Source organism: Pseudomonas sp. B21-056, assembly GCF_026016325.1.
Classification (GTDB): Bacteria; Pseudomonadota; Gammaproteobacteria; order Pseudomonadales; family Pseudomonadaceae; genus Aquipseudomonas.
The window spans coordinates 1,033,978-1,091,648 of record NZ_CP087203.1 but is presented as its reverse complement, the minus strand read 5'-3'; the positions used below and the strand labels follow the sequence as shown (position 1 = coordinate 1,091,648).

The 57,671-nt window shown below is 60.6% G+C and carries 48 protein-coding genes (2 of these 48 only partly in view); 21 read left to right on the top strand and 27 right to left on the bottom strand.

The features are described 5' to 3' along the window. From LOY67_RS04660 to LOY67_RS04650, 3 genes are all read right to left on the bottom strand, one after another. Positions 1-100, bottom strand: partial view of a DUF4256 domain-containing protein gene (locus tag LOY67_RS04660; protein WP_265066148.1) — the 5' end (the start) only. It extends 446 nt beyond the left edge of the window; only the first 100 of its 546 coding nucleotides appear in the window; it begins with the start codon at positions 98-100; its stop codon lies off the left edge, out of view. 12 nt (positions 101-112) lie between these two features. Beyond that, complete coding sequence (locus LOY67_RS04655; protein ID WP_265066147.1) at positions 113-1,315, bottom strand: hypothetical protein; 1,203 nt, start codon at positions 1,313-1,315, stop codon at positions 113-115. A 309-nt stretch (positions 1,316-1,624) separates the two neighbouring features. Next, the gene (locus LOY67_RS04650; RefSeq protein WP_265066146.1) at positions 1,625-2,479 is read right to left on the bottom strand and encodes a hypothetical protein; all 855 of its coding nucleotides are present in this window, start codon (positions 2,477-2,479) and stop codon (positions 1,625-1,627) included. Positions 2,480-2,829: 350 nt separating this feature from the next. On the opposite strand from LOY67_RS04650, the gene LOY67_RS04645 reads away from it, so the two are divergent. The 3 genes from LOY67_RS04645 to LOY67_RS04635 all read left to right on the top strand — a co-directional run bounded on the left by LOY67_RS04645 (position 2,830) and on the right by LOY67_RS04635 (position 9,408). Further along, entirely contained in the window at positions 2,830-6,123 is a 3,294-nt protein-coding gene (locus LOY67_RS04645) for an ATP-binding protein (RefSeq protein ID WP_265067699.1), read from the top strand. Between the two features lie 340 nt (positions 6,124-6,463). Beyond that, complete coding sequence (locus LOY67_RS04640) at positions 6,464-6,868, top strand: DUF488 domain-containing protein (protein WP_265066145.1); 405 nt, start codon at positions 6,464-6,466, stop codon at positions 6,866-6,868. 233 nt (positions 6,869-7,101) lie between these two features. Further along, a complete protein-coding gene (locus LOY67_RS04635; protein ID WP_265066144.1) occupies positions 7,102-9,408 on the top strand; it encodes an Orn/Lys/Arg decarboxylase N-terminal domain-containing protein in 2,307 nt (768 codons plus the stop codon). 30 nt (positions 9,409-9,438) lie between these two features. Here LOY67_RS04635 and LOY67_RS04630 read toward each other — a convergent pair whose 3' ends face one another. Next, on the bottom strand, positions 9,439-9,810 hold the full coding sequence (locus tag LOY67_RS04630) for a PH domain-containing protein (protein ID WP_039592153.1): 372 nt from the start codon (positions 9,808-9,810) through the stop codon (positions 9,439-9,441). 198 nt (positions 9,811-10,008) lie between these two features. Here LOY67_RS04630 and LOY67_RS04625 point away from each other — a divergent pair, with 198 nt between their 5' ends. Next, on the top strand, positions 10,009-11,004 hold the full coding sequence (locus tag LOY67_RS04625) for a TRAP transporter substrate-binding protein (RefSeq protein ID WP_265066143.1): 996 nt from the start codon (positions 10,009-10,011) through the stop codon (positions 11,002-11,004). A 254-nt stretch (positions 11,005-11,258) separates the two neighbouring features. Then, the gene (locus tag LOY67_RS04620) at positions 11,259-13,151 is read left to right on the top strand and encodes an alkaline phosphatase D family protein (protein WP_265066142.1); all 1,893 of its coding nucleotides are present in this window, start codon (positions 11,259-11,261) and stop codon (positions 13,149-13,151) included. Between the two features lie 194 nt (positions 13,152-13,345). Here LOY67_RS04620 and LOY67_RS04615 read toward each other — a convergent pair whose 3' ends face one another. Next, a complete protein-coding gene (locus LOY67_RS04615) occupies positions 13,346-14,080 on the bottom strand; it encodes an OmpA family protein (RefSeq protein WP_265066141.1) in 735 nt (244 codons plus the stop codon). Between the two features lie 126 nt (positions 14,081-14,206). Then, positions 14,207-15,376 carry an aspartate aminotransferase family protein gene (locus LOY67_RS04610; RefSeq protein ID WP_265066140.1) on the bottom strand — a complete coding sequence of 390 codons (1,170 nt, stop codon included), beginning with the start codon at positions 15,374-15,376 and terminating at the stop codon, positions 14,207-14,209. 98 nt (positions 15,377-15,474) lie between these two features. On the opposite strand from LOY67_RS04610, the gene LOY67_RS04605 reads away from it, so the two are divergent. The 3 genes from LOY67_RS04605 to LOY67_RS04595 all read left to right on the top strand — a co-directional run bounded on the left by LOY67_RS04605 (position 15,475) and on the right by LOY67_RS04595 (position 18,039). Further along, the gene (locus LOY67_RS04605) at positions 15,475-16,383 is read left to right on the top strand and encodes a LysR family transcriptional regulator (RefSeq protein ID WP_265066139.1); all 909 of its coding nucleotides are present in this window, start codon (positions 15,475-15,477) and stop codon (positions 16,381-16,383) included. 68 nt (positions 16,384-16,451) lie between these two features. Further along, positions 16,452-17,195, top strand: a complete 744-nt coding sequence (locus LOY67_RS04600; protein WP_265066138.1) for a DUF72 domain-containing protein — start codon at positions 16,452-16,454, stop codon at positions 17,193-17,195. 139 nt (positions 17,196-17,334) lie between these two features. Continuing rightward, the gene (locus tag LOY67_RS04595) at positions 17,335-18,039 is read left to right on the top strand and encodes a hypothetical protein (protein ID WP_265066137.1); all 705 of its coding nucleotides are present in this window, start codon (positions 17,335-17,337) and stop codon (positions 18,037-18,039) included. 316 nt (positions 18,040-18,355) lie between these two features. On the opposite strand, the gene cyoE is transcribed toward LOY67_RS04595, so the two are convergent. The 7 genes from cyoE to hmpA all read right to left on the bottom strand — a co-directional run bounded on the left by cyoE (position 18,356) and on the right by hmpA (position 26,026). Next, on the bottom strand, positions 18,356-19,243 hold the full coding sequence (gene cyoE / locus LOY67_RS04590; RefSeq protein WP_025211928.1) for a heme o synthase: 888 nt from the start codon (positions 19,241-19,243) through the stop codon (positions 18,356-18,358). An 11-nt stretch (positions 19,244-19,254) separates the two neighbouring features. Continuing rightward, positions 19,255-19,590: a cytochrome o ubiquinol oxidase subunit IV gene (gene cyoD / locus LOY67_RS04585; protein ID WP_265066136.1), complete on the bottom strand. Its 336-nt coding sequence runs from the start codon at positions 19,588-19,590 to the stop codon at positions 19,255-19,257. Next, a complete protein-coding gene (locus LOY67_RS04580; RefSeq protein ID WP_265066135.1) occupies positions 19,591-20,217 on the bottom strand; it encodes a cytochrome o ubiquinol oxidase subunit III in 627 nt (208 codons plus the stop codon). It lies immediately after the preceding gene. Between the two features lie 3 nt (positions 20,218-20,220). Continuing rightward, positions 20,221-22,251, bottom strand: coding sequence for a cytochrome o ubiquinol oxidase subunit I (gene cyoB, locus LOY67_RS04575; protein ID WP_265066134.1), 2,031 nt, complete (start codon positions 22,249-22,251; stop codon positions 20,221-20,223). A 3-nt stretch (positions 22,252-22,254) separates the two neighbouring features. Next, a complete protein-coding gene (gene cyoA, locus LOY67_RS04570; RefSeq protein ID WP_047699654.1) occupies positions 22,255-23,202 on the bottom strand; it encodes a ubiquinol oxidase subunit II in 948 nt (315 codons plus the stop codon). 796 nt (positions 23,203-23,998) lie between these two features. Then, a complete protein-coding gene (locus tag LOY67_RS04565; protein WP_265066133.1) occupies positions 23,999-24,508 on the bottom strand; it encodes a disulfide bond formation protein B in 510 nt (169 codons plus the stop codon). Positions 24,509-24,844: 336 nt separating this feature from the next. Beyond that, entirely contained in the window at positions 24,845-26,026 is a 1,182-nt protein-coding gene (gene hmpA / locus LOY67_RS04560; RefSeq protein ID WP_265066132.1) for an NO-inducible flavohemoprotein, read from the bottom strand. A gap of 150 nt (positions 26,027-26,176) precedes the next feature. Between hmpA and norR the strand changes: the two genes are divergently transcribed. The 4 genes from norR (at position 26,177) to LOY67_RS04540 (ending at position 30,995) form a co-directional block, all read left to right on the top strand. Next, on the top strand, positions 26,177-27,733 hold the full coding sequence (gene norR, locus LOY67_RS04555; protein ID WP_265066131.1) for a nitric oxide reductase transcriptional regulator NorR: 1,557 nt from the start codon (positions 26,177-26,179) through the stop codon (positions 27,731-27,733). A 317-nt stretch (positions 27,734-28,050) separates the two neighbouring features. Next, a complete protein-coding gene (locus LOY67_RS04550) occupies positions 28,051-28,953 on the top strand; it encodes a chemotaxis protein CheV (RefSeq protein ID WP_265066130.1) in 903 nt (300 codons plus the stop codon). Positions 28,954-29,073: 120 nt separating this feature from the next. Further along, positions 29,074-29,823 carry a YkgJ family cysteine cluster protein gene (locus tag LOY67_RS04545; protein WP_265066129.1) on the top strand — a complete coding sequence of 250 codons (750 nt, stop codon included), beginning with the start codon at positions 29,074-29,076 and terminating at the stop codon, positions 29,821-29,823. 200 nt (positions 29,824-30,023) lie between these two features. Next, positions 30,024-30,995, top strand: a complete 972-nt coding sequence (locus LOY67_RS04540) for a 2-hydroxyacid dehydrogenase (protein ID WP_265066128.1) — start codon at positions 30,024-30,026, stop codon at positions 30,993-30,995. Positions 30,996-31,033: 38 nt separating this feature from the next. Here LOY67_RS04540 and LOY67_RS04535 read toward each other — a convergent pair whose 3' ends face one another. Beyond that, entirely contained in the window at positions 31,034-31,936 is a 903-nt protein-coding gene (locus tag LOY67_RS04535; RefSeq protein ID WP_265066127.1) for a DMT family transporter, read from the bottom strand. Between the two features lie 139 nt (positions 31,937-32,075). Between LOY67_RS04535 and LOY67_RS04530 the strand changes: the two genes are divergently transcribed. Further along, a complete protein-coding gene (locus LOY67_RS04530) occupies positions 32,076-32,951 on the top strand; it encodes a helix-turn-helix domain-containing protein (protein WP_265066126.1) in 876 nt (291 codons plus the stop codon). Positions 32,952-33,018: 67 nt separating this feature from the next. Here the strand turns inward: LOY67_RS04530 and LOY67_RS04525 are convergent, their stop codons facing one another. Then, positions 33,019-33,426: an HPF/RaiA family ribosome-associated protein gene (locus tag LOY67_RS04525; protein WP_265066125.1), complete on the bottom strand. Its 408-nt coding sequence runs from the start codon at positions 33,424-33,426 to the stop codon at positions 33,019-33,021. Positions 33,427-33,911: 485 nt separating this feature from the next. On the opposite strand from LOY67_RS04525, the gene LOY67_RS04520 reads away from it, so the two are divergent. Next, positions 33,912-34,223 (top strand): DUF3509 domain-containing protein, encoded by a 312-nt coding sequence (locus LOY67_RS04520; RefSeq protein WP_265066124.1) that lies wholly within the window; start codon positions 33,912-33,914, stop codon positions 34,221-34,223. Here LOY67_RS04520 and LOY67_RS04515 read toward each other — a convergent pair. Continuing rightward, positions 34,220-34,720, bottom strand: a complete 501-nt coding sequence (locus LOY67_RS04515; RefSeq protein ID WP_047699631.1) for a phosphate-starvation-inducible protein PsiE — start codon at positions 34,718-34,720, stop codon at positions 34,220-34,222. The genes LOY67_RS04520 and LOY67_RS04515 overlap by 4 nt on opposite strands. Positions 34,721-35,076: 356 nt before the next feature. Between LOY67_RS04515 and LOY67_RS04510 the strand changes: the two genes are divergently transcribed. Next, entirely contained in the window at positions 35,077-35,340 is a 264-nt protein-coding gene (locus LOY67_RS04510) for a YebG family protein (protein ID WP_258630999.1), read from the top strand. Between the two features lie 31 nt (positions 35,341-35,371). Here the strand turns inward: LOY67_RS04510 and LOY67_RS04505 are convergent, their stop codons facing one another. Then, entirely contained in the window at positions 35,372-36,760 is a 1,389-nt protein-coding gene (locus LOY67_RS04505) for a PLP-dependent aminotransferase family protein (protein ID WP_265066123.1), read from the bottom strand. A 314-nt stretch (positions 36,761-37,074) separates the two neighbouring features. Between LOY67_RS04505 and LOY67_RS04500 the strand changes: the two genes are divergently transcribed. Further along, entirely contained in the window at positions 37,075-38,274 is a 1,200-nt protein-coding gene (locus tag LOY67_RS04500; RefSeq protein WP_265066122.1) for a benzoate/H(+) symporter BenE family transporter, read from the top strand. A 33-nt stretch (positions 38,275-38,307) separates the two neighbouring features. Here the strand turns inward: LOY67_RS04500 and LOY67_RS04495 are convergent, their stop codons facing one another. Continuing rightward, entirely contained in the window at positions 38,308-39,327 is a 1,020-nt protein-coding gene (locus tag LOY67_RS04495) for a Glu/Leu/Phe/Val dehydrogenase family protein (RefSeq protein ID WP_265066121.1), read from the bottom strand. Positions 39,328-39,511: 184 nt separating this feature from the next. Between LOY67_RS04495 and LOY67_RS04490 the strand changes: the two genes are divergently transcribed. Beyond that, on the top strand, positions 39,512-40,315 hold the full coding sequence (locus LOY67_RS04490) for a SirB1 family protein (RefSeq protein ID WP_265066120.1): 804 nt from the start codon (positions 39,512-39,514) through the stop codon (positions 40,313-40,315). A 133-nt stretch (positions 40,316-40,448) separates the two neighbouring features. Here the strand turns inward: LOY67_RS04490 and maiA are convergent, their stop codons facing one another. Genes maiA through hmgA form a run of 3 tightly spaced genes read right to left on the bottom strand, consistent with a single transcriptional unit; the run spans position 40,449 to position 43,713 of the window. After that, on the bottom strand, positions 40,449-41,090 hold the full coding sequence (gene maiA, locus LOY67_RS04485) for a maleylacetoacetate isomerase (RefSeq protein WP_265066119.1): 642 nt from the start codon (positions 41,088-41,090) through the stop codon (positions 40,449-40,451). Between the two features lie 10 nt (positions 41,091-41,100). Next, positions 41,101-42,405: a fumarylacetoacetase gene (gene fahA, locus LOY67_RS04480; RefSeq protein ID WP_265066118.1), complete on the bottom strand. Its 1,305-nt coding sequence runs from the start codon at positions 42,403-42,405 to the stop codon at positions 41,101-41,103. Positions 42,406-42,408: 3 nt separating this feature from the next. Next, positions 42,409-43,713 (bottom strand): homogentisate 1,2-dioxygenase, encoded by a 1,305-nt coding sequence (hmgA, locus tag LOY67_RS04475; protein ID WP_265066117.1) that lies wholly within the window; start codon positions 43,711-43,713, stop codon positions 42,409-42,411. 116 nt (positions 43,714-43,829) lie between these two features. Between hmgA and LOY67_RS04470 the strand changes: the two genes are divergently transcribed. After that, positions 43,830-44,627 carry an IclR family transcriptional regulator gene (locus LOY67_RS04470; protein ID WP_265066116.1) on the top strand — a complete coding sequence of 266 codons (798 nt, stop codon included), beginning with the start codon at positions 43,830-43,832 and terminating at the stop codon, positions 44,625-44,627. On the opposite strand, the gene LOY67_RS04465 is transcribed toward LOY67_RS04470, so the two are convergent. The 3 genes from LOY67_RS04465 to LOY67_RS04455 all read right to left on the bottom strand — a co-directional run bounded on the left by LOY67_RS04465 (position 44,628) and on the right by LOY67_RS04455 (position 50,643). Further along, positions 44,628-47,180: a helix-turn-helix transcriptional regulator gene (locus LOY67_RS04465; protein WP_265066115.1), complete on the bottom strand. Its 2,553-nt coding sequence runs from the start codon at positions 47,178-47,180 to the stop codon at positions 44,628-44,630. A gap of 264 nt (positions 47,181-47,444) precedes the next feature. Continuing rightward, positions 47,445-48,812 (bottom strand): DUF1329 domain-containing protein, encoded by a 1,368-nt coding sequence (locus LOY67_RS04460; protein ID WP_265066114.1) that lies wholly within the window; start codon positions 48,810-48,812, stop codon positions 47,445-47,447. A gap of 22 nt (positions 48,813-48,834) precedes the next feature. Then, the gene (locus LOY67_RS04455; protein ID WP_265066113.1) at positions 48,835-50,643 is read right to left on the bottom strand and encodes a DUF1302 domain-containing protein; all 1,809 of its coding nucleotides are present in this window, start codon (positions 50,641-50,643) and stop codon (positions 48,835-48,837) included. Positions 50,644-51,279: 636 nt separating this feature from the next. Here LOY67_RS04455 and LOY67_RS04450 point away from each other — a divergent pair. The 3 genes from LOY67_RS04450 (at position 51,280) to LOY67_RS04440 (ending at position 54,657) form a co-directional block, all read left to right on the top strand. Then, positions 51,280-53,457: an S-type pyocin domain-containing protein gene (locus tag LOY67_RS04450; protein ID WP_265066112.1), complete on the top strand. Its 2,178-nt coding sequence runs from the start codon at positions 51,280-51,282 to the stop codon at positions 53,455-53,457. After that, entirely contained in the window at positions 53,454-53,711 is a 258-nt protein-coding gene (locus LOY67_RS04445) for a hypothetical protein (protein WP_265066111.1), read from the top strand. The genes LOY67_RS04450 and LOY67_RS04445 overlap by 4 nt, the downstream gene beginning before the upstream one ends. Positions 53,712-53,889: 178 nt before the next feature. Then, positions 53,890-54,657: an N-acetylmuramoyl-L-alanine amidase gene (locus LOY67_RS04440; protein WP_265066110.1), complete on the top strand. Its 768-nt coding sequence runs from the start codon at positions 53,890-53,892 to the stop codon at positions 54,655-54,657. 44 nt (positions 54,658-54,701) lie between these two features. Here LOY67_RS04440 and LOY67_RS04435 read toward each other — a convergent pair whose 3' ends face one another. From LOY67_RS04435 to LOY67_RS04425, 3 genes are all read right to left on the bottom strand, one after another. Continuing rightward, positions 54,702-55,613, bottom strand: coding sequence for an SDR family oxidoreductase (locus LOY67_RS04435; RefSeq protein WP_265066109.1), 912 nt, complete (start codon positions 55,611-55,613; stop codon positions 54,702-54,704). Positions 55,614-56,016: 403 nt separating this feature from the next. After that, a complete protein-coding gene (locus LOY67_RS04430; protein ID WP_265066108.1) occupies positions 56,017-56,928 on the bottom strand; it encodes an alpha/beta fold hydrolase in 912 nt (303 codons plus the stop codon). Next, positions 56,928-57,671: the 3' portion of a class II aldolase/adducin family protein gene (locus LOY67_RS04425; RefSeq protein ID WP_265066107.1), read on the bottom strand. It continues 39 nt past the right edge of the window; 744 of the gene's 783 nt are visible here — the last part of the coding sequence; the start codon falls outside the window, past its right edge — the gene reads right to left on this strand; its stop codon occupies positions 56,928-56,930. The genes LOY67_RS04430 and LOY67_RS04425 overlap by 1 nt, the downstream gene beginning before the upstream one ends.

Here is a 57,671-nt window from a genome sequence, read left to right as displayed (position 1 = left end):
CCTGGACGTCAGGCCATTGAAGGTCCGGGTGGCGATGGGGGTTTTGCTCGAAACGGGATTTCAGGGTTCGCAGGAGGTTTTCCTGTTCTTGTTTTTTCATGGCGTTGGCGTCCTAGAACAAAGTGCCGGTGAATACCTGGGCGTTATGGAACTTCGAGTGTCCCGCCACAGCATTGGTGTATTGCTCGACCAGATCATAGGCCCCCAAATCGACCATTTCGATGTTATTGGGCGCAGTGACGGATTTGGTCATGGGCTGGATGACCAGCCCTTTCACCACGGGCGGGCCTGGGTTGATCAAGGCGTTGAGGATTTTCCTGACCATGCTGGTCTTGGCGAACACGTCCGTGGTCGATGTGCTGGCGAGACTGCCGTTGGTGCCCAGCAGACCGACAAGGCAGTAGAAGACCCAGCAGGGCGACATCTGCCAGCCATACTTGGCTTCGTTGAGCGACGCATCCACGCTGCCTTTGCATTCGACGATGATGTATTCCTCCACCACGCCGCTGACCAGGTTGCGCTTGACCCATATCTGGTCGATTCCATTGGTGCGACCTGAAGAAGCTTTGCCGATCTTCATCTGGTATTCGTTGCCGAGGACGGTAATCAGCAGTTTGGCGGCGGCATATTCCCCACGGGTTTCACTGGCGAAATGTATGGCATTGGAGTTCTCCAGGTTCTGGAAGTGGTTCTGGATTCTGTTTCCAGACTTCCTGTCGTTTACCGAGAACTTGTGGGAAATCCCACCATAGGCTTGCAGCCAGTTATACACCTTCGTCTGCGCGGCAAGGTCCGAGCTGAGCAGGTTCCAGTAGGCCAGTGCGGTCGGATCGGGCACGGCTTGAAACAAGGCGGCTCGGCGCTCGATGACCTGCTGGGCGGCATAGGTTGTAATGGGGTTGGTGGTGCCAAACACCTGCACAACGTCGGGATGGTAGTAGCTGCCTTTGGTGAATTGTCTGTCCCGTGCGACAGCTTCCTTGATCTTCACGGCGTCCTGGGTGTCCAGCAAGACCAGTTGATCGGCCCTGTCGGGATTGCCGTAATCGGAAGTGAGGCCGTGCCTGTTGGTGATTTGATTGAGTACATGCCTCCATTCTTGTCCGCCGGTATCCACTTGGGTGATGCCCAGGCTGCCGATGGGCGTGAAGGGATAGCTGCCGGTCGTCAGGGTCAGTGGCTTGGAGTCGAATGCGGTGTCGGGGGTGAAGAACAGGTTTGTTTTTCTGCCATCGCGCTTTTCCTTGGGAGCCAGCTCCATGATTTTTACATTCAGTGGATCCTTCAGGTTGGTGTAGTCATTAAGCTGATTCATTGGAATCCCTCCCGCTGCATCCGGCGCGAATATTTCACTCTAGACAGCGGAATTCGGGACGTCCAGCGAGGGGGCTTGCCGTTTGGCGGGGATAAACTCCCTATGCGTCAGCTGTCGGTATGGAGTGACTGACAGGCCGTCATCGCGAGCAGGTTCGCTGCGGTGGAGGCGGGATTTATGTACGGCGCCGAACCCTGTGGGAGCGAGCCTGCTCGCGATGGCGCCGGTACATTCAACCTCTCCTTGCCGGAAAGATCGCCTTCGCGAGCAAGCTCGCTCCCACAGGTTCTGTGACGTGCCCAGGCCTTTTTACAACCGATACCCCACCGGCATCTCATGCCGTGTCGGCGTCTTCTCCTCGTGATAATGCGGCTTCCCCACCGGCGACCTCATCAATGTCGGGTTCGCCAATATCGTCTCCGTCAGCAAGCAATCCTCCCCTTCTCCAAACCAGCAAGCCAGGGCCGAGTTCCGGTTGCCATGCATGTCCACCACCACCGGCCAGTTCTCCAGGCCGCCGGCATCGCTGGGCGGGATGTCGGGATAGTGTTTGGGCGGCAGGACCAGCGCTTCGCCGGGGCGCAGCCACAGGTCGGCCAGGTAGATTTCCCGCGCCGCCGGCCGCCAGCGGGCGACGCTGATGACCAGTGGCAGGCGTCCGTAGCGAGAGAAAAAGGCGTGGGGAAAGTTGTGGTATTCCAGGTCGGTGGGGTTGTAGGTCAGCAGTTCACGCATGCGCTCCGGCCCAAGATAGGGGGATTGGTGACCCGCCCATTTGCCGTAGGTGTATTGGCCCAGGATCAACTGATCGTACTCGAAACGCAGGCATTCGCCATTGGCGAGCAAAGTCATGCCGAAGGCTTGTGCGGTTTCCTTCGTTGCCCAGATGGGCTCGTAGCGCACTTCCTTGACGTGGAAGTCGAATTGCTTGATCCGGTAGGAACCGGTGCTCGTCGGCACTTCACGGTCCCACCAGGTGATGCCGGAATAGCGAGCGCCCAGCAGCAGGTCGGGGTTTTCAGGCGTCAGGGAAATCAGCTTGCCGCGCACGTAGGCGCTGGGCTGGGCCAGGCCATGGTCGTTGAACAGATAAGGAAAGGCTCGCGGGTCGAGCGCTGCTTCCGCGCCCTCACCGATGAAGGGGACATTGTTGAAGACTTGCATCGTCAGGGACCACTCACACAAGAAAACATGGGAGACCCAGCCGGGTCTGTTGGGCATCAACTATATGGACGATGCTCTTCGCGCAATCAGTCAATACTGTGAGGGGCGCGCCATCATTTGCGCTGTCTTGGAGTTCTTCGTTCATCGCCTTTCTCCTATCGCTCAAGTTGTATCAGCTGATGCCAATTGCGAGGATTCAGTATCAGCAGACCGCTGTTAAGCAGACAGTCCAGAGCGGTGTCAGTCCAGTATCAGTTTGGTATCAGGCACAATGCCATCTTTTCGTTAACGTGGCGGATGGAGAGGAGTAGACTCCAATGTCTGCCGTTGACCTTCCCCTGGCGATCAGCATGGACTCCAGACACCGCGTGCTTCCTGCCCCACCCAAGCGCGATGCTTCGGTATCCGACGGCCGTGTACTGCTGAACGCCGCGCTGTTGAAAGGCCTGCGCAAACAACATGGCTTGAGCCAGGAAACCCTGGCCGACGCCTGCCTGAACCGACACCTGTGCGTGTCCATCGCCTCCATCAAACGCGCCGAAACCGGCAAACCGGTGCTCTACCGCACGGCCCGTCACCTGGCGACGGCCTTCGATGTCGACGTGAGTGCGTTGTTGGGTGCTTGCGTGTCGACGATTCTGGTGGAGATCGAGCAGTCGGTCGCCGAGCTGCATGAAAAGGCCTTGGCGCAACAGACGCTGAAGCAGGCCGACGATGCCGTCATCCGCTATGTGCTGGAACTGTCCTTTGCCATCGAGGGGCCCGAGGTGTTGGCGGATGACATCGAGCGTCTGGTGCGGCAGTTCGGTGGCTCGGCACCCGTTATCGCCCAGGATGTCGTCATCGCCTGGTTCGGCTCGCCCCAGGCCTATCGCAGCGACAGCGAGCGTGGCCTGCTATGCGCACTGGCGCTGAGCCGGGAGCAATTCGTGAAGCCGGGGCACGCCTTGTTGCTGCGGCTGGTGCGCCAAGGCAACGAAACGACGATGCGGGAGGACGGTGCAACGCTGCTGGCGCAACAACCGTTGGCAGACCGCCATGGTCACGCGCCGGTGTATGTTGCGCAGGACTTGCTTGAACAACTGGCCTCGCGATTCGAATTTTCCCCCGCCGACGAGGCGTTTCCCACCTATCGAAAGTGCCGCCGCCAACGCAGCCTCGACGAAAACGCGCCCCGGCCGTTGGTGGGGCGGGCCATTGAACTGTTGCAGTTCAAGGGCGTGATCGAGGCTACCCAGGAGTGCCAGGACGGTCATGCGGTCTACGTGCGTGGCATGGCGGGCATCGGTAAGACGCGGTTGGTCAGCGAGTTTTACGACATCGCCCGGCAAAGCGGTTTCGCTTGTCATCGCGCCGATGTACTGGACTTCGGCATGGATCACAGCCTCTGGCCGCTGGGGCAGTTGGTGGCTAGCTTGTTGGGTGTAGCCGGCGCTACGTCGATCAACGCTTCGCAACTGGAGGCCGGGTTGTCCCGCCTGAAGGTGGCGCCCGAACACTGGATGTTCCTTCAAGTCCTGACGGCCGCTTCATCCGCCGAACCGCCTGCCCTGTATGCGGCGATGAGCAACCCGGCCCGCACCCAGGGGCTGTTGCTGGCCTTGCTTGAGGTGTTGCGGCGAATGGCGGTGCAACAGCCCTTGCTGATCTGCCTCGAAGACCTGCATTGGGGCGACGCCGCGTTGTTTGCGTTGCTGGGCAAGCTGCTCGATGCCACGGACGAAGCGCCCATCGTCTGGCTGCTGACGTCCCGCCCCGAAGGCGACCCGCTGGAAAACGCCATCCGTGCGCATGCGAGCATCCCCATGAGCCTGCTCGACATCGCGCCGATCCGGGCACGGGAGGCCACCGCGCTGGCTGCTCAGTTCATTGATGTCGACCCGCGCTACCAGGCCGATTGCGTGATCCGCGCCCAAGGCAACCCGCTGTACCTGACGCAGTTGCTGGCGAGTCAGGAAGGCACGGTTCCCGACAGCCTGCGGCATCTGATCCAGACCCGTTTTGACAGGCTGGCCTCGCACCAGCGTCGCGCCCTGCACTACGCCGCGGTGCTGGGTAATCGCTTCGAACTGACGCTCTGGCGCGAGGCGCTTGGACAGCCTGACTACCTGCCGACGGCGGACATGCGCCAGGGGCTGTTGCGCGAAGTCGAGCCGGGAAGCTATCTGTTCGTCCATGACCTGGTCATGCATTGCCTCTACGACGCAATCCCCGATGTGCTGCGTGAACAACTGCACCGGACGGTGGCGAAGCTCTACCACGAGCGCGACCGGGTCCTTCATGCCCAGCATCTGCTGCGGGCCAACGACCCGGCGGCGTTCGATGCGCTGCTGGTGGCCATGGGCGAAAAACGCCTCGCCTGCCAGTACGACAGCGTGCTCGCGCTGGGGCGCCAATGTGCAGTGTTCGTCGAGCGCACCCGCAACAGCTTCCCCCTCGCGCTGTTATGCGGCCAGGCCTGTTCAGGCCTCGGCCAGACGGTGCAAGCGCTGGAACATTTCCAGCGGGCGCTGGCGTTGGCGGAACAACCGCAGGACCGGATCGAGGCGGCACTCGGGCTCGCGGCGATCCTCAATACCCTCGATTGCCTGGACGAAGAAGAACGCCTGATCGAAGACACGCTGCCCGTTGCCCAGGCTCTGTGCGCCCACACGGCATTGGCCCGGCTGCATCAACTGCGCGGCAATATCTATTTTCCACGTGGTGACTATGTCGAGTGTCGTCGCTTGCACGAAGAGGCGCTTTCCTTTGCCAGGATCGGTCGGCATCTGGAAACCGAGGCGAAGGCCCTGAGCGGGATCGGTGACTCGTACTACGCCCAAGGAGACATGCAGACCGCCTACGAAGTCTTCGACCAATGCGTGCGCCTGTGCGAGCGGCATGGGTTGGTGGACGTGGAAGCGGGCAATCGCAGCGCCCGCGGCTCGGCGCAGTTCTATCTGGGCCAGCCGGACCTGGCGTTGCGTGACGCCACGGATGCCATCGAATGCAGCCGCAGGATCGGCAATCATCGGGCGGAAGTGTTCTCGCGCCTGACCGCCTCCTGGGTGCTGGTGGCAAGTGCTCAGCCGGCCTCGGCAGAGCAGCAACTGAGCTGCGCCCTGGAGCTGGCACGCAACCTGGGCGCCAGCCGTTTCGAAGCGATCCTGCTGGAAGGACTGGCACGGGTGGCCATGCATCAGGGTGAACGCGAGCTGGCGCAGACGTTGATCATGGACGCGGCAAGCCTGGTTGAACGCTTCGACTTGCAGCGCTATATCGGACCCTGGATCTACGGCAGCCTGGCGATGATGGTCGACGACCCGAAACTCAGCGAACAGGCGCTATCGAAGGGCGAAACCCAACTCACCCAAGCCTGTCTCGCCCACAACACCCTGCGCTTTCACGTGGCCGCCGCTGAAACCTGCCTGCTGGCGGGGCACATCGAGCAGGCAATCCGGCATGGGCAGCAGATGGCTGAGTTGCCCGAATCCGCGTCGTGCGCGTGGGTCAGTCATCACGTGCGGCTGATCGAAGTGGCGAGCCAATGGTTGTGGGGCGATCGAACGAAGGAGGAGTCGTTGAAAGGAATTCAACGCGAGGCGCAACAGATGGGGTTCGTGGCGACAATGCCGCGATTGCGGCGGCTGCTGGACGTTCAATGACGCCGCTCATGGCCCGTGACAGCCGACACACTTTCGTCGGCTGACCTACCGCCATCGCGAGCAGGCTCGCTCCCTCAGGGATGCGTGGTGAATACAAATCTCTTGCCTACACAGAACCATTGTGGGAGCGAGCCTGCTCGCGATGGCGTTGGGTCAGCTTGTATCGATGTCGGACGGACCGCCGCCATCGCGAGCAAGCTCGGCTCCCACAGGTTCCATGCTTGCTCGGGCCTCTTTGCGTCCGCTCCGTCGGCATCTCATCTGGTATCGCCTTTTCTCCCGTGATAACACAATCTCCAAGGCCTATTCTGACCCAATCCCCCTCGACAGGCCGCCCGTCATGATCCAATGCAAACGCGCCTACGAAGCGCCCGCCCCCGCCGACGGCAGGCGCGTGCTGGTCGACCGCCTATGGCCGCGCAATTGCCGCAAGGACGAGTTGATCATCGACGCATGGCTCCAGGACGTCGCGCCGTCCCATGCACTGCGCAAGGCATTCAAGGGCGGTGAGATGTCCTTTGATCAGTTCAGAACGGTCTATCGCCAGGAACTGGGCGCGCAACCGCAGCATTGGTGGAAGCTGGCCGACATCGCCCGCCACGGCAACCTCACCCTGGTTTATGCCGCCCGCTCGACCCGCGAAAACAATGCCGTGGTGCTGGCCGAATGGCTGGAGGATGAGGTCGAGAAACGCGCGCAGATGAGTTCGCCTGCGTGTTACCTGGATGAGTTTCCGGACCACTGAACCCCGGAATGTCCTGAAGGCTTTTCGGCCCGACAGGCCATCGGAACGCGCCACGGCAAGCCTTGCGACATCTCTATCTTCAGCTATAGCTAAGTCTTTGCCACGCAGTGAATGAGGCAGGGATGTCGCTGCGAACAAGCGTTGATGCGCGGCGCAGTGGTCAGCGCACAGCACCTCAGAGGCAAGCCAGTACTGGTGAACCACTTGAATAAAGCCACGTCGGGGGCTCTGCCATGACGGAAAACAAGCACACGCTCGGGATGCTCACCCTGCTGGTCAGCAGCCCGCCGGATAAACGTACGGTCTTCGGTCGAGCCCTGCTTCAACTGATCAGTGACGTGGAGCAGCGGGCCATCAGCATGCTGGTGTCGGAATCCCTGAGCGACGCCACGTCGATCCTGAATTCGGACCCGGCCATTCAATGTGTCCTGCTCAGTTGGGAAATGGATGACAGTGAGGGCCACGAGGAATGCATCAAGCTGCTGACCAACCTGCGTGAGCGCAACACCCGGGTACCGGTCTTCCTGATCAGTGATCGCAGTACCGCCTCCAGTATTCCATTGGTGGTCATGCAACACGCCGACGACTTCATCTGGCTGCCGGAGGACACCAGCCGCTTCCTCAGCGGTCGCATCCTGGCGGCCATCGAGCGTTATCGCAAAGCCGCCTTGCCCCCGATGTTCGGTGCGCTGGTGAGGTTTGCCAGTTCCTATGAATACTCCTGGCATACCCCCGGCCATGCAGGTGGCACGGCATTTCTCAAAAGCACCGCAGGCCGGGCGTTCTATGAGTTCTTCGGGGAAAACCTGCTGCGTGCCGACCTGTCCATTTCGGTCGGGGAGCTGGGCTCGCTGCTGGACCACAGCGGCCCCATCGGCCAAGGGGAACGCTACGCGGCCAAGGTGTTCGGCGCCCATCGCACCTACTACGTCACCAACGGCTCGTCGATGTCCAACCGCGTAATCCTCATGGCCAGCGTCACACGCAACCAGATCGCCCTCTGCGACCGCAATTGCCACAAGTCGGCCGAGCATGCGATGACCCTCTCGGGCGCGCTGCCCACCTACCTGGTACCCACCCGCAACCGCTACGGCATCATCGGCCCGATCCTGCCGCAGACCTTGAGCGCCGAGGGGGTTAAGGCGGCCATCGCGAGTAACCCGCTGGTCAAGGCAGGCATCGACCCGACACCGGTGCATGCGATCATCACCAATTCCACCTACGACGGCCTGACCTACAACGTCACCCGCGTAGAAGAGTTGCTCGGGCAGAGCGTCGACCGCCTGCATTTCGATGAAGCCTGGTACGGCTACGCGCGTTTCAATCCGCTCTACCGCGACCGCTTCGCCATGCACGGCAGCCCCGACGATCACGATGACTCGAAGCCGACCGTGTTTGCCACCCAGTCGACACACAAGCTGCTGGCAGCCTTGTCCCAGGCCTCGATGATTCACGTGCGCAATGGCCGCAACCCGATCGAACACGGGCGGTTCAACGAGTCGTTCATGATGCACGCGTCGACGTCGCCCAACTACGCGATCATGGCCTCCTGCGACGTCAGTTCGGCCATGATGGAGGCACCAAGCGGGCAGATCCTGACCAGCGAATCCATCGAAGAAGCCGTCGCGTTTCGCCAGGTCCTGTCGCGCATGCACAACGAGATGTCGAGCAAGCAGGAATGGTTCTTCACCTGCTGGCAGCCGCCGTCGGTGCGCGTGGGCGCCAGCCAGATGCCGTTCCATGCGGTCGACCCGGTGTTGCTCAAAACGGACCCGAGCTGCTGGATGTTGCATCCGAACGAGGTGTGGCACGGCTTCGGCGACATCGAAGAAGGCTACTGCATGCTCGACCCCATCAAGGTCTCGGTACTGAGCCCCGGCATGGGTGACGACGGGAAGCTGCTCGACTTCGGCATCCCTGCCTGCGTCCTGACGGCCTATCTGGAGCACCAGGGCATCGTGGTCGAGAAGACCACCGACTTCACCATCCTGTTTCTCTTCTCCATCGGTATCACCAAAGGAAAATGGGGCACCCTGGTCAACGCCCTGCTCGACTTCAAGCGCGACTATGACGAAAACGCCGAGCTGGAGCTGTGCCTGCCGGACCTGCTGACGGCCAACCAGCAGCGCTACGCCGGCATGGGCCTCAAGGACCTGGCCGATGAAATCTTCGCCGCGATGAAGCAGAACAAGACCACCTCGACCATGGCCCGGGCGTTCGGCACGTTACCCAAGGCCGTGTTCAGCCCGGTGCAGGCCTACGAAAAACTGGTTCGCAACGACGTCGAGTTGGTGAACCTGGAGGACGCCGCGGGACGCATTGCCGCCACCGGCATCGTGCCGTACCCACCGGGTATTCCCTTGTTGATGCCGGGGGAAAACGCCGGCTCGGCGGATGGGCCTTTGCTGGCGTATCTCAAAGCGCTGGAAAGCTTCGACAGATCCTTCCCGGGCTTCACCCACGACACCCACGGGATCGAAGTGGAGAACGGTGTCTATCGTTTACTGGTATTGAAATCCGCTGGGATGGGCTTCGATTGATGGCGCCGCTCCATCCAGCGTGTTCTGGGGTCAGGCCAGGAGATGCCGGGAGATCACCTTCGAGATCTCAACGATCCCTGTCTTGCCGGTGAACTCGAACTTCACTTTGCCCAGGGACGAAAAGTAGATCTCCAGCTCGGAATCCAGGTCGAAAGTTCCGGACGTTTCGACCGAGTACGCCACGATGTTCTTGTAAGGCAGGGAGGTGAAGTCCTTCTTGCTGCCGGTGATGCCCTGCACGTTCACCGCGATGATGCGCTTGTTGGTGAAGACCACGCCGTCGCGCATGGATTTGTAGGCGTCGATGACCTGCTCACCGTCCAGCAGCAGGGCCGTGACGCGTTCGGCGTATTCGTCGTTCTGCTTGAGTTTGAAGAAGCCTTTGTTGTTGAAGTCGATCATCCGTAGATCCTTGTCGAGTGGAAAGGTCATGAGCACCAGAGCCCAAGTCCTTCAAGCCCGCCCAGCCTAGCAGAAAGCTGCCGATCCCCATGCTCAAGGCGCCACTTCTGCAACCGGCGTTTTTTCTCCTAGACTTGCAGTTGTCTCGTTTTTTGAACGAGCCGGCATCAAAAATAAAAAAGCAAAGGGAACCTCGCAATGTTCAAACCTCTTTGGAAAGCGCTCGTCTGTACCCTCGTGTTCAGTGCATTGGGCACGGCCATGGCGGCTGAACCGATCGTGATCAAGTTTTCCCACGTGGTGGCCGAACAGACGCCCAAGGGCCAAGGCGCGTTGATGTTCAAGAAGCTGGTGGAAGAGCGGCTGGCGGGCAAGGTGAAGGTCGAGGTATACCCCAACTCCACCTTGTACAACGATGACAAGGAGATGGAGGCCCTGCTATTGGGGGATGTGCAGATGATTGCGCGGTCGTTGGCCAAGTTCGAGCAGTACACCAAGACAGTGCAGTTGTTCGACCTGCCGTTTCTGTTTGACGACATGGCTGCGGTGGAGCGTTTCCAGATGAGCCCCGCGGGCCAGAAGCTGCTCAAGTCCATGGAAAGCAAGAACATCACCGGCCTGGCCTATTGGCACAACGGCATGAAACAGTTGTCCGCCAACAAGCCCCTGCGCACGCCCGATGATGCCCGAGGCTTGATCTTCCGGATCCAGACTTCCGCGGTGCTGGAGGAACAGTTCAAGGCGGTGGGTGCCAAGGCGCAGCCGATGATTTTCTCGGTGGTGTATCAGGCTCTGCGCACGGGCGTGGTCAACGGTACCGAGAATCCCTATTCGAACTTCTACAACCAGAAACTGCATGAAGTGCAGAAGTACGTCACCGAAACCAACCACGGCGCACTCGACTACATGTGGATCACCACTTCCGATTTCTGGAATGGCCTGCCGCCGGATATCCGCGCCGAGCTGGACAAGATCGTGGTGGAGGTGACCACCTATACCAACGGTGAGGCAGAGCGGTTGAACCAGCAGGACAAGCAGCACGTCCTGGACGCCAAGACCACCGAGATCATTACCCTCACGCCAGAACAGCGCAACGCCTGGCGGGAAAAGATGAAACCGGTGTGGGCGAAGTTCGAGAAGGAGATCGGAGCGGATCTGCTCAAGGCCGCGCAAGCAGCCAATCAAGTTCAGTGACCGGACTGTCGATCGACTGAACATCGCTCCCCTGTGGCGAGGGGATTTATCCCCGCTGGGCTGCGAAGCGGCCCCATCCAAACTACGAGCACATCGCTCGCTCTTGGTTAGGGGACTGCTGCGCAGCCCAACGGGGATAAATCCCCTCGCCACAAGAGCCATATCGCTTTGCTGCTCTTGTTCACCTCTCCTCAGCACCAAAGCGCATTGCGTTATGATCCCCTCCTCGTTCTGAACCAGAGCTTTACCCGCGCATGCCGTCAACTGCTGATATCTCCACCACCCTGCCCCCCGTCCTGGTCGGCCCGCTATTGCGGCGGCTGGAGCCCACGCGATTGGTGATGTGGCTGGTGGGAACGCGGTCGCTGGCGTTGACACTGTGGGTGGACGGTGTCGGCGATCTGGCGCTGGATGGCGATCGCTGCACGGTGGTGCCGATAGGGCAGCAGGCGTTCGTTCATCTGATCGACGTCCGGCTCGATCACCCTCTGCCCCAGGACATCGCGCTTGACTACGACCTGTTGGTGGACGGCGCGCCCATCGCCGAGTGGGCGCAGCACCTGTTGTATGGCAAGGCGAAACGCCCGAACTTCGTGCTCCATTCACGTATCGGGCAACTGGTCCACGGCTCGTGCCGCAAGCCTCATCATCCGGCCAACGACGGTTTGCTCTGTGTCGACCGGCTGCTCGCCCAAGCGCCTGAGCAACGGCCGGCGCTGTTGATGATGAGCGGCGATCAAGTCTATGCCGATGACGTCGCCGGGCCGATGCTGCGGGCCATTCATGCATTGATCGAGCGGCTGGGGTTGTTCGAGGAGTGCCTGGACGGCGCAGTGGTGGAAGACAGCGCCCGGCTCTATCGACACCCGGCCAGCTACTACCATCGCGCCGATCTGCTGCCGGCCCTGGAAAGCAACGAAACCCTGCGCGAGCGTTTTTTCGGCGGCGCACGCAAGCCGATTTTCACCAGCAGCAGCGCCGACAATCACCTGGTGACCTTCGCCGAGGTCATGGCGATGTACCTGCTGGTCTGGTCGCCGGTGCCTTGGACGCTGATCGACCCGCAGCCACCCGAGCTGACCACCGAACGGCGCCAGCGCTACGAGCTGGAGCAGCAGCGCATCGATGGCTTCAAGGTCGGCCTGGACGGCGTGGCGCGGGTGTTCGCGCACCTATCGAGCCTGATGATTTTTGACGATCATGACATCACCGATGACTGGAATCTGTCCGCGCAGTGGGAAGAAACCGCCTACGGCCATCCCTTCTCCAAGCGCATCATCGGCAACGCGTTGATCGCCTACATGCTCTGCCAGGGCTGGGGCAACAACCCGGATGCGTTCGAGGATGTGGTCCGGCAGACCCTGGCCCTGAGCGACACGGCACGGGACCGCTACCTGGACAGCGGCCCCCAGGACACATTGATCGATACGTTGCTGGGCTTCCAACAGTGGCATTACGTATTGCCGAGCACCCCGGCCCTGGTGGTGCTCGATACCCGTACCCGGCGCTGGCGCAGCGAACGCAACCTCCGGCACCCCTCTGGTCTGCTGGACTGGGAAGCCCTGAGCGAACTGCAACAGGAACTGCTGGGCCACCCTTCGGCAATCATCGTTTCGCCGGCCCCGATCTTCGGGGTGAAGTTGATCGAGACGGTGCAGCGGGTGTTCAGTTGGTGCGGGTATCCGCTGCTGGTGGACGCGGAAAACTGGATGGCCCATCGCGGCGCGGCCCAGGTGATCCTGAACATTTTCCGACACTCACGGACACCGGGGAACTACGTGGTGCTGTCAGGGGATGTGCATTATTCCTTCGTCTACGAAGTGTTGATCCCACACCGCAAGGGCGGCCCGCGCATCTGGCAGATCACCAGCAGCGGCATCAAGAATGAATTCCCGCCAGCGCTGCTGGAATGGTTCGACCGCCTGAACCGCTGGCTTTACTCCCCACGCTCCCCCCTGAACTGGTTCACCCAGCGCCGACGCATGCGCATCATCCCCCACACCCCGGAACATGCCGAGGCGGGTGAGCGGTTATGGAATTCGGCCGGAATCGGTCAGGTGTTTTTCAATGAACAAGGCCAGCCGGAGCAGATCTACCAACACAACGCCAACGGCAAACCGCCGACGCGGATGCTGGGGCCGCGTTGACGGCGGGGTTTCACCGACTCTGGTAGACCGCTATCGCGAGCAGGCTCGCTCCCACAGGGGGTTTGCGGTGGGCGTGATTTCCGTGGGCGTCTCGGAAAACTCTAGAGCGAGCCCCTCGCCGCAGGATCGGCGTCATACAAAAAAACGGGGGGCCATGTTTCCATGGCCCCCCATTTTTATCTGCCGTCAGGCAATCATGGGTATTGCTGGTAAGTCTGCCCTTCCTGCGCCGGTGCCTGGTAGTTCTGGCCCGGAATGGCCTTGAGGTTGACTTCGACACGACGGTTCTGCGCCCGGCCGTTGACGTCGGCGTTGCTGGCCACCGGATTGTCCGGGCCGGCGCCACGGGCGCTCAGGTTGGCGCCGCTGACGCCTTGGGACGTCAGGTAGGTTGCCACGCTCTGGGCGCGACGCTGGGACAGGTCCATGTTGTGCTGGCGGCTGCCGGTGCTGTCGGTGTAGCCGACGATTTCGATCTGGTTCTGGTTGAACTCCTTGAGGGAGTTGGCCAGGTTGTTCAGCGGCTGGTAGAAGCTGGACGCGATGTTCGCCGAGTCGGTGGCGAAGGTGATATTGCCCGGCATGATCAGTTTGATCTGGTCGCCCTGGCGCTGCACTTCAACACCGGTGTTGGCCATGCTGGCCCGCAGTTTCTTTTCCTGCTGATCAGCGTAATAGCCGTAACCGGCTGCGGAAGCACCCACGACTGCGGCGCCGATCAACGCACCCTTGCCACGATTGTTGTGGTCGATGGCCGCACCAGCCAGGGCACCGGCCAGTGCTCCGAGGCCGCCGTACTTGGCAGTCTTGCTCATCCCTGAAGAATCCGTGGAAGCCTGGCCCTGATTGTCATACGGGTTAGGCGACGCGCAGCCGGACAACAGGGCCACAGCGGTAGCGACAACGATCAAGCGACGCGAGGTGAACATGGGACAAGCTCCTGGTTTTTTCAGTCTGATGTGCCAGGGCACGGGCAATCGACTCTGGCTGGCGTTGGAACGCAGCATTCGTTAAAAATTCCGTCCCGCTGCGCTTCGCTGACAGCAATTTCATCCTTACTCCAGGCACCGGCTCACTCCCCTGGCGATCATCTCGATTTCCCGACCGTCAATCGTCAATGGCGGCAACAAACGGATGGTCTTGCCCCGGGTAACGTTGATCAACAGACCATGGTCCCGGGCGGCGCAAAGCGCCAGGTCGCGAACCGGTTGCTTGAGCTCGATGCCGATCATCAATCCCTGCCCACGAATCGCCAGCACATTCGGGTTGTCCGCCAGCTCCGCCCGCAGCCGGCTGAGCAGTTGCTCACCCTGATGCTTGGCGTTGTTCACCAGACCTTGCTCTTCAATGATGTCCAACACCGTGCAGCCGACCCGGCAGGCCAACGGATTACCGCCGAACGTGCTGCCATGGCTGCCGGGGGTAAACAGTTCAGCCGCCTTGCCCCGCGCCAGGCAGGCACCGATGGGCACGCCGTTGCCCAGGCCTTTGGCCAGGGTCATGACATCCGGCACGATGCCCTCATGCTGAAATGCGAACCACTGGCCGGTGCGGCCGATGCCGGTCTGGATCTCGTCGAGCATCAACAACCAGGCACGCCGGGAGCATAACTGCCGCAAGGCCTTGAGGTAGCCCGGCGGGGCCATTTGCACACCACTTTCACCCTGGATCGGCTCCACCAGTATCGCGGCGATGCGTTCCCCATGGGCCTGCTGGATGTCTTCCAGCGCCGCAAGATCGCCGAACGGCACCTTGATGAAATCCCCCGGCAACCGATTGAAACCCAGCCGTACCGCCGGGCCGTCGCTGGCGGACAGGGTGCCCAGGGTACGTCCGTGAAAGGCGTTTTCCATGACCACCACCAGGGGCTGCTCAATGCCCTTGTGCCAGCCGTAGAGACGCGCCAACTTCAACGCGGTCTCGTTGGCCTCGGCACCCGAGTTATTGAAAAACACCCGCTCCAATCCCGACAGTTGGGTGAGTCTTTGCGCCAGCCGTTGCTGCCAGTCGATGCTGTACAGATTGGACGTGTGCAGCAACAGACCGGCCTGCTCGCTGATGGCCGCCACCAGCCGGGGATGGGAATGACCGACGTTAGTCACCGCCACGCCGGCCACCGCATCGAGGTATTCGCGACCGTCCTGGTCCCACAGGCGCGTCCCCAACCCGTGGGTGAAACTCAGCGCCAGGGGTTGGTAGGTGGTCATCAGGCAGGTGGCGGTCATGACATCAAGCTCCATCAGGTGGTTTTTTCCAGTATGGTTAGCCACCTCTGCTGGATAAACGCTGCTTTACTTCAATCATTTAAAAGCCAGGCTTGATAATGGATCTGTTCCAGGCAATGACGGTTTACGTCAAAGTGGTAGAAACCGGAAGCCTGACCACGGCGGCCCAGGCGTGCGAAATGTCCACCACCATGGTGGGCAATCACCTTCGGGCACTGGAGCAACGCCTGGGGGTGCGACTGATCAACCGCACGACCCGGCGTCAGCGTCTGACGGAATTCGGCTCGACCTATTATCAGCGTTGCCTGGAAGTCCTGGGGCTGGTGGCCGACTCCGAGCGCCTGGCCGAGCAGACCCAAGGCGAGCCCAGCGGCACCTTGCGCATCACCGCGCCGCTGACCTTCGGCACCGAACGTCTTGCGCCGGCGCTGGCCGAATTCAGCCAGCGTTACCCGCAGGTCAAACTCGACGTGGTACTGACCAACCAGCGCCTGGACCTGCTCGACCACGGCTTCGATGCCGCCATCCGCCTCGGCCTGTCCGACCCGAAGTTGATTGCTCGCCCCTTGATCGATTACAGCCTGACCATCTGCGCTTCCAAGGCGTACCTGGCTCGCCGGGGCACCCCGGAGCAACCCGCCGACCTGCAACGACACGACTGCCTGTCGTTCGCCTACTCCGCAGGAGACGAGTGGCGCTTCGCCCAGGACCACTGGCCCATCAACGGCCCGGACGGCGAAGTCAAAGTGCCGGTGAACGGACCGATGCTGATCAACAGCTCCGCCGGCCTGCACCGTGCGGCCCTCGCCGGCATGGGCGTGGTGATGCTGCCCGACGCGCTGGTGGAACAGGACCTGAAGGATGGACATCTGGTGGCGCTGCTGCAGGATTATCAACTGCCCCATCGGCCGATGAACCTGATCTACGCCCAGGATCGTTATCGGTTGCCGAAGCTGCGCAGTTTTGTGGAATTTGCGTTGGAGAAATGGGCGAGATCCGCGGACTAAACATAAGAGCAGCCTCTGAAGGCTACGGAATAATCCAGCGAAACCGGAGACGGTACAGGTCGTTACCCTTGTCGATTCAACCTCGCTCTTCACCCGACCTTCACCTGGGCTGCGCCGGCTGGTCGCTGCCCCGCGAGCAATGGCCGGCCTTTCCCGAGGAAGGCACCCACCTGCAACGCTACAGCGCCCGCTTCCCGGCCGTGGAGATCAACAGTTCGTTCTATCGCCCCCACCGCCCCGCCACCTATGCAAAGTGGGCAGCCAGCGTCGCGCCGGACTTCCGCTTCTCAGTCAAGGTGCCCAAGCAGATTACCCATGAACGGCGGCTGCGCGACTGCGAAGGGCTTGTGGATGAGTTTCTCGGGCAATGTTCGCAATTGAGGGAAAAGCTGGGTTGTCTGCTGATTCAGTTGCCGCCGTCGCTGGCCTTCGATGCAGTGGTGGCCGAATCGTTCTTCAAGGCCTTGCGGGACCGTTATCAGGGACATGCCGTGCTTGAGCCGCGGCACCCGAGTTGGCTCGCAGCGCACGTCACCACGCTGCTGCAAGACGAACACATCGGCCGCGTCGCCGCCGATCCGTCTCCGCTGCCCGGTTGCGATCAGCCTGGGGGCTGGCCCGGGGTGCGTTACTACCGGTTGCACGGCTCGCCGCGGATCTACCACTCCCGCTACGAAGACTCTTGGCTGGAACAACTCGCCCAGCAATTGAAACACGAGCCCGATACACCGACCTGGTGCATCTTCGACAACACCGCCAGCGGCGCCGCCATCCCCGATGCGTTGCGACTGGAGGCACTGATGCGCACCTGAACGCCAGGACCTGCAACAAATGCCGACCAGCCACCGGATCAGCCGTGACAACGCCGCCCGCGTCCAATAGATTAGGCGACCGAAAAAACGCTCAATGCCTTTCTCGCCTTATCCAGCTAACAGAAGTAGTGAAATTTCAATGTCCGATTCCAACACCGCTGAATCCGTAGTCACCCTGTCGTCCAAAGCGGAATACGAAAACTCCATCAATCTTTCACAGCATCTGCCCCAGGCCAAGAACATCAGTGAAATGGTGCTGGATGCCTTCCAGTCGAACCGCGAAAGCGACCAGATCCGCGAGCTGCGCAATGCCATCCGCCAGGCTCACGATGCGTTCGACGATGACAAGGCCTATGAACTGATGGGCCAGCTCAAGCAGCTCAAGGACGCCGAAGCCGCCGATTTCGCCGCGCTGGAAGACCTCAGCAGCCGCTTCCCCATCAGCCGGATTCTTTCCAGCTACAAGGACGATCCGGCCTTTCAGGAACTGGTCTATGGCCTGGCGTTGAAGGTGCTGAACCAGACCCACCAGGCGATCAGCAACCCGAGCGGCAGCAAGGGCAAGGCGTCGCGGGCCAAGAAGGAAGCGGAAGTGTTCGTCATCAGCAAGGATGGCATCAGCGTCACCCTGCCCCTGCGCACCCCGCGTTCCAAGCCGAACGTCGACCGTGAGGCCTTCGAATTCCTGGGCTTCAATTTCGTCGGAGAAGGGGACGAGGCCGAACTGGAAAACGACCTTTTCCTGGACAACGACGGCACCGAACAACCGGTCACCCGCAAAAGCATCATCACCGCCTTGCAACAGCAAAAAGCCTTCGACGGCTACAGCATCGCCCCGCAATAAGCCCTTCCCCCTTTGTGGGAGCGGGCTTGCTCGCGAAGGCGGTGGGTCAGTTTGAACTGATGTTGGATGTACCACCGCCATCGCGAGCAGGCTCGCTCCCACATTGGTTCAGCAGTGCTCGCCGATGATGTGCCCCACACCGATACCTGTGGGAGCCTGCTCGCGATAGCAGTGGGTCAGTCATCATGAATATTGAATGGGCCGACGTCTTCGCGAGCAAGCCCGCTCACACGGGAACTTCACCAGCCCAGGCAACGCCCATGAAAAAGCCCCGCGCTTCTCTCGAAGGCGGGGCTTTTTGTGGGGCGTCTGGCGCTTAAGGTGCGTAGGTCAGCAGCAGCTCGCTAGGCACTTTGAAGTCCAGGGACATCATGACGCTCAGGGCGGTGATGGTGAAGATCGAGAACACGAACAGCTTGCGTGCCCAGACCGTATCATCCACTGCCTTGTAGCCGGTCCAGGCCATGTACAGCCAGTACATGCCCATGGCGGCGGCGACGGCGAGGTAGCTCATGCCGGCGTAGCCGCTGAAGGTCAGCATCAAGGTCGCCACGAGGAAGGCCAGGATGTAGAGCAGGATGTGTTTCTTGGCCACGCGGATACCGCGCTTGACCGGCAACACCGGAATCGAGGCCGCCAGGTAGTCGTTGAAACGGAAGATCGCGATGGCATAGGAATGCGGCATCTGCCACAGGCTGAACATCACCAGCAGCGTCAGCGCAGCCATGTCGAAGCTGTTGCTGACCGCCACGTAGCCGATCACCGGCGGCATCGCCCCCGACAGACTGCCCACCAGCGTGCCGTGGACCGACTTGCGCTTGAGGTACAGGCTGTAGAGCCCGACGTAGATGACAAAACCGATCACCGCGAACAGCGCCGCCAACGGGTTGGCCACCCGATACAACAGCGCCACACCGGCCACGCCCAGCACCGTGGCGAATGCCAGGGCCAGTTGTACCGGGATCAGCCCCTGGACCAGGGCACGATTTTTGGTGCGCTCCATCTTGATGTCGATGTCGCGGTCGATGCAGTTGTTGAACACGCAACCGGACGCCACCACCAGGGAAGTGCCGATCATCGCGGCCAGGAAGATGGCCAGATCGACATGCCCTTTCGAGGCCAGGAAGAACCCGCCTGCCACAGAAAGCACGTTACCGAAAATGATCCCCGGCTTGGTGATTTGGATAAAGTGCTTTAAGGACATCCGGACTTTCCTCAGTGCGCCATCATGTTGGTGTGGATGCTGAACATGATCCACAACGACAGGCCGACCAACAGGACGATCACCAGCGCCGCGAAGACAAACGCAATCACGTTGTTACGCTGGGCGGCGGAGCGGTCAAGGTGCAGGAAGTACACCAGGTGCACCAGGACCTGGACCACGGCGAAGATCAGGACGATCCACAGGGTCAGGCTCTTGGGCAGCGACGGGTACATCACCAGGCCGAACGGGATGACGGTCAGGATCACCGACAGGATGAAGCCGATGGCATAGGACTTGACGCTGCCGTGGCCGGCGTCATGACCATCATGGGAATGTGCGTTAGCCATTTACAGGGTCCCCATCAGATAAACAACGGTGAATACGCAGATCCACACCACGTCCAGGAAGTGCCAGAACAGGCTCAGGCAGCTCAGGCGGGTCTTGTTGGTGGCGGTCAGGCCATTTTTCTGGACCTGGTACATCATGATCGCCATCCAGATCAGGCCGCTGGTCACGTGCAGACCGTGGGTGCCGACCAGGGTGAAGAACCCGGACAGGAAGCCGCTGCGGTTAGGACCGAAGCCCTCGGAGATCAATACGTGGAACTCGTTGATCTCCATGCCGATGAAGCCGGCACCGAACAGGAAGGTCATGGCCAACCAGCCCAGTACCTGGGTTTTCTTGCCCTTGTACAACGCCAGCATGGCGAAGCCGTAGGTGATCGAGCTGAACAGCAGCAGGGCGGTTTCGCCCAGTACGTAAGGCAACTCGAAGATGTCGTGGCCCGACGGGCCACCGGCGACGTTGTTTACCAGCACCGCATAGGCCGCGAAGATCGACGCGAACAGAATGCAGTCGGTCATCAGGTAGAGCCAGAAACCGAATACGGTCATCTCGCCCGCGTCGTGGTGATGGTCATCGTGCCCATGGTCATGACCATGGGCGTGTCCAACATTGGTCACTAAGTTCGACATGGTTTAAGCCTGTTCCAACGAGGTTTCAACACGGGTGGCGGTGGCCCGGACTTTCCCGGCCGCGACCAGACGTTTGTGCTGCTCGGCTTCGATGCGTTCGATGACATCCACCGGCACCATGTAGCCCTGATCGTCGCGGGCGGCATGGATGGCGAAATACACCACGGTGCCGACCAGGCTAGCGGCGGCCAGCCACCAGATGTGCCAGATCATCGCGAAACCGAACACGGTCAACAGGCCGCCCATGACCACACCGGTCGCGGTGTTGTTCGGCATGTGGATCGGCGAGTACTTGGCCACAGGCTGGTACGCGGTACCGTTTTCCTTGGCTTCGGTGAACGGGTCGATGGTGTCCGCTTTCGGCAGCACGGCGAAGTTGTAGAACGGTGGTGGCGAAGAGGTCGACCACTCCAGGGTATGGGCATCCCACGGATCGCCGTGTTCGCACATGTTCTCTGGCTTGTTGCGGTCACGCACGCTGACGTACAGCTGGATCAGCTGGCAGGCGATACCGACGGCGATCAACACCGCACCGAACATCGCGACGTACAGGTACGGCACCCACTCAGGGTTGGTGGTGGTGTTCAGGCGACGGGTCATGCCCATGAAGCCCAGCACATAGAGCGGCATGAACGCGACGAAGAAGCCGGTGATCCAGAACCAGAACGCGCCCTTGCCCCAGCCTTCGTGCAGCTTGAAGCCGAACGCTTTCGGGAAGTAGAAGGCGAAGCCGGCGATGTAGCCGAATACCGCGCCGCCGATGATCACGTTATGGAAGTGCGCGATCACGAACAGGCTGTTGTGCAGGACGAAGTCGGCACCCGGGATGGCCAGCAGTACGCCGGTCATGCCGCCGATGGCGAAGGTCACCATGAAGCCCAGGGTCCACAGCACGTGGCTGGTGAAACGCAGGCGGCCCTGGTAGATGGTGAACAGCCAGTTGAACAGCTTCACTCCCGTCGGGATCGAAATCAGCATCGTCGCCAGGCCGAAGAAGGCGTTGACGCTGGCACCCGAACCCATGGTGAAGAAGTGGTGCAGCCAGACCATGAAGCCCAGCACCGAGATCGCGCCGGAAGCGTAGATCATCGAGTGGTGGCCGAACAGTTTCTTGCCGGAGAAGGTCGAGATGACTTCGGAGAAAATCCCGAACGCCGGCAGAATCAGGATGTACACCTCGGGGTGACCCCAGGCCCAGAACAGGTTGACGTACATCATCGGATTTCCACCCAGTTCATTGGTGAAAATGTGGAAATCCATGTAACGGTCAAGCGTCAGCAGTGCCAGGGTAGCGGTCAGGATCGGGAACGACGCGACGATCAGGACGTTGGCCCAGGTGCAGGTCCAGGTGAAGATCGGCATGTCCATCAGCTTCATGCCCGGGGTACGCATTTTCAGCACGGTGGCCAGGAAGTTGACCCCCGTCAATGTCGTACCCAACCCGGATAGCTGTAGCGCCCAGATGTAGTAATCCACGCCTACGCCCGGACTGTATTGCAGCCCCGACAGCGGCGGATAGGCAACCCAACCGGTCTTGGCGAATTCACCAACACCCAGGGACAGGTTGATCAGCACGACGCCGGACACCAGCAGCCAGAAGCTCAGGGAGTTCAGGAACGGGAAGGCCACGTCACGGGCGCCGATCTGCAGCGGCACTGCAAGGTTCATCAGGCCGGTGAAGAATGGCATTGCCATGAAGATGATCATGATCACACCGTGGGCGGTGAAGATCTGGTCATAGTGTTCAGGTGGCAGGTAGCCAGGCGAACCCTCGGTGGCCATGGCCAACTGGGTACGCATCATGATGGCGTCGGCAAAACCGCGCAGCAGCATGACCATGGCGACGATGATGTACATCACGCCGATTTTCTTGTGGTCGACCGACGTCAGCCACTCGGTCCACAGGTAGGTCCACTTCTTGAAGTAAGTGATCCCGGCGAACAGCGCCAGACCACCGAGCGCGATGATGGCGAGGGTCACCATGACAATCGGCTCGTGGAACGGGATCGCTTCCCAACTTAATTTACCAAACATCGTTTACTCCTCTGCCCCGGCAGCTGAATGCGAGCTCATGTCCATCCCTTCCATGTTGTGCGCCACTTCCTTCTCATGCTTCTCGTGGTGCATCGGCTTACCTGGGTTCATCCCTTCATACTTGTCGATGATGGTCTGGAACAGGTTCGGCGTGACCGCGGAGTAGAGTTCGACTGGGTTGTTCTGGCTCGGTTTGGAAAGGGCTTCGTATTCAGCTTTTTCAAGCTGTTTAGGTGCCTTCTTCACATCGTTGACCCAGGCGTCGAAGTCTTCCTGAGTGGTGGCGATTGCTTTGAACTTCATGCCGGTAAAACCCGCGCCGCTGTAGTTGGCGGAGATCCCTTCGAGTTCAGCGTTCTGGTTGGCGATCAGGTGCAGCTTGGTCTGCATGCCCGCCATCGCGTAGATCTGCCCGCCCAGGCCCGGGATGAAGAACGAGTTCATCACGGTGTCGGAGGTGACCTTGAAGTTGATCGGCGTGTGGGCCGGGAACACGATCTTGTTGACGGTGGCGATGCCCTGTTCCGGATAGATGAACAGCCACTTCCAGTCCATCGAGACCACTTCAATGGTGATCGGCTTGACGTCGGAATCCAGCGGACGGTACGGGTCCAGGGCGTGGGTCGACTTGTAGGTGACATAACCCAGGGCAATGATGATCAGGACCGGAATCGTCCACACGGCCGCTTCGATCTTGGTGGAGTGCGACCACTTCGGCGTGTACACGGCCTTGGTGTTGGAGGCGCGGTATTTCCAGGCGAACAGGAACGTCATGACGATGACCGGCACAACGACCAGCAACATCAGCAGCGTGGCGGTGATGATCAGGTTTCGTTCATCCAGGCCGACCTGGCCCTTGGGATCGAGCAAGGTCATGTTGCAGCCTCCCAGCAGCAACGTGCCGAGCAGCGGCAACAAGCCTAGTAATCGGGGGTACCTGTTTTTACTCATCTCACGACCTCTAAAGCAGCTTGCGCAATGCAGTTGGGTTTTGATCGCCAACACTTCACCCTGCCAAGGGTTGGCATTTTCTTGGATTTGAATAAGGGCTGCCCGTCGAGCGTCAGACGCTGTTCGACCTATCCTGGGCCAGCAGTGAGTTCTTATTCGAATTCGTCGGTAAAAAGGCCTTGTTACAGCCCAATTCCATTTGGTGCGGGTAGTTGGAAGGCACCGACACCTGGGGTCGCATGGGGCGCTGGCACCCTTCGACCGCCTCTCGTGCTCAAGCCTGAGCCGGGTCGGCTATTCGGTGCGGGCGATTGTAGTGAGCTGGAGCGCTGTAGACCATGTCTCATCCCGAAATAATTTTTATCGAAACCGGCAACAATCTCTTCCGGATACCGCAACGGTCCGGCATGTTATCGAAATTGATTCTCAACAAGAACCCCAAAAATCGTAGGTCTACTACGCCCGATTCAGACAGCCTGAACGGAACACGCTGAGGTTTTTTGCCTGGCAAGCGCCCGTTTTTCGGGGGGCTGGCCACTTGGCGCTGCGCTGTTAAAAATGCCTGCTGCCTGCCGCGCAGGGGGTTGGCGGATACGGCAGGACGGAACAGTTTTTTGTTACAGGATGAGGTACTGACTCATACCGCGAAGGACCTTGGAACCCTGGATGTGTGACAACGTGTCGCACAGTGTCGCGGGTCATTCTTGTCCCGGATCAAGGCCGATCCCATCCATGGCTGAAACGTAAAACGCCCCGGTTCTCCAACAGAGAAACCGGGGCGTTTCATCGAGACACTTCAGCGAAGGGTCTTGCGGTTACGCGACACCAGCAAGGGCACCAGCACCACGATCAGCACGAAGGCCAGCAGCGCCCATTGCGCCAGGGACAAGCCCAGGATCGGCGGGTATGGGGTGGAGCAAAACCCATCGACCTGGAAGCCCAGCGGGAAAATCTTCGCCAGCGGCAGATCATCGACAATCGGTTGCAGCACATCGATACCACAGCTGACCGCCGGGAAAAATTGGGTATACACGTGATGCCCCGCCACTCCCGCACCGGCCAGGGCGCAGAGCACCACAATGGCTTCAAGAATCGTCAGGCTGCGACGGGTGCGCATGGCCGCGCCGATGAAAGCGAAGACCGCGATCAGCAACAGCGCATAACGCTGCAGGATGCACAGCGGGCACGGTGCTTCACCGAGGGCCACTTGCATGTACAGCGCACCACCGATCAGCGCCAGGCAGATCAGCCCCAGCAGCACCAGATAACGACGCTCGCGGCCCAACCGCATCATTTCCTCACTCATTGCGTTTTCCTTTGGATGCATGGATCGACGCGCAGCCTTGCGACACTCGGCGCGCTGTCGGATGGCCGAAGTCTACACGCTGGCCATGACAGTGAACGAGCAGCTTGCGTCAACTTTGAGGGGGAATAAACAGAAGAAAGGTTAAGCGCCGATTAACTTTGGGCGAGCGAAGGCGTCAGTTGAAGGCTGTGTGAGGCATGCCGGCCCCTTCGCGAGCAGGCTCGCTCCCACAGGGTCCGATGGTGCATGCAAATGCTGCGTACACCCCGAATCCAATGTGGGAGCGAGCCTGCTCGCGATGAAGGCAACCGGTTCTGCCAGGCTTGCCGCCTGCCTTTATTCCAACGCCGCAGCCGGCCCGAAGAACTCGTAACGGCTTTGCTGATCCGGCACACCCAGCGCCTTGAGATGACGCTTCACGGCCGCCATGAACCCCTTCGGCCCAAGGAAATAGGCATCCAGGTCACGCTGTTCCGGCAACCAATTGGCCAGTTGCTCCTGACTCAACAAGCCAACCCGGTCGGCCGCCGGGCTCAAGCCGTCGTCTTCGTCGTAGCAGTAGAAGCGTTTGAGCTGCGGGTGCCGCTTGGCCAGGTCGTCGATCCAGTCACGGAAAGCATGGGCGCGACCATTGCGGGCACAATGGATGAAATGCACCTGCCGCTCGGTTTGCAGCGCCGCCTGCAGCATTGCCAGGGTCGGGGTGATGCCGACGCCACCGCTGATCAGCACCAGAGGTTTGTCGCTGGCGGTCAGGTAGAAATCCCCGGACGGCGGGAACAGCTGGATGCTGCTGCCAATGTGGAAATCATGATGCAGGTAGTTCGATACCCGTCCACCCGGCTCGCGCTTGACACTGATCCGATACTGACCGTTGTCCGCCAGGGCCGACAGAGAATAGTTGCGGCGCACTTCCTCACCGTCCAGGAACAGTTTCATGCCGATGTACTGACCCGGCTCGGCCAGTAGAATCGGTCCCTTGTCCAGCGGTTCGAAGTAGAACGAAGTGATCTCGGCGCTTTCCTGGACCTTGGCCACCAGGATGAACTCCCGCTCGCCCCGCCAGCCACCCGGGGCTGCGGCTTTCTGGTCATACATACCGGCTTCGGCACCGATCAGGATATCGGCCAGTTGGTTATAGGCAGCGCCCCAGGCGGAGATCACTTCAGGCGTGGCAATCTCGTTGCCCAGCACTTCGGCAATCGCCCGCAACAGGCAGGAGCCGACGATCGGGTAATGCTGTGGCTCGATCTGCAAGGCAACGTGCTTGTTGACGATTTTCGCCACCAGGTCACCCAACTGGTCGAGCTGGTCGATGTGCCGTGCGTACATCAATACGCCGTTGGCCAAGGCCCGGGGTTGATCGCCGCTGGCCTGGTGAGCCTGGTTGAACAGCGGTCGAACCTGGGGATATTCGGAGAGCATCATGCGATAGAAGTGAGTGATCAGCGCTTCACCACCGCTTTCAAGTAATGGAACAGTGGAGCGAATGATGGCGCGTTCTTCCCGGGTAAGCATAAGGTGACTCCTCGCATGGAACGGAAACGGATACCTACGCATATCAGTTTTCATGCCACAAATATTTTCATTTATTTTCAACAAGTTAAAAATAACGTAGTCATAAAGACACATTCAGACTTATAGTCCTTATGACTACACGGAGTCATTATGACCGCAACCTCCCTGCTGACTTCCTTGCTGCCGCTGGTGGCGGACCTGTCTCGCGAACTGCCTGAAGGTGAGCGCTATCGCCGCCTGCTCGGCGCGTTGCGCGCCCTGCTGCCCTGCGACGCGGCGGCGTTGTTGCGGCTGGACGGGGACTGCCTGGTGCCGTTGGCGGTGGACGGCTTGAGCACCGACACCTTGGGTCGGCGCTTCCGGGTCAGCGAACACCCGCGTTTCGAAGCGCTGCTGGCCAACCCGCTACCCACCCGTTTCGCCACCGACAGCGATCTGCCCGATCCCTACGACGGGCTGGTCGAAGGGCTCGATGAGCATCTGGAGGTTCACGACTGCATGGGTTGCCCGCTGTTCGTCGACGAGCGCCCGTGGGGCCTGCTGACCCTCGATTCCCTGGACCCGGAGCGCTTCGAACCCATCGACCTCGGTGCACTGCAAGCCTTCGCCAGTCTCGCTGCCGCCACGGTCAGCGCCGCCGAACGCATCGAACGCCTGGCCTTGAAAGCCGAAGACGAACACCGTCGCGCCGAGGTCTATCGCCAGGCCAGCGGCCAGCAGTCCCTCGATATGGTCGGCCAGAGCAAGGCCCATAAACGCCTGGTGGAAGAAATCAATCTGGTGGGCGGCAGCGACCTGACGGTATTGATCACCGGTGAAACCGGCGTCGGCAAGGAACTGGTCGCCCAGGCCATCCACGCGGCCTCCAAACGTGCCGAACAGCCACTCATCAGCCTCAACTGTGCCGCCCTGCCGGACACCCTTGTGGAAAGCGAACTCTTCGGCCACGTACGCGGCGCGTTCACCGGGGCTACGAGCGACCGGCGCGGCAAGTTCGAGCTGGCCGACGGCGGCACCCTGTTCCTCGATGAAGTGGGCGAATTGTCCCTGACCGTCCAGGCCAAACTGCTGCGAGTGTTGCAGAGCGGCCAGTTGCAGCGCCTGGGTTCGGACAGGGAACACCAGGTCGATGTGCGCCTGATCGCCGCCACCAATCGCGACCTGGCCGAAGAAGTGCGCAACGGTCGCTATCGGGCTGACTTCTATCACCGCTTGAGCGTGTACCCCTTGCAGGTACCGGCGCTGCGGGATCGCGGCCGGGATGTGTTGCTGCTCAGCGGTTTCTTCCTGGAGCAGAACCGTTCACGCATGGGCCTGAACAGTCTGCGCCTGAGCAGCGACGCCCAGGCCGCGCTGCTGGCCTATGATTGGCCGGGTAACGTGCGTGAGCTGGAACACCTGATCGGCCGTAGCGCCTTGAAAGCACTGGGCAGATGCCCGGTGCGGCCGAAAATCCTCAGCCTCAGCGCCCTGGACCTGGATTTGCCCCAGGCCGCCGAACCTGCGTCCGAGCCCTCCTCTATCCACTCTGCAACGGCGATGGAGCCGGTGACGGGCGACCTGCGCGAAGCCGTGGATGACTTCCAGCGCAGGCTGATCGGCGCCAGCCTGGAACGCCATCAGCACAACTGGGCCAGCGCCGCTCGGGAACTGGGGCTGGATCGGGCAAACCTGGGGCGAATGGCGCGGCGGTTGGGGCTCAAATAACGCTCTCAAGTCGCTCAAACCTTTGTGGCGAGGGGATTTATCCCCGCTGGGCTGCGAAGCGGCCCTAAAATCAGGCAATGCAGTGTGTCAGGCAGATTGGATTTGCTGATTTGGGGCTGCTTCGCAACCCAACGGGGCGGTGCGACGTTTCGCTAAATCCCCTCGCCACAGGTTGTGTATTCACAAGCCGCTGACCCAGAAATCGGATGTCGGCAGCTTTCACCCTAAAGCCTGCCCCCAACAAGTCGATAACCCAATATCAAAAGCTGTTTTGGCGATCTTCACGTTCGCCCCACCTTTTTCCACAGAAGGTTTTTATGTCTTCCAACAAAGCCCGCGCAGATTCACTTTCGCTTCTGCTGTTTACCTTGCGCAGCGGCAAGCTGATGGCAATCAACCTGCTCAAGGTCAGTGAGATCATCCCGTGTCCGCCACTGACCAAACTGCCGGAATCGCACCCGCACGTAAAAGGCATTGCGACCCTGCGTGGCACCTCGTTGTCGGTGATTGACCTGAGTCGTGCCATTGGCGAGCGGCCGCTGGAAGACCCGGACGGCGGCTGCCTGATCGTCACCGATGTCAGCCGTTCCAAGCAGGGCTTGCACGTGCAGGCCGTGAGCAAGATCGTCCACTGTCTGACCACCGACATCAAGCCACCACCTTATGGCTCCGGCGGCAACCGCGCCTTCATCACCGGCGTGACCTCGGTGGACGGCACGCTGGTGCAGGTGCTGGACATCGAAAAGGTCATCCACGGCATCGCCCCGGCACAGATCGAAACCGCACCCACCGAACTGAGCATGGAAGACGCCGAAGTGCTGGGCAACGCACGCATCCTGGTGGTCGATGACAGCCAGGTGGCGCTGCAACAATCGGTGCACACCCTGCGTAACCTGGGCCTGCAATGCCACACCGCCCGCAGCGCCAAGGAAGCCATCGAATGCCTGCTGGACCTGCAAGGCACGGATGGGCAGATCAACCTCATCGTCTCCGACATCGAAATGTCGGAAATGGACGGTTACGCCCTCACTCGCACCCTGCGGGAAACCCCTGACTTCGCCCATCTCTACGTGTTGCTGCACACGTCGCTGGACAGCGCCATGAACAGTGAAAAGGCCCGGTTGGCCGGGGCCAACGGGGTACTGACCAAGTTTTCCTCACCAGAGTTGACCAAGTGCCTGATCACGGCGGCCAAGGCGGTGGCCGAGCAAGGGCACTGAGCAGCGCAATAATCAGTCAAGGATCTGACGCCCACAGGATGTATGGCGCACAACTTGCTTGGCGCCGCCTTGGCACGGCATTTTTCTATCGCCGTTTTTCAGTTTCCGACCGGGCGCTCAATGAACACAACGTTTTCCTGCATAGGCTGTGGCAAATGCTGCACCGATCACCACGTTCCCTTGACCCTCGACGAGGCGTATATGTGGGCCGCCGATGGCGGCCAGGTGATTGTCCTGGTGGAGGCATTCCTGCCCAACGGCCTCGGCCTGCCGACAGCGCAACGCGAGCACGCCGAACGCCGTTCCGTGAGGGTTCGCAGCGGCATCACCGACGCCTTCGTGGCGATCACCTTCGCAGCTTATAACGCCGGCCGTTGCCGCAATCTCGACGCAGAAAACCTGTGCCGCATCTACGAACGCCGCCCATTGGTGTGCCGCATCTATCCGATGGAGATCAACCCGCACATTCCGCTCAATAAAGCTGCGAAGGACTGCCCGCCCGAATCGTGGGAAACCGGACCGCAGTTGATCGTCGGTGGTGCGCTGGTGGACAAGGACCTGGCCCAACTGATCGAACGCTCACGCCAGGCCGATCGCGAGGACATCGCGATCAAGGACCGCATCTGCGCGGCCTTGGGCATCCGCACCACTGCACTGAAAGGTGACGGGTTTACCGCCTACCTACCGAACATGGCAGCATTCGCAGCCGCCATCGATCAGGTGCGCTTGCAACCAGCGGAGCAGGAAACCGGTGAATGGCAGTTCCATTTGTCCGGCGATGATATAGCCCGCGAGGTCTTGGCCTGTGGAGCGCGGGTCGTCACTGAGGCAGCCGTCGATTACACATTTATTTCCCTGCGGGCGGCCTAGGGAACATAAAGCCCTTTGTGGGAGCGAGCCTGCTCGCGATAGCGGTCGGTTAGCAACATCAATAGTGGCTGATCCACCGCTATCGCGAGCAGGCTCGCTCCCACAAGGTATTCCACTGCATAACCTGCACTCCCCTCTCGCCTAACCCTCGCAGAGAATGTTAGCGTGCTTGGTATTGCCTCCAAGACGAGCCTTGCACGATGAAAAAAACCGTACTTGCCTTCAGCCGTATCACGCCCCAGATGGTCGAGCGCCTGCAACAGGACTTCGACGTGATCGTGCCAAACCCATCGAAGGGCGACATCAACGCGCAGTTCAACGAAGCACTGCCCCATGCCCACGGCCTGATCGGTGTCGGTCGCAAGCTCGGTCGCGAGCAACTGCAAGGCGCCGTGAACCTGCAGGTGGTGGCCAGTGTGTCGGTGGGTTACGACAACTACGACCTGGCCTACTTCAATGAACGCGGGATCATGCTCACCAACACGCCCGACGTGCTCACGGAAAGCACCGCCGACCTGGCCTTCGCCCTGCTGATGAGCAGCGCCCGTCGCGTCGCCGAGCTGGATGCCTGGACCAAGGCCGGACAATGGCAGGCGACGGTGGGCCCGCAACTGTTTGGCAGCGACGTGCATGGCAAGAGCCTGGGTATCGTCGGCATGGGCAACATCGGCGCGGCCATCGCCCGGCGTGGCCGATTGGGGTTCAACATGCCGATCCTGTACAGCGGCAACAGCCGCAAGATCGAACTGGAAAACCAGTTGGGCGCGCAGTTCCGCGAGTTGGACCAGTTGCTGGCCGAAGCGGACTTCGTTTGCCTCGTCGTACCCCTGAGTGAGAAGACCCGCCACCTGATCGGGCAGCGGGAACTGTCGCTGATGAAATCGAGCGCCATTCTGATCAACATTTCCCGTGGCCCGGTGGTGGATGAACCGGCCCTGATCGAGGCCTTGCAGAACAACCGCATCCGCGGCGCCGGGCTGGACGTCTACGAGAAAGAGCCGTTGGCCGAATCGCCGCTGTTCCAGTTGAAGAACGCCGTCACCCTGCCGCACATCGGCTCGGCCACCCACGAAACCCGTGCAGCCATGGCCAATCTCGCGGTGGATAACCTGCGCAGTGCATTGCTGGGTGAACGGCCGCAGAACCTGGTCAATCCGCAAGTCTGGAAATAACCCCCCTTACAGCACATAACCCTTGTGGCGCCCTGCACTCAGCGGGCGCCCAGTGCAACACCGGCCGCTGCTGGGCGAGGCTTGCGAAACACCAGCACATTCCCCAGCATCACCAATACCAACCCGGCCAACGCCGGCGCCGTCCACTGGTAACCTTCGGCAAACGCCGAGACGTTCAACGCCACCACCGGGAACAGCACCGTGCAATACGCCGCCCGCTCCGGCCCCATGCGCCCCACCAGCGTCAGGTAAGCGGTAAAACCGATCACCGAACCGGGGATCACCAAGTACAGCAGCGAACCGATGTAGCGCAGGTTCCATTCCATGTCGAAAGCAATCCCGTTGAACAGGCACCACCCCGCCAGCATCGTCGCGCCGTAGGCCATGCCCCAGGCATTGGTGGTCAACGGCTTGAGCCCGGCCTTCTGCTGCAGGCTCGAGAGCATGTTGCCCGCCGAGAAACACAAGGTGCCCAGCAACGCCAACGCCAGCCCGAGCAACGTCTGCGGACTCGCGTGATGACCGGCCAGTTCCGGCCAGAACAACAGCCCCAACCCCGACAACCCCAACGCGCCGCCCAACAGTACGTTACGGGCGATCCGCTGGCCGAAGAACACCCGGGCATTGAGGGCGTTCCACAGCGTGGCCGTGGAGAACACCACCGCCACCAGGCCGCTGGGAATCCACTGGCTGGCGGTGAGAAAACACATGAAATTGATGCAGAACAGGCACAACCCCTGAGCCAGGCAGATCAGATGGCCACGACGGTTCATTACCTGCAGGCGCCGGCTGAGCAACAGCATCGCAAACAGGATCAGGGCCGCGAGGCCGAAGCGATAGACGATCGACACCGGGATGGCGACGACGCCCAGTTGCAGTTTCAGCGCGATCCAGGTGGTGCCCCAGATGAGCACGGTAAGCAGGTAAAGCGAGAGGTTCATGGCGACGGCTCCTGACAATGACGTCCAGTGTCACGCCGTCGTCCACCGGGCACTTGCGTAAACTTGCGGTTTTGTCAGTGTGCAGGCTGGCACGGGACACCCAACGGAGTAGGATGCAAGGCGTTGGAGAGAACCGATCATGCCCACACTGCAAACCCTGCAAGTCTTCCAAGCCCTCAACAGCTCGCCCAATGCCCGACTGGAGCACAGTGCCGAGCTCGGAGACGGCATGGCGGCCGCTTTGTGGAGCAATCATCATGACGCCCGGGATTACGAGGCGCCCACCCACCACACGCTGTCCTGCTACATCGCCGGCGGCACCGGCACCTTTCGTCGCGAACGGCCCGATACCCTGGGGGCACCCGACAAACTCTGCGTCTTGCCGGCGGGCCACGAGTCGGCCTGGGTCATCAACGGCGACATCCGCCTCGCCCACCTGTACTTCAGCGCCGAACAATTCGCCCTCGGTTGCGTCACGCTGCTGGATCGCGAACCCCGGCAGGTGCAACTGCGCGAGGCGACCTTTCTCGACGATGCGCAACAGGCGCAGCGCTTTCGCCAACTCATCGCCCTGAACTGGGACGAACCCGGTGAACGCCTGCTGACCACCAGCCTGGCTCATGAACTGCTCAATCATCTATTGCTCAGCCAGGTTGGCCAACGCCAGGGGCTGCGCCTCAAGGGCGGGCTGGCCGCGCACCAGCGCCGGTTGCTGGTGGACTACATCGACAGCCATCTGGCCGACGCCGTCAGCCTCGGGCAACTGGCGGCACTGTGTGCGTTGTCCGAATACCACTTTGCCCGGATGTTCCGCGAAAGCTTCGGGCTGCCACCTCACCAATATGTATTGGCGAGACGCCTGGCACAGGCGCGGCACCTGCTGCGCAGCACCTCACAATCGCTGGGTGACGTGGCGCTGGCTTGCGGGTTCGCCAGCGCCAGTCACTTCGCTCATCGTTTCCGCCAGGCATTGGGGGCGACGCCTGGGGAGTATAGGCAGGCCTTCCTGCCCTGATCCCGGCAAACAAAACGGGCCTGCAATTGCAGGCCCGTTTCAGTTGGGATTAAAAATAGACGAGGCTTCAGCCGTGACGTGCGGCCCGCTCGTTCTCCAGGAATTCTTCCTCCAGCATCGCATCGGCCAGGGCCACGGACTCGGTCTGGACCGCAGCGGCGCGTTTGCCACGCAGCTTGCCGAACAGATGTTCCAGGGCATTCTCCAACTTCGTCGCGGCCCCCTCGATCGCGGCCTCCAGCGAACCGGCCTTGTGGGTCACGGAAATCGGCTGATGGCCCTTCGGCCGGGCTTCGATCTGGCAACGCAGATCATGGGGACCGGGCTTGGCGCCGTTCTCATCCCCCAGATGGACCTCGACCCGTGTCAGGTCTTCCTCATAACGTTCGAGCGTGCTTTCGATGGTAGTACGTACCCACTCCTCCAGTCGGATGCTGCTTTGAATATGGTTATCGCTGTTGACTTGGATTTGCATAGTTCATCCCTTATTTCAGCTAGCTCGCCAGGGGCCTGTCGACGTTGGCGTAACGGCCCCTTGAATACAGAGTCGGGCTGCCCGAGGAACAATTCAAGCCCCCGAAAAAGATAAATATTCATTTGCAAATAAAGCCGGACAACCGGCAAAAGCGCTGTTAATGTCGGGAGTTTCCTCGCTCTACCACCCTTCACAAACTGCGCCCCGCCCCGCACCGTCAACGAACACCCCGCCCCGAAACGGGTAGCCACAGGAGCCCTGTTCCAGAGCGTCGCGAGCTATCACCCCACGAACACTGACCGGCCGTTTTTCCGGCATGCCCCTTGCTGTCGTCTTGCAGCAGTGGCCGCAGGCTGCGATCTACTTGCCACGCACCTGCATCCGGCGATGAGCACGATCATGGAATGGCCGGTGGTCCGGTATTGCGAACTAATCCCGATCACGGCCGGTCAACAACTGCACGTTCAATCAGGCGGTGACGCATCATGGACAACCCTTTTCAGATCATTACCGACGCTTTTGCGCCGCAGTATCAAATCAACCTGAGCATCCAGGGCCTCGACGGCAGCATCATGCTGACCCTGTCCAGGGCCGGGCGGATCGTCGCCAAGCGCATGATCAGCGCCCAGCAACGCAACGACCCGGAACGGCTCAAGCGCCTGGTGCAAAGTATCCAGTTCGGTATCGCCATCGAGCAGGGCCACAGCGCCGTGGCGATCCTCGAAGCCATGACCGGTGGCGACAACGTCAAGCTGCCACCACCGCGTTCACAAGGCACGGCTTCCGCCAGCCTCTAGATTTCCCCCTTCTCCACTTCAGCATGTTCACTGGAGCCCGCGCCGACCTTACGGTGCGGGTGTTCGATCTTCACCGACGGGAACTGCGACGACGCGTAGCGCACCACCAGGATCGAAAATGCCAGCAACAGGATGCCTCCGCATAGGTAGATGATCCCCAGGTCCGGCGGGCTGTGATGGGAAACGTTGGAGATCAGCAGGCGGGTCAATGCGGTGATGGCCACGTAAATCAGAAACCGCACCGGCATGTGGTTGGTCTTGAAGTAGATCCCGACCATCGCGCCCAATTCCAGATAGATGAACAGCAGCAGGATATCGTCGATCTTGATATGCCCTGCCTCGATCATCTGCAAAAACTCCATGACCGCCGCCCATGCGGTCACCGCTCCGATGGCGAACAGCGCCAGATAGTGGAACGTCTCGACGAACAGGTTGCCCAGGGATTCGGCCAACTGATGGACGTTCTGGCGCAGGTTCTCGGCCCAGTTGATTTTCACGATGTAGTTTCCTTAGGTCGACTCGACCGATGATGCGGGTTGGACGTGACGGTTGTTCTGCATGCAGAAAAAAGGCCAGCGGCGTGAGTGAGATGGCGAAAGGCTGGCAACCGACACGTCCTTCCCTACGACAAACGCCGAAACCGGTCTACATTAAAAAGCCACTACCCAAAGGGAAAGGATTCGCTTATCCTCCAGCCTGTATATAAATACAGTACTTACAAGTTACCGGCTTGAAGGCGTGCGAGGCGGGACCGACCGTCGCGCCTCGCAGCCGTGATGCTTGGATTTTTATAGATTCCGCGGCCTGGCTTCCCATGCTCGCGGCAGACATGCAAACAAACGAGAGGCCAGCCATGGCTGTTGAGATTCTGTACCGCAGTACACGTGATTTGGAGACTACGTTTTTGGACCGTAAGCTCGCTGATGCCCATGACCAGATGCTCGAACTGGCGGAGGTGCTGACCACCGTCCTGATGAAGAATGTGCAAGGCCTGAACGAGAAGCAGGCCGAGGATGCGAGCATCTTCATGGCAAAAAACCGGGCGGCGTTTGCGGCAGCCTTCAAAAGCAATGCCGCCGCCCTCGGGGAGCTTCTAGGCTCCGAAGAAAGCGAGTGAACTTGCTATATCGCCTCGACGGCGTGGCGACTCAGTAGTAACGGCGCGGGTCGGAATCGATCAGGCTGGCCAGCTTTGTCAGGGCGAAACGCAGCTCTTCCTGGCTGGTAGGCGACATCAGCACCACCCGTACACTTCGGGTAGTCCCAGAGCGTTCAGCCTGGAACTGCGTGCCGCTGAGCACCAGCACGCCGTTGGCCCGGGCGAGCATGGTGAACTCGTCGCTGGTCCATGGCTCGGGCAGCGTCAACCAGACATGGTACGCATAGGGCTGGGTCTTGAGTTCGAAGTTGGCAAAGACTTCCCGGGCAATTGCTTGGCGCCCGGCGGCTTCGTTGCGCTGGATGCGGATCAGCTTCTTGTCCAGCCCCTCGGTGATCACATTGCTCGCCAGTTGCGCGGTCAACGGCGACGGCATCCAGACGCTGCTGCGCACCATCGAGGTCAGCCGGGACAGCAATTTCGGTGGGCTGTAGAGATAACCGACCCGAAGGGCCGGCATGACCGACTTCGACAGGCTGGTCAGGTACACCGACCGATCCGGAGCAAAGGCCGACAGTGGTTTGGTCGACGGATCGGTGGCGAGGAAACCATAGATGTCATCGTCCAGGATGATGAAGTCGAACTCCTCGGCCAGTGCTGCAATCTGGGCCCGACGCTTTTGCGACATGATCGCCGCCGTCGGATTCTGGCAAGTCGCCACGCACACGAGCATCGCCGGTTTCTCGCGCAGGCACAGTTCGCGCAACGCCTCGGGAATGATGCCTTCGTCATCCATCGGCACGCCACGCAGACGGCGTTCAAGGCCATGGGCCAGGGAAATGATGCCCGGATAACAAAGCGCTTCGCAGAGCACCAGGTCGCCGGCGTTGGTCAGGGCGCTCATCGCGACCATCAAGCCATGCTGGGCCCCGGCGGTGATCACCACTTGTTGCCATTGCGCATCGGGCAATGAATGGCGCAACCACTGTGCGCCTGCCTCACGATGGGCCGGGTGACCGCCGTCCGGGGCGTAATCCAGGGCGCCGGCAAAATCGACGCTTTTCGCCATGCCCACCAGCGCGCCGCGCAACCAGTACTCCAGGGTTTCACTGGAGGGCTTGATGATCGAGAGATCGAGGAGTTCAGGTTGCCCCAGGTTCAACGGCGCGGCACTGTTGCTTGCCGGCAGCTCCAACTGCTGCTGGTTGAGCACATACGTGCCCCGTCCCACTTCACCCTGCACCAGCCGACGTCGATGGGCCTCACCATAGGCGCGACTGATGGTGCCCGGCGTGACGTTCAGGGCATTGGCCAGCTCCCTCAGCGTCGGCAAGCGGTCGCCTTCGTTCAGCACGCCGCTGCTGATATCGCGCGCCAACGCATCGGCGATCGACAGGTACATTGGCTGGTTGAACTCGCTTAGCTGGGGAACCCACATGAATGACCACTGCCCATCGTAGAAATGAGGAATTTGCGAGCATATCACAGGGAGGCGAGGCCATTAATGACAGGCACAATCGCAAAATTGAGTCGATTGATTCGATATAAAGATATCCAACCGTGCTACGAGATAAAAAATATAACAAATAAAATCAAATAGTTAACTTGAAAATGAAGAGTGATATTGCGCTATCCACTCAAACGCTATTGAATCGAATCAATTTATTCAAATACACTCATCACGAATCGGATCAATCGAATCAATCCTCTCCCTGATCACCGCGCGCTCCTGCCGCGCCAAGTCGAGACATCATGGCCACACTCAGAAAGGATCTATCCCTGTCAGCGGTCATCGCGGGTTTTATCGCCGTGATCATCTCCTATGCCGGCCCGCTCATCATTGTGTTCCAGGCTGCCAAGGAGGCCCACCTGCCCAACGACGTGGTGTCCTCGTGGATCTGGGCCATCTCCATCGGCAGCGGGATCACCGGCCTGTTCCTGAGCTGGCGCCTGCGCGTTCCGGTGATCACCGCATGGTCGACACCGGGCGCAGCGCTGCTGGTATCGATGCTGCCAACCGTCACTCTGCCCCAGGCCATCGGTGCCTATGTGGTGGCGTCGTTGATCATTGCCGTGGTGGGTCTGTCCGGCGCGTTCGACAAACTGATGAGTCGCTTGCCCAAGGCCATCGCCGCCGCCATGCTCGCCGGCATCCTGTTCCGCTTCGGTGCAGAGCTGTTCACTTCGATCAAGCTGCAGCCGGCGTTGGTGCTGTCGATGATCGCCGCTTACCTGATCTGCAAACGCTTTTCGCCGCGCTACGCGATTCTGTCGGTGCTGGTGGTCGGCTGCGCGATGGCCGCCACGTTCGGTGAGTTCAACAGTGGCTCGATCACCATCGCAGTGGCCCATCCGGTCTTTATCGCCCCGGAATGGAGCTGGCACGCAATCATCAATATTGGCCTGCCATTGGCGCTGGTGATGTTGACCGGCCAATACGTACCGGGCATGGCCGTGCTGCGGACCTCGGGCTACAACACGCCGGCGCGCTCGATTATCTCGGTCACCGCGATTGGCGCTGCGTTGATGGCTCCCTTCGGTTCCCACGGTTTGAACCTGGCGGCTATTACCGCAGCAATCTGCACCGGTCGCGAAGCCCATGAGGACCGCGACAAACGTTACATCGCCGGGATCGCCTGCGGGGTGTTCTACATCCTGATGGGCACCTTCGGCGCGACGCTGGCCTCGGTGTTTTCCGCGCTGCCGAAAGAACTGATCGCCTCCCTCGCCGGTCTCGCCTTGTTCGGTGCAATCAGCGCCGGGCTGACCGGTGCCATGGCCGACGAGAAACAGCGGGAAGCGGCGCTGATCACTTTCCTGGTGACCGCTTCGGGCATGAGTTTCCTGGGCTTGGCCGCCGCGTTCTGGGGGCTGATCTTCGGCCTCGTGGCGCATTTCGTGCTGAGCTACACCCGCGAAAGCAAAACCGCCGTCATCGCCGAAGGCAACTGATCATGACGACTCGCCGTTGCGCGGCGAGCCGTTCTATCGATACAACAAACGCTCCGCCAGTTCATCCGCCACCCGGGCCGGCGAGCGCTTCTCCGCCTGGGCATGGGCGAAGACTTCGGTGAGCCGGGCGGCGATTTTCGACAGGTGGGCCGTGATGGTCGGCAGCTCTTCACCGCGATGCTTCAGGGCGACGTAGATCAGGCCACCGGAGTTGATCACGTAGTCCGGCGCGTAGAGGATCCCGCGCCTTTCCAGTTGATCGGCCACTTGCAGGCTGCTCAACTGGTTATGGGCCGAGCCGGCCACGGCCGAGCAGCGCAATTGCGCGACACTGTGGCTATTGAGCACACCGCCCAGGCCGCAGGGCGCAAGGATGTCGCAGGGCGTGCTGAGCAGCGCATCGTTGGCAATCGGATGGGCGCCCAACTGCTCCATCGCCAACTGCACCTTGCCTGGGTCGATGTCGCTGACCAGCAGTTCGGCACCGGCCGCGTGCAACTGTTCGGCCAGGGCATAACCGACATTGCCCAGGCCCTGGATCGCCACGCGCAGGCTTTCAAGATTATCGCTGCCCAGGCGGGCCATGGCCGTGGCACGAATGCCGGCAAACACACCCATTGCTGCGTGAGGTGCCGGGTCTCCCGAAGCGGTGGTGCTGGTGACATGACGGGTCTGCTGGGCGATGCAATCCATGTCGGCCACCGAAGTACCGCTGTCGACAGCGGTGATGTACCGGCCATCCAGTTGTTCGATGCAGCGCCCAAAGGCTTCGAACAACGCGGCCCGGCTTTCGACATGGGCCGGCCGCATGATCACCGCCACCCCGCCGCCCACGGGCAGACCGGCCAGGGCAGCCTTGTAGCTCATGCCCTGGGCCAGGCGCACGGCATCGACCACGGCACTTTCGTCGTCGGGGTAGGAAAGATAACGACATCCGCCCAAGGCTGGCCCTGGGCGGCTGCTATGAATGGCAATGACCGCCTTCAACCCGGTTGTCGGGTCTACGCTCAAGTGCAGCGATTCAAGGCGGGAGCTTTGCATGAGCGCAAACATCGACAGGCTCCCGAATCACTTCTGTTTGTTTCGCCAGTATAGGCGCGTAGCTGAAATTTGCTGGAGCACGCCGGAATAAGCTGTCATGGCGGTCAGTCTTTTTGACATAACCGTTACCGCGTCTCTCCGAGACTGGACGAAAGCCCGTGGCAGAGCTAAAACGAGGCAATGTCCGGAGAGTGTGATGAAACCGCGCCAAGCCTTTTTTGAATGTCTGCACCGTTCGCCTGCGGCGTTGTTCGAAGCGGCGCTCTGGATCGCCGCCGAGCATGATCGCGACGTCGACGTACCGACCTTGCTGAAGGATTTCAGGGATCTGCAACAGCGGGTCAGTCATGACCTGCCGTTGCTGCCTGTCGCAGAGCTGGGCCAGCCCCTGTTGCGCTGCCTGAATGACCTGGGCTTTGCCCAGGACGACTTCACGCCCCTGCGCCCACGGGTAGCGTTGCTCGACAAGGTACTGGTCCGCAAGCGCGGGCAACCACTGGCCCTCGCCCTGATTGCGTTGGAGCTGGCCCGAGGCCTGGAAATACCCATGGTCGGGGTCAACTTTCCCGGCCACTTCCTGTTGCGGGTGCCCGGTGCCGATCATCTGCTTGACCCGTGCGGCGGCCGGCGGCTCTACCCCAACGACTGCCGGGAACTGCTGCAGCGCCAATACGGCGCGAACATGTCGCTCAAGGCTGAGCACCTGGCCAGCGCCGAACCGCTGCAGATGCTCCAGCGCCTGTCACGCAATCTTCGCCAGTTGCATCTGGCGAACGACGAGTACATCGACGCACTGATCGATGCCGAACGGGTATTGGAACTGGGCAACGCCAGCGCCGCCGATTACCTGGCCCGCGCCAGCCTGTACCAGCGGCTCGATTGCCCCAACGCCGAGCGCTTCGACCTGGAACATGCGCTGATGCTCAGCGACGACCCGATCCAGCGGATCCGGCTGACGGAACGACTGGGGCATCTGCCGCCGAATTCGATTGTGCATTGATCTGTGCGGGTAGCCGACATTCGCATTGACTGTCAGGCCGCCTTCGCGAGCAGGCTCGCTCCCACACTGGACTGTGTGCACCAACCAATGTGGGAGCCTGCTCGCGATGGCGTCAAATCAGTCACCACGAATGTCAGTTGGTGGGTGTATCCACCTGATTAGCCGGATGCGCTTTCTGGAACGCAACATGTGCAGCCGCCAGCGCCGCAACGCGACAGATCCGTGGATACGCCTGCAAGGACACGTTGAACCTCTCAGCCGCATACAACTGCGCAATCAGGTAGACATCCGCCAATCCTGGCGCGGGGCCGAAACAGTAGCCCTCGTCGCCAATCAACTGCTCCACCGTCGCCAGCCCCTGGCTGATCCAGTGCCCGATCCACTCCGTCACTTGCGCTTCATCGTGCCCCCACTGCCGCAGCTTGTTGAGCACGCTGACGTTGTGCAGCGGGTGGATGTCGCAACCGATCAGGGCGGCAACGCCGCGCTCATGGGCACGAATCGCCAGGTCCGGGTTGAGCAGCGGCACCTGTGGATAACGTTCCTCCAGGTATTCGATGATGGCCGGCGACTGCACCAGCAACGCGCCCTCATCGGTGCGCAGCGCCGGTACCCGCCCCTGTGGGTTGATCGCGAGGTAGGCCGGCTGGCGATGTTCGCCCCCTGGCGGTGCGATCAGGTTGACCGGCAGGGCCTGGTAATCCAGGCCCTTGAGCGCCAAGGCGATGCGCACCCGATAGGACGAGGTGGAGCGGTAGTAGGTATAGAGTTTCATGCCCTGTTCCTCAACGCGCCGGCAGGATCTTGCCCCGGCATTCGCCAAAGCCGATGGAGGCGACGCCCTCACGGCTGCAACGGGCCCGCAGGATGATTTCGTCGCCATCCTCGAGGAACTTGCGCACCTCACCGGAAGCCAGCTCGACCGGCCTCTTGCCGCCCTCGGTGATCTCCAGCAAGCTGCCGAACTGACCGTTTTCCGGACCCGACAAGGTGCCCGAGCCGAACAGGTCGCCGGCCTGCAACTGGCAGCCATTGACGCTGTGGTGCGCAACCATCTGCGCCACGGTCCAGTACATGTAGCGGGTGTTGCTCAGCGTCAGGCGATGGGCCGGCAGGTTCTGCTCACGCATGGTCTCGGTCAGCAGCAGCACTTCCAGCTCGATATCAAAGGCCCCGCCGTCCTGGTCACGCTTGTCCAGCAGATATGGCAGCGGCTGCGGATCGCCGTCCGGCCGTGCCGGTTGAGGGCGACGGAACGGTTCGAGGGCTTCGGCCGTCACGACCCACGGCGAAATACTGGTCAGGAAGCTCTTCGACAGGAAAGGCCCCAGCGGCTGGTATTCCCAGGCCTGGATGTCCCGGGCCGACCAATCGTTGAGCAGGCAGAAGCCGCCAATGTGTTCGGCGGCATCACCGATGGCGATGGGCTCCCCCAGCGCATTGCCTTTGCCGATCCAGATACCCAGCTCCAGTTCGTAGTCCAGCCGCGCGCATGGGCCGAAGGTCGGCTCGGCCTGGCCGGCGGGCAGGGTCTGGCCCTTGGGACGGCGCACATCGGTGCCGGACGGACGGATGGTCGAGGCGCGTCCGTGGTAGCCGATGGGAACGTATTTGTAGTTGGGCAACAGCGGGTTGTCGGGACGGAACAGCTTGCCGACATTCTGCGCGTGCTCGATGCCGACGTAGAAGTCGGTGTAGTCGTTGATTTTCGCCGGCAGGTGCATCTGGCAATCCGTCGCCAGGGGAAGCAGCTTCGCCCCTTGGGCCAGGATCTGCTCGCGTTGCGCACTGTCTTCGCCGAACAAGGCCAGCAGCCGCTCACGCAAGGCCACTCGAGCGTTGCGGCCCAGCTCGAAGAATGCGTTCAACTGGCCGCCGCTCATGGCTTCGACGGCTTCGCGCGCCGCGCCATCGAACAAACCCACCTGCACCGCGGCCTGCAAATCGAAAACATGATCGCCGATGGCAACGCCGCTACGGGGAGCACCACCGTCCACGCTGAAGATCCCCAGCGGCAGGTTTTGCAGCGGGAAATCGGCATGGCCGTTGGCGGAGGCAACCCAGCTACGGGTAGGGGAAACTTGAGTCATGGGTTATCTCCGGGTCGGGTCGAACGTGACGGGCAGCGAAGCCCAACAGGCATCGTAGTCGGTTTGCAGTTGCGGGCAGTCCAGGGCGAAACGACTCGGGCGCAGCACCTGGCTGGTTTCGAACATGAAGGCCATGGTGTTATCGATTTTCACCGGCGCCAGCTCGGCATTGACCGCCTTGGTGCAGGTTTCGCCGTCCGGACCATGGGCGCTCATGCAGCTGTGCAATGAGGCGCCGCCCGGCAGGAAACCCTCGGCCTTGGCGTCGTAGGCGCCCTGGATCAGGCCCATGAATTCGTTCATCAGGTTGCGGTGGAACCACGGTGGACGGAAGGTTTTTTCCGCCACCATCCAGCGCGGCGGGAAGATCACGAAGTCGAGGTTGGCCAGGCCATGGACGCTGGTGGGCGAGGTCAACACCGTGAAAATCGACGGGTCCGGATGATCGAAGCTGACCGTGCCGATGGTGTTGAACCGGCGCAGGTCGTATTTGTACGGCACGTTGTTGCCATGCCAGGCCACCACGTCGAACGGCGAGTGGTCCAGTTCGCATGCCCACAACTCACCGAGGAATTTCTGCACCAGCGTGGTCGACTGCGCGAGGTTCTCGTAATGCGCGACCGGCGTCAGGAAGTCCCGCGGGTTGGCCAGGCCGTTGCTGCCGATGGGGCCGAGATCCGGTAGGCGCAGCGGCGCGCCATGGTTCTCGGCCAGGTAACCGCGGGCCTGCGGATCGAGCAGCTCGACGCGAAATTTCAGGCCGCGAGGCAACACGGCGATTTCCAGCGGCGCCAGTTCCAGCATTCCCAGCTCGGTGACGATCCGCAGTCGCCCCGACTGCGGCACGAGCAGCCACTCGCCGTCGGCATTGAAGAACACCCGCTCCATGGAACGGTTGGCACGGTAGTGAAAGATACTGATGCCGGCGGGCTTGTCCTGGCCGGCATTGGCCGCCATGCGCACCAGCCCGTCGATGAAGTCAGTGGGTTCGACGGGGATGTCCAGCGGGTTCCAGCGCAGGCGATTGGGCGTGATCTCACCCAGTGCTCCGCCGGCCAGTTGGCGTTCCGATTTGACGAAGGCCGGATGATGGGCCGATGGCCGGATGCGATACATCCAGGTACGCCGCGCCTCGCTGCGAGCCATGGTGAACGCCGTGCCGGAAAACAGTTCGGCGTAGAGACCGTACGGGGCTTTCTGCGGGGAGTTCTGGCCGACAGGCAGCGCGCCGGGCAGCGCTTCGCTGGCAAACTCGTTGCCGAAGCCTGATTGGTACGCCAACTCGGACGCTGTGGAATCGAGGTTCATGGAGCCTCCTGAGCACCTGTTATTTTTATCGTAATTCAATTACGCATAACGTAATTTGCTCAGCAACGACCGTCAAGCTATAAAGACGCCCATTCGCTTCCGGATCCAGCGCCTCCATGGAAACCCCGCTCAACAACGGCAAACAGAAAGTCCGCTCGGCTGAGGTCGGCACCGACATTCTCAAAGCCCTGGCCGAACTCTCCCCCTCCACGTCGCTGTCGCGTCTGGCCGAACACGTGCAGATGCCGGCGAGCAAGGTTCATCGATACCTGCAAGCCTTGATTGCCAGCGGTTTCGCCGAACAGAACACCGCCACCAACCACTACGGCCTGGGGCGCGAAGCCTTGCGGGTGGGCCTGGCGGCGTTGAACGGTATGGATGTGCTGCAAGTGGGCGCCCTGCCCCTGGCGGAGCTGCGGGACGACTTGAACGAAACCTGCTTCCTGGCGGTGTGGGGCAATCACGGCGCGACCGTGGTGCGGATCGAACCCGCCGTGCGCGCCGTGACCGTGGTGACGCAACTGGGTTCGGTATTGCCGCTGCTCAGTTCGTCCACCGGATTGGTGTTCAGTGCTTACCTGCCGGAACGCGAGACCATCGGGCTACGGGAACAGGAAGTGGCGAGCACCCTCAACCACGCACTGGCTGACAGCCGCGCCTATGCCAGCCTGTGCGAGCAGATCCGCAGTCGCGGCCTGCACCATGTACATGGTTTGCTGATGCCGGGCGTGGACGCCTTGTCCGCGCCGGTCTTCAACGCCGTCGGCCAGGTGACGGCCGTCATGACCATCGTCGGCCCGACCTCGCTGTTCCATGCCGACGAGAACGGCCCGGCGGCCCAACGACTGCTGGCGGCGACCCGGGCCGTGAGTTGGCGTATGGGTTATGAGTCCGGCCCGGGATCAGCCATCTGACTAACCCATGACTCCCATGACCTTGGCCTTCGCCACCGCCTGGGTACGCCGCTGCACACCTAACTTGCTATGTATCCGTCGCGCATGGGTTTTTACCGTGTGCAACGATATGAACAACTGCTCGGCAATCTGCTGGTTTGAATGACCCTGGGCAATCAGCTCCAGGACTTCCAGCTCTCGCTGGCTGAGCAGGGCTTCTTCGGCGCCGGTCGCCGGTTGTCCGACGGGCTCTGCCGATTGTGCCCAGCCCAGCAGCTCCGGCTGGCGTAAGCGCAGCTCGCACAGGGCTTGCTGCGCCCGCCAGCAGGCGACTCGCTGGAGGCCCTCCTGCACGAGGGCGCGAGCCTGGGCATGATCGCCGGACAGCCAGACGACTTCGGCCAAGGCCAACTGCAACTCGGTTTCCAGCCCCTGCATTGCACAGCGCTGCGCCTGGGCAATCATCATCTTCAGCCGGGCTTGTGGATCTTGTGCCCGTTGCAGGTAGACCTCGGCCAGCACCAGCAGGTATTCAAGCCGCGGAATCAATTCCAGGGTAGCCGGTGGCGCATGGAGGGCCTGGGGGCCGCGAAAATGCCGCAAGACCCGGATCAGGGCTTCATGGGCCAACTCAGGGCGACCTTGTTGCAACCAGAACTGACAACTGGTCTGCAGCAGTACACCTCGATATACGGTGTCGGGAATGTGCCGTTGCTGCATGACCCGCTCGGCTTCACGCAGATGCACGAAGGCCTCGCCATAGTCGCCCTGGTTGGCAGCCAGGCTGGCCTTGCCGAGAAAGCCGTAGAGCACTTGTTTGTCCTGGCTGTGAAGGCTCGTTTCCAGGCCCGCTTGAAACTGCTCCGCTGCCCGCTCTTCAAGCCCCATGCGCAATGCCAGGCGCCCGCGTCGCAGGGCGATGCGCCCCAGCAACGGGGAAAAATCCTGGCCCGGCTTATCGAGCAGCATCTGCACCGCACTCAACAGATGGTCGGCCCGGTGAGGTGCGCCGCGTTGTTCCAGCACCTGGGCGTGGTCGAGTTCCAGCAACCCCTCGAACACCAGCGAGCCCTGTGCACGCGCCAGGCACAACGCCTGGCGGTTGATCCATTGCGCCGACGCCAACTCCCCCTTGAGCAACGCCTGTTGGGTCAGCCCCGACTGGCACAGCAACCGTGAGGCCCAGGCCTCGGGATCCAGACTGCTCTGGGCCTGGAGGAAATGCTCGCTCGCCTGGTCACCCGCCCCTGACAGGTGCCGCAACCAGCCGCTGAGGACCTGCCAGCGCGCAACCAACTGGCGCTGCTGGCAGGCCTGAGGCTGTGGTGCGAATCGCGCCAGTTGCTCGATACACGCCGATGCCTGATCGAAGCGCCCAGCGAACAACAGCGCGGCCGTGACCAACCCCACCGATTGCGGCGTACCGAGCGTCAGCGCTTCACCTTGTCGATCATGCAAATCCAGTAACAACACCACGTTACGACGTTGCAAGACATGTTCGAAGCTCAGGTGCTGCAAGAAACTGACGGCGGCCTCGAACTCTCCAGCCAGCATCGCTTGCTCGAACGCCATGGGCCAATCCTGCTCGGCCGCGAACCACTGGCAGGCCCGTCGATGCCAGGAGCGCCCTTGGGGCCAGGGTTCCTCGCGTACCAGCCGGGCCAGGGCCGGGAATATCTGCAACCAGTCCGAAGACTGTTCCCACGGTTCGATAAAGCATCCCAGCTCCCGCAGCAAGGGAAGGCATTCCGCACCCACGGTGTCGCCGAACAGATGTTCGCACAGCCGCGCGTTGAAGCGCGGCAGATGGGCCAGCACGCGCCAGGCCTGTGCCAGGTCCGGGGTCAACGCACTGAACAGCTCATGCTCGAGGTAATCCAGCAAGGTCCCTGGACGGCCCGGCGATGCGTGGCGGCGCGCCCACTCGCAACGCTCAAGCAAAGTGATGCGCGCCCCGGCGCACCAACCGCCGCTGCGCTGTATCACCTCACGAGCCGTGCGGATCGCCACGGGGCCGGGCAGATGACCAAGCAACGGCTGAATATCGTCAGGGGTGAACACCAGCGCCTTCGCGTCGAATTCGTGCAGCTCGTCGTCGAGCAGCAAACGCAGCCAGTTGCAGTGGGGACGGCGACGGCCATTGAGCCACAGGTGCAGTGCCGGGCTGCTGGCGTTCAGCAGGCGGTCGAGCAACTGGTCCAGCTCAGGATTCGGTACCCGGCAATAGTCATCCAGGAACAGCCAGGTAGGCATTTGCAAACGCGCCAGATGGGCCAACAGTGCGGCCTCGTCCATCACTGGCAACCCGAGGGTCTGCGCCAACTGCTCGCACATCTGCCTCGCGTCCAACGCCGCGCCCCCCAGCGGTAGCCAGTGCAACCGGCATCCGGCGGGAGCCTGTAGAAAACACTCGGCGAACAACGCGCTCTTGCCACTGCCCGCCGGCGCGCAGAGCAGCTTTATCCGAGCATCGGAGGTGAGCAAGGGCTCGCTCAGGGACCGGCGCGGCACATGTGTCGAGGACAGGCGAGGCAGCAATCCAGGACGGTCCGGACACGGAGTCATGGCGGTCATGTGCGAGGGCCCTTTTTATTCTTGTCTCACCACCCTAGCCCTGTGTCGCCCACCTTTGGAGAAGTATTCAGCACGCTGATCGCGGCTCATAAGAAAACGACCGGAGAGATACCCTTGTGGCGAGGGGATTTATCCCCGCTGGGGCGCGTAGCGGCCCCAAACCCTACGACTCGGTGTATCAGGCTGATTGAGTCGTCTGTGTTGGGGCTGCTGCGCAGCCCAGCGGGGATAAATCCCCTCGCCACAATTAGAAAGCCGCCAGCCTCACCGCACCCCACTCGAGCGCAACGCCGCCGGCGTGTAGTCGGCTGCCCTGGCCTCGAAACCGTACTCGTAGCTGTGCTTCTCTTCGTTCTTCATGCCCAGCGCAATGTAGCGGCCGGCGATGATGTCGTAGAGCGTCTCGAGGGTGTAGGCGGGGTTCTGGTGATCGTAGTAGAACTGCGCATGCCCTTCGGCCACGCGCCACAGCTGACCACGGCCATCGTAGTGATCCACCAGCGCCGCCTGCCAGCTGTCCTCGTCGAAGTACATGTGGCGCTTGGCATAGATGTGCCGTTCGTTAGGCTTGACCGTACCGATCACTTCCCAGACCCGGTGCAGCTCATAGCGGGTCAGGTCCTGGTTGATGTGGCCGGCCTTGATCACATCGTCGTACTTGAGGGTGGGTGAGTCGAGCTTGTAGCTGTTGTACGGAATGTACATTTCCTTTTTGCCGACCAGCTTCCAGTCGTAGCGATCCGGCGCACCGGAGAACAGGTCGAAGTTGTCGGAAGTGCGCAGTCCGTCGGCGGCGGTGCCCGGACCGTCATAAGCGACCTGCGGGGCGCGACGCACACGGCGCTGACCGGCGTTGTAGATCCAGGCCAGACGCGGTTCCTTCACCTGGTCGAGGGTTTCATGCACCAGCAGCACGTTGCCGGCCAGGCGTGCCGGGGCGGTGACTTCCTGTTTGAAATAGGTCAGCACGTTGCTGGCTTTTTCCGGATCGGCGTCCTTGATCAGGGCCGGCACAGCGGCCTCTTCTTCGAAGCGGATCGGCGTGAAGCTGCCGTTGGTCTGCGGCGTGGCCTGGGTGATGATGCGTCGCAGGTTGCCACCGTGATAACGGGTAATGTGGTTCCAGATGACCTCGACGCCGTTCTTGGGAATCGGAAACGCGTAGTAGCGGTTGCCGGTGAAATTGGCCAGGCCGTTACCATCGTTGATCGCGGTGACATTGAGCGCGCTGCGCTTGGCCGACTCGTAGATTTCCGGCGGCAGCCCTACACTGCGATGGGTCGGATAGACCGGGATCCGGTAGGTCTCCGGGTAACGCTTGAACATCGCCACCTGGCCTTCGGACAGCTTGTCCTTGTACTTGTCCACGGTCGCGGCGGTGATGATGAACAGCGGTTTTTCATTGGCGAACGGATCCGCCAGGAAACCTTTGCTGTCCACGGCGCCGGCGTTTTTCGGGATACCACCGGTCCAGGCCGGGATCGAGCCATCGGCATTACCGGCTTTCTCCGCGCCCAGCGGCGTCAGGCTGGTGCCCAGTTTGTTCGCCTCTTCCGGCGAAACCGCCGCCATCACGTTTGCGGCCAACAGGCTCAAGGCCAGGGCACCGCATTGCAGGATCATCTTGCGCATAGGGTTTTCCTTGTCAGCCAGATCAGAAGTTCACGCCGAAGCTCAACGCGAGGAAGTCGCGATCCTTGAGGACGTTGTAGTCGCCGCCGAAAAAGTCGGTGTAGCTCAGGCTGGCGGTGTAGGTGTTGCGGTAGTCGGCATCGACGCCGAGGCTGACAGCCTTCGCGCCTTCGTTGAACAGGCCGTTGGGACCGTAGCCGGCCACGTCATGGGACCAGGACACGTTGGGCTTGAAGTTGATGCCGGCGATGACGTTGGAGTAGTCGAGAATCGCCCGGGCGCGATAGCCCCATGAGGTGGAGGTGACGAAGCCGTCGGTGTCACCGTTGAACCCGTATTGACCGTAGACCGAATCGCGGCCGTAACGCAGCTTGTCCTTGGACTCCAGCCCGCCGACGTGCACCACCGCGGCTTCGCCCACCAGGGTCAGGCGATCTGCGCCCAATACCTGATCGACGAAGTGCGTCAGGGTGCTCTGGATCTGGGTGATTTCCTTGCGGCGGTAGCCGGTGTTGTCGGCGCCCGGCGAGGTGGCGATGGGTGATGCAGCACCACCGGTGATTGGATTGAGCAAGGCCAGGGTCAGGTCGTTGGTGTTGAGCTGTACGGGAGCGTTGGGGCGGTAGCTGATTTCGCCGGTCCATGCGGTGCCGGTGGGCAACGTGGTGGAAAAGCTGGCGCCGTACAGGCGGATATCCTCGGGGTATTCGAGGTAGTACTGACCTCGGCCGAGCATGACGCTTGACGCCAGAGCGGCGCCTGCGCCTTGGGCAAGGCCTTCGGCAATCGGGATCATGCCACCCGGATTCGTATTCCCCACCACCGCGAGCGTAGATGCTCCAGCCGTCGTGGTGCCGACAGTAGGCGTGCGGCTGTGATAATTCATGAAGTACAAGCCGTACTCGGTGTCGTCGCCAAGCCAGCGCAACGCCGTGCCCCATTGGCCGGAGTCACGGGCATCACGATCACCCCCACGAGGAATTACCACGCCCTCACTGGACACCTCAATACCCTGGCCGAACGCCTGAGTCAGCGGTACGAACGGCGCAATGGCCGGGTTCGCCACGGTGTAGCCGCTGGTGCAACCATCCGCCACCACGTCATTGCCAAAGAACGTGCCGCAGTTATCGACCACCGTCTGATCCCACTCCAACTGGTAGAACCCTTCGATGGTGAGCTTGTCGGTCAGGCCCTGGGAGGCGAACAGCATGTTCACCGGAATCAGGCCTTCCTTGATCTCGGCACCCGGGCGACGGAATGCGGACACGTCCACCGGGTTGATGCTGTTGATGGAGTTGCCGATGAAGGTACTTTCACCCCAACTGACCACCTGCTTGCCGGCACGCACCGTGCCCGGCAGATCGGCGATGGAATAGTTGTGATAGACGAAGGCATCGAGAATTTCCGCCCCTGACGACTTGGCGCCTTCCTTGCGATTGCTGTCGCTGATGTCCTTGAACGGACGGCTTTCGTCCTTCAACTCGAAGTCATACCAGTACTTGCCGCGCACGAACACGCCGGTGTCGCCGTACTTGAGTTCGAGATCGTGCAGGCCCTTGAAGATCTTCGAAAAGGTCTCGCCCTTCTTGAAGTTCAGTCGTCCATCATCACCCGTGGAAGACTGGCCCCTACCGCCGTTGACCGTGCCGATAAAGTCCTTGTCGGGGTCGCTCATGCCCCAGCTCGCGCCCACGGACAGCGAGGAGTCGAACTGACCCTCGATCTCGCCAATGTTGAATGAAACCGCCTGCGCCTGGGCACAGCAACCCAAGGCCACCGCGACGGCCAACGCCTGCGGCTTGAAGATGGCGCGCATTGTTATTGTTGTCATGCGTCTTCCCCGGTGAGTGACAGAGACTTCACCCTACTGCCGCCCGTCATGGGCGATAAGCGCACCAAGGAGGTATTCATGTTGTCGCTCGAAAGGATTACAGCCCGCACACAACGGGGCCTGGCACACGCCATGGACGGGCTGGATAGCGGCCCATCAGTGCAATGCATGTTCGGAGTGTCGTTTCGACTGTTGCGCGCCCAGTAACAGTGCATGTCCGGATCCGGTCTGTTTCCCGCCGCGCACGATCCCTATGCTGGCCGGGCTTTCAGAACTGCGGGCCTGCAAGCACAAGCCGCCACGGCGCCCCTCGCGCCTGGCGCACCGTCATTCGGATGGGCTGTGCATCAACCCATCGCCTCCCGTGTTTACCGACGTTGATTTGTAGCTCCTTTGCAACGTCATCTTCAGGCCGCTGCTTTTTGCAGCGGCCTTTTTTATGTGGGTTTATTTCCCAGGTGAAACTTCTCGATTCCTACAACACCTTCGGAATCTCTCACCTGCCCACCCTCTGCGAACAAACTTATAGTACTTCTTATCGTTCAGAACGGCACTGATATATATGACCACGGACAGGCTCACCACTCAAACACTGACAAGCACTACTTCAGCATCCGCATTCGAAAGGAACTCGACATGCCACAAGAAAAGAACATCCTCGTAAATAGAGGAATACCTCTCAGGCGCTCACCCTCTTTTAACTCAGGACCTGGCGGATCAATTCCGAATGGTTCTGGGTTTGGAGGAATGTCAGGCTCCGCCTACTCCGACCTCGGCCCCGACACAATCGATTACGCCAACGAATGGCTGATTGAAAGCAACACCGATACCGAGAAGGTTTACAGGGAAAACATTAAAAACCTCAAACCTATAACCGATGCCGAACTTTCACAAACTAGAGAGACTGCTCGTAAGATGTTCCCCCTTGGGGTTGATGCTAACGACATTGAAGCAAGAACACTCAACCTACAGTTGTCAAAAGCAAGGGCGGACCACCAAGAACAAGTAACGATAGCCAATCGTTATTACGGGCATGACCCATTGACCCACAAAGGTCGCGACCCCTATTACAAGGGATTCGATGCCCCGGATCGCATCACACAAGGTGAGTATTACAAAGCAGTAAGAAGATGGAATATTTCTTACGCTGCAGCTTACGAAGCAAAGTTTCTGGCTGAACAGATAAAGCTATTGGAAACGCGCTTAGTCATACAAAACAAAGCCGTCGCCGAAGCCAGCGCAAGAACAGCGGCAGCAGCCCAGGCGAAAGCACTGGCCGAAGCCAAACGGGTTGCCGAAGAGCGAGCAAGGCTTGCGGCGGAGGCACAACGAAAGGCTGCGGCTGAAAAAGCAGCTCAGGCGAAAGCCCAAGCTGACGCAAGACGGATGACTGAAGAACTAGCGCGTAAAGCAGCCGAAGCCGAGGCCAAACGGGTTGCCGAAGAACAGGCGCGGCTGGCGGCAGAAGTACAACGCAAGGCCGCAACTGAGGCAGCCGCCCAGGCAAAAGCCCAGGCTGACAGACAGCGCGCAGCGGCAATAAAAGCTCGCAAGGCCGCCAAAGCCGAAGCCAAACGCAATGCCAAACGAAGACGGCTTGCAGCGCGAGCGGCCCAGCGTCAGGCAGAAATTCCGGGAGCACGTAAACCAGTCTTGGCTGCCACCACACGTCCCGTATTGGCCCCCGCTGCCGTAGTTGGTCCCGCATTGAGCATTATCGGAGGAAGCTTCGCCGCCGATCAGGTGATCGCCTTGGCAATCACTCATGCGCTACGCGCCGCAGCCACGACAGTCATCGAAACCCTTGTTGCCGTTGCTGGTCCCGCTGCCGCAGGGATCACGGCCCTGGTTTATACATCGGAGTTAGGTAACGGCGATCTCTACGTACTGAGCGTTCCTCTGTCGGAACTCGCACCGGACAACACCGATGACTTGCATGCCATCGCTGCATCGGGAGGCGAAATCCATCTTCCGGTTGCCTTGGGTTCCAGGAAAGTCGTCAACAGCACGGAATTCATCGTGGCTGCCACCCCGGCAGACTCAACGCTCGCCAAGGTACCGGTCAGGCTGGCGACCTTTGACCCACAGGAAAATATCTACAAGTCCCATAGTCAGGAAGCTGAATCCATTGGCATTACCTGGTCACCCATCGTGACGCCGGACAATGCCTCTACCTCCTTGCCTGCGAGCGCTCCTGACGTTATTCATTACAGCGGCGCCATCCTGGAAGTCAAAGCAGGGCGACTCGATACACATCCAGAGCTGGATCGTTATAGCTTTGGTGGGTTCGTCACGGTATTTCCGGTCGAGTCAGGTATTGCGCCGCTCTATACCGTGTTCAGCACTCCCTATGAGGGGGCGACGACAAAAGGAGAGCACAGTGGGCGGGACTTCAATCCCGACATGGCCGGCGGGCCTGTTATTGATCTGGATTGGAGAACGGCGACCGTTACCCAAGAGGGGATAGACGCCGTGAAACTGCATATCGCGAGGCTGAATCCATCAGACGCGAATGGTGTCATGATCGAACGATTAGAAAACATTCTAAATGGCGATATTGACATTACCGATATAGATCGACGGTACTACACTCATGAAACCAGAGAGCTTGAAAGATTTCGAGCTCTTGGGTTGGGTGATGATTTTGTGCCTGCGGAGAACTCACCCTATTGGAACAATGCCCATACTGCAACACTCGAAGATTATAAAGTTCAAGACCGCGAATCATTACTTTACACCGCAGATGCATTAACCAAAGCAGCCTTACAGGACGAGAAAGAGTACCAACAGTTGCTGAAGGAGATGTCGCAATGAACACTATTGAGCAAATATTCAAAAACGAGGCATTAGAAGAAATCGTCACAGTGTTTGCACTATTGAAGGCGCACCCACATTTGGAGATGATGATCAGACGTCATAATATTGAGCTTATACAGCACGGTGAGCTTGCAAAAACTTACACCAAGCTTTTCGAAGCGGGGATTTTGGCAAGCGGCAAAAAAGGCCTTTGCATTAAGGGCCCTAACTGGAAAGCACCAAAATTCTTCCTTGAAAAAAGATACACCTAACCATTAGCCGCTGCCTGTGCAGCGGCTTTCTCCTTTCAGGTTATAGAACCTCACAAACCAAACGCCAATTCCTACAAAGAACCAAGACCCTCACTACAGTCCAATTTAAAGTTCATTGCTAGCCTGAACTCAATCGAAGCCACTGCTTCGATCCCGTCAGTTATCAGTGAGCAATTTTATGTACCCAATAAACACTACTAGTTACCGCTCCAAAAAAGGCCACAACAACCGCGTTCGTTTTCTGGTATTTCATTACACCGCCGCCAACTTCTCATCTTCCGTCAACGCACTGACCGGCGCCTCAGTCAGCGCTCACTATCTGGTTCCGGACTTTTCCGACCCGAGCTATTTGAGCGCAGGTTTCAACGAACCGCAGATTTTCAATCTGGTGGACGAAAACAAGCGTGCCTGGCATGCGGGGGTAAGCAGTTGGGGCAATCGCAACAATTTGAATGACACGTCCATTGGAATCGAAATCGTCAACCTGGCCACTGATCACCAGGGAACATTCACCTTCCCGCCCTACCAGCCGCAACAAATCGAAGCAGTGGAACAATTGGCCCTCGATATACTCCGGCGTTATCCCGATATCAGCCCGGTCAACGTGGTGGCGCATTCGGACATCGCCGCCGGGCGCAAGAGTGATCCGGGGCCGATGTTTCCCTGGCATGCTTTATATTTGAAAGGCATCGGCGCGTGGTTCGACGACAATACACAGCAGGCCTTCATGCAGGCCTACCGATGCGCAGGTGTGCCTACACGGGAACATCTGCTGGGGCTGTTCAGGAAATATGGGTATGACACTACCGCGGCCACGACGGGTACGGGCTTTCAGCGCCTGGTACGCGCCTTTCAGTTGCACTTTCGTCCGGCGAAACATGACGGGGTAATGGACATCGAGACAGCGGCGAACCTGTCGGCCCTGGTGAAGAAATATTTTGCCTGAGCACGGTTATCGTCGGCCACGACAACCGGCCCAGGCAACAAGGGTTAAACGGCGTAACGTTGCATGTTCGCCATCATTTCCTTCAAGGCTTCCAGGTTGTCATTCGGATGCACCGCGTTGTCGAAATCGCAGATCTGTTGCCAATGTGCGGCAACGTCTTCGGGCGAGAAGCCCTTGCTCGGATCGAACCCGACGCCGAGGCTGCGCTCCCAGCGCACCTTGCCCATCCAGCCGCCGCCTACTTCGAACAACCCGGACGTTTCCTGGCAGGCTTCGCTGGCCAGGTACACCACCAGCGGGCTGACGAACTCGGGCTTGAGCTGTTCGAATACCTGCGGCGGCATCAAGCCTTCGGTCATGCGCGTGCCGCCGGTGGGGGCGATGGCGTTGACCAGGATGTTGTTCTTGCGGCCTTCGATGGCCAAGGTACGAGTCAGGCCGTAAAGGCCGAGCTTGGCCATGCCGTAGTTGGATTGGCCGAAGTTGCCGTAGATGCCGGACGTGGACGCAGTGAAGATCACCCGCCCATAATTTTGTTCACGCAGGTGCGGCCAGGCGGCACGGGTGACTTTGTAGGCGCCCTCGACGTGGACGCGGTAGACCAGGTCCCAATCGGCGTCGTCCATTTTGTGAAAGGTCTTGTCCCGCAGGATGCCGGCGTTGTTGACCACCACGTCGACCCGGCCAAACGCGTCGAGGGCGTTTTGCACGAGCTTGTCGCCATCGGTGACGGAATCGTGGTTCGCCTCGGCAATGCCGCCGGCTGCACGGATTTCAGCGACTACCCGATCCGCCGCCGAGGCATTGGCCCCTTCCCCCTGGGCCGAGCCGCCGAGGTCATTGACCAGCACCTTCGCGCCTTGCCTGGCGAAAAGCAGCGCATGGGCCCGCCCCAGCCCACCGCCGGCTCCCGTGACGATCACTACTTTATCTTCGAAGCGCACAGACTCACTCATGGGCAGAACTCCAGCAGGCCGAGGATTATAAAACCTGAGTGTCAGGCACGGGGCGGATGGTCACAATCAACACGGTTGAGAGTGAATGGTAGGCGATAAGGTGGAGGGATGATGCGAATAGGGTGGAAACGAGCCCTCTCGCGGAGGCGGCGGCACATTCAACATTGATGCAAGCTGACCCACCGCTATCGCGAGCAGGCTCGCTCCCACCGTTGATCCGGGGTGATGCAAATGTTGCGTTCACCTTGAACCCCAGTGGGAGCGAGCCTGCTCGCGATGACGGTGGATCAGTCGATGAAGATGCCGGATGGAAAATCGCCTTCGCGAGCAAGCCCGCTCCCACCGTTGATCCGGGGTGATGCAGATGCTGCGTTCACCTTGCCCCCCTATTGAGGACCGACGATCACAGGCATTTCACCCAGGCCTTGAGCTGCACCGGCGCCGCGATGTTTTCACGGAATTCCAGATAATGCTTGAGCACCTGCACCGGGGCTTCGGTCTGTGGGTAGTGACCAATGTCGGGCAGCAGCACCGTATCCGCATTCGGGATCAGGACCTCGTAACGCGCCACCATGTGCGCACCGGAAATCGGATCGAACGCGCCGTCGATCACCCGCAGCGGGACCTCACCGCGCTGCATCGCTTGCACCCAGCGGTCACGCTGTATGCGGCGCTCGGGGATGTAGCGGATGAGTTTGTGCATGATCCGTGGCCCGCCGTGGGTTTGCACCAGGCTCCAGTAGTCATCCAGTTCGCTTTCACTGGGTCCGCGCCAGGGACCAAAGATCTGCCGAAAATTCCTGGCCAGGTGCTCGCGTGAAAAAGCGCGGCCTATCAGCCAGCCCAGGGGGCTGAGCAACAATTTTTGCGCCAGCACCGGACGGTGGGTTTCAGGAAACAGGCCGCCATTGAGAAACGCACAACTGGCGACTTCAATACGTGCCTCGCAATGCCGGGCGATCAGTTCCTGGGCCACGCTGTCGCCATAATCATGGGCCAGGATGTGTACCGCTTGCCGCTCATCCAGATGCGCCAGCAATGCCTGCTGCAGATCCGCCTGCTCCAGCAGGCTGTAAACATGATCCGTCGGCTTGGCGGAGTCGCCGAAACCGAGCATGTCGCAGGCGATCACGCGGTAACGCTGTGCCAGCGGTTGCCACAGGTAATGCCAGTCCCAACTGGCAGTGGGGAAACCGTGGATCAACAACAGCGGCTCGCCATGCCCCGCCACCCAATACCGGATGGCGTGGCCTCGGAACAGGAATGTCTGTCCGTGCTGGCGCCAGACGCGCAGCGGAATCTGGACCATTGGCATCAGCTTTCGTAACCCGGGTTCTGTTGATCGAGCTTACGCAGCAATGCTGGCCAGGCCAGCGCACCGCCCATGCCCTGAGCGCTTTTGGTGACTCCGGCAATCATCGCCCGGGCACCGGCCAGTATGTTCGGCTCAATGGCTATCAGTTCGGCCCCACCGCTCTGCGCCATGACCTGTATGTCGCAGGCCCGCTGGAAGGTGAACATCATCAGGAAGGTATCGGCGATGGTGCCGCCGCATGTCAGCAATCCATGGTTATGCAGCATCAGGAAGCTGCTCTCCCCCAGGTCCGCCTGCAAGCGGGCCTTCTCTTCATGATTCAGGGCGACGCCTTCATAGGCGTGATAAGCGAGGCTCGACAGCACGAACAACGACTGCTGGCTGATCGGCAATACGCCCTGTTTCTGCGCCGATACCGCCACGCCGGCTGCGGTGTGGGTGTGCAACACGCAGGCGACATCGTCTCGTACTTCATGCACCGCACTGTGGATGGTGTAGCCGGCCGGATTGATCTCGTAGGGGCTGTCCATCAGCTTGTGGCCGGCCTGATCGACCTTGACCAGGCTCGAGGCGGTGATTTCATGAAACATCAACCCGAATGGGTTGATCAGGAAGTCCTCGGTGCCGGGAACCTTCGCAGAAATATGGGTGAAAATCAGGTCATCCCAGCCATGCAGCGCGACCAACCGGTAACAGGCCGCAAGATCGATACGGGTTTGCCATTCGGCGGCACTGACCTGATT

Bases quoted from the DNA above. Each gene is read 5' to 3' on its own strand.
- LOY67_RS04655 (WP_265066147.1), bottom strand. From the start codon at position 1,315: ATGAATCAGCTTAATGACTACACCAACCTGAAGGATCCACTGAATGTA.
- LOY67_RS04650 (WP_265066146.1), bottom strand. From the start codon at position 2,479: ATGCAAGTCTTCAACAATGTCCCCTTCATCGGTGAGGGCGCGGAAGCA.
- LOY67_RS04645 (WP_265067699.1), top strand. From the start codon at position 2,830: ATGGACTCCAGACACCGCGTGCTTCCTGCCCCACCCAAGCGCGATGCT.
- LOY67_RS04640 (WP_265066145.1), top strand. From the start codon at position 6,464: ATGATCCAATGCAAACGCGCCTACGAAGCGCCCGCCCCCGCCGACGGC.
- LOY67_RS04635 (WP_265066144.1), top strand. From the start codon at position 7,102: ATGACGGAAAACAAGCACACGCTCGGGATGCTCACCCTGCTGGTCAGC.
- LOY67_RS04630 (WP_039592153.1), bottom strand. From the start codon at position 9,810: ATGATCGACTTCAACAACAAAGGCTTCTTCAAACTCAAGCAGAACGAC.
- LOY67_RS04625 (WP_265066143.1), top strand. From the start codon at position 10,009: ATGTTCAAACCTCTTTGGAAAGCGCTCGTCTGTACCCTCGTGTTCAGT.
- LOY67_RS04620 (WP_265066142.1), top strand. From the start codon at position 11,259: ATGCCGTCAACTGCTGATATCTCCACCACCCTGCCCCCCGTCCTGGTC.
- LOY67_RS04615 (WP_265066141.1), bottom strand. From the start codon at position 14,080: ATGTTCACCTCGCGTCGCTTGATCGTTGTCGCTACCGCTGTGGCCCTG.
- LOY67_RS04610 (WP_265066140.1), bottom strand. From the start codon at position 15,376: ATGACCGCCACCTGCCTGATGACCACCTACCAACCCCTGGCGCTGAGT.
- LOY67_RS04605 (WP_265066139.1), top strand. From the start codon at position 15,475: ATGGATCTGTTCCAGGCAATGACGGTTTACGTCAAAGTGGTAGAAACC.
- LOY67_RS04595 (WP_265066137.1), top strand. From the start codon at position 17,335: ATGTCCGATTCCAACACCGCTGAATCCGTAGTCACCCTGTCGTCCAAA.
- cyoE (WP_025211928.1), bottom strand. From the start codon at position 19,243: ATGTCCTTAAAGCACTTTATCCAAATCACCAAGCCGGGGATCATTTTC.
- cyoD (WP_265066136.1), bottom strand. From the start codon at position 19,590: ATGGCTAACGCACATTCCCATGATGGTCATGACGCCGGCCACGGCAGC.
- LOY67_RS04580 (WP_265066135.1), bottom strand. From the start codon at position 20,217: ATGTCGAACTTAGTGACCAATGTTGGACACGCCCATGGTCATGACCAT.
- cyoB (WP_265066134.1), bottom strand. From the start codon at position 22,251: ATGTTTGGTAAATTAAGTTGGGAAGCGATCCCGTTCCACGAGCCGATT.
- cyoA (WP_047699654.1), bottom strand. From the start codon at position 23,202: ATGAGTAAAAACAGGTACCCCCGATTACTAGGCTTGTTGCCGCTGCTC.
- LOY67_RS04565 (WP_265066133.1), bottom strand. From the start codon at position 24,508: ATGAGTGAGGAAATGATGCGGTTGGGCCGCGAGCGTCGTTATCTGGTG.
- hmpA (WP_265066132.1), bottom strand. From the start codon at position 26,026: ATGCTTACCCGGGAAGAACGCGCCATCATTCGCTCCACTGTTCCATTA.
- norR (WP_265066131.1), top strand. From the start codon at position 26,177: ATGACCGCAACCTCCCTGCTGACTTCCTTGCTGCCGCTGGTGGCGGAC.
- LOY67_RS04550 (WP_265066130.1), top strand. From the start codon at position 28,051: ATGTCTTCCAACAAAGCCCGCGCAGATTCACTTTCGCTTCTGCTGTTT.
- LOY67_RS04545 (WP_265066129.1), top strand. From the start codon at position 29,074: ATGAACACAACGTTTTCCTGCATAGGCTGTGGCAAATGCTGCACCGAT.
- LOY67_RS04540 (WP_265066128.1), top strand. From the start codon at position 30,024: ATGAAAAAAACCGTACTTGCCTTCAGCCGTATCACGCCCCAGATGGTC.
- LOY67_RS04535 (WP_265066127.1), bottom strand. From the start codon at position 31,936: ATGAACCTCTCGCTTTACCTGCTTACCGTGCTCATCTGGGGCACCACC.
- LOY67_RS04530 (WP_265066126.1), top strand. From the start codon at position 32,076: ATGCCCACACTGCAAACCCTGCAAGTCTTCCAAGCCCTCAACAGCTCG.
- LOY67_RS04525 (WP_265066125.1), bottom strand. From the start codon at position 33,426: ATGCAAATCCAAGTCAACAGCGATAACCATATTCAAAGCAGCATCCGA.
- LOY67_RS04520 (WP_265066124.1), top strand. From the start codon at position 33,912: ATGGACAACCCTTTTCAGATCATTACCGACGCTTTTGCGCCGCAGTAT.
- LOY67_RS04510 (WP_258630999.1), top strand. From the start codon at position 35,077: ATGGCTGTTGAGATTCTGTACCGCAGTACACGTGATTTGGAGACTACG.
- LOY67_RS04505 (WP_265066123.1), bottom strand. From the start codon at position 36,760: ATGTGGGTTCCCCAGCTAAGCGAGTTCAACCAGCCAATGTACCTGTCG.
- LOY67_RS04500 (WP_265066122.1), top strand. From the start codon at position 37,075: ATGGCCACACTCAGAAAGGATCTATCCCTGTCAGCGGTCATCGCGGGT.
- LOY67_RS04495 (WP_265066121.1), bottom strand. From the start codon at position 39,327: ATGTTTGCGCTCATGCAAAGCTCCCGCCTTGAATCGCTGCACTTGAGC.
- LOY67_RS04490 (WP_265066120.1), top strand. From the start codon at position 39,512: ATGAAACCGCGCCAAGCCTTTTTTGAATGTCTGCACCGTTCGCCTGCG.
- maiA (WP_265066119.1), bottom strand. From the start codon at position 41,090: ATGAAACTCTATACCTACTACCGCTCCACCTCGTCCTATCGGGTGCGC.
- fahA (WP_265066118.1), bottom strand. From the start codon at position 42,405: ATGACTCAAGTTTCCCCTACCCGTAGCTGGGTTGCCTCCGCCAACGGC.
- hmgA (WP_265066117.1), bottom strand. From the start codon at position 43,713: ATGAACCTCGATTCCACAGCGTCCGAGTTGGCGTACCAATCAGGCTTC.
- LOY67_RS04470 (WP_265066116.1), top strand. From the start codon at position 43,830: ATGGAAACCCCGCTCAACAACGGCAAACAGAAAGTCCGCTCGGCTGAG.
- LOY67_RS04465 (WP_265066115.1), bottom strand. From the start codon at position 47,180: ATGACCGCCATGACTCCGTGTCCGGACCGTCCTGGATTGCTGCCTCGC.
- LOY67_RS04460 (WP_265066114.1), bottom strand. From the start codon at position 48,812: ATGCGCAAGATGATCCTGCAATGCGGTGCCCTGGCCTTGAGCCTGTTG.
- LOY67_RS04455 (WP_265066113.1), bottom strand. From the start codon at position 50,643: ATGACAACAATAACAATGCGCGCCATCTTCAAGCCGCAGGCGTTGGCC.
- LOY67_RS04450 (WP_265066112.1), top strand. From the start codon at position 51,280: ATGCCACAAGAAAAGAACATCCTCGTAAATAGAGGAATACCTCTCAGG.
- LOY67_RS04445 (WP_265066111.1), top strand. From the start codon at position 53,454: ATGAACACTATTGAGCAAATATTCAAAAACGAGGCATTAGAAGAAATC.
- LOY67_RS04440 (WP_265066110.1), top strand. From the start codon at position 53,890: ATGTACCCAATAAACACTACTAGTTACCGCTCCAAAAAAGGCCACAAC.
- LOY67_RS04435 (WP_265066109.1), bottom strand. From the start codon at position 55,613: ATGAGTGAGTCTGTGCGCTTCGAAGATAAAGTAGTGATCGTCACGGGA.
- LOY67_RS04430 (WP_265066108.1), bottom strand. From the start codon at position 56,928: ATGCCAATGGTCCAGATTCCGCTGCGCGTCTGGCGCCAGCACGGACAG.